At 53.0% G+C, this 43,355-nt stretch carries 53 protein-coding genes; 42 read left to right on the top strand and 11 right to left on the bottom strand.

Translation table 11 applies throughout. The features are described 5' to 3' along the window. On the bottom strand, positions 1-517 hold a 517-nt coding region (locus tag TCARDRAFT_RS11775; RefSeq protein ID WP_040683384.1), incomplete at its 3' end, for an IS110 family RNA-guided transposase. Between the two features lie 96 nt (positions 518-613). Here TCARDRAFT_RS11775 and TCARDRAFT_RS15580 point away from each other — a divergent pair. The 3 genes from TCARDRAFT_RS15580 to TCARDRAFT_RS11765 all read left to right on the top strand — a co-directional run bounded on the left by TCARDRAFT_RS15580 (position 614) and on the right by TCARDRAFT_RS11765 (position 3,669). Beyond that, positions 614-784 (top strand): hypothetical protein, encoded by a 171-nt coding sequence (locus tag TCARDRAFT_RS15580; RefSeq protein WP_156784696.1) that lies wholly within the window; start codon positions 614-616, stop codon positions 782-784. A gap of 72 nt (positions 785-856) precedes the next feature. Continuing rightward, positions 857-3,016 (top strand): SF1B family DNA helicase RecD2, encoded by a 2,160-nt coding sequence (gene recD2, locus TCARDRAFT_RS11770; RefSeq protein WP_007290213.1) that lies wholly within the window; start codon positions 857-859, stop codon positions 3,014-3,016. Next, positions 3,010-3,669 (top strand): ComF family protein, encoded by a 660-nt coding sequence (locus TCARDRAFT_RS11765; RefSeq protein WP_007290212.1) that lies wholly within the window; start codon positions 3,010-3,012, stop codon positions 3,667-3,669. Before recD2 ends, TCARDRAFT_RS11765 begins: the two co-directional genes overlap by 7 nt. Positions 3,670-3,835: 166 nt before the next feature. Here the strand turns inward: TCARDRAFT_RS11765 and TCARDRAFT_RS11760 are convergent, their stop codons facing one another. Continuing rightward, positions 3,836-4,432, bottom strand: coding sequence for an HD-GYP domain-containing protein (locus TCARDRAFT_RS11760; protein WP_007290211.1), 597 nt, complete (start codon positions 4,430-4,432; stop codon positions 3,836-3,838). Between the two features lie 481 nt (positions 4,433-4,913). Here TCARDRAFT_RS11760 and TCARDRAFT_RS11755 point away from each other — a divergent pair, with 481 nt between their 5' ends. From TCARDRAFT_RS11755 to TCARDRAFT_RS11670, 17 genes are all read left to right on the top strand, one after another. Continuing rightward, the gene (locus TCARDRAFT_RS11755; protein ID WP_007290210.1) at positions 4,914-5,306 is read left to right on the top strand and encodes a hypothetical protein; all 393 of its coding nucleotides are present in this window, start codon (positions 4,914-4,916) and stop codon (positions 5,304-5,306) included. Positions 5,307-5,598: 292 nt separating this feature from the next. Next, positions 5,599-5,898 carry a flagellar biosynthesis anti-sigma factor FlgM gene (flgM, locus tag TCARDRAFT_RS11750; protein ID WP_007290209.1) on the top strand — a complete coding sequence of 100 codons (300 nt, stop codon included), beginning with the start codon at positions 5,599-5,601 and terminating at the stop codon, positions 5,896-5,898. Between the two features lie 14 nt (positions 5,899-5,912). After that, positions 5,913-6,401 carry a flagellar protein FlgN gene (locus tag TCARDRAFT_RS11745; RefSeq protein WP_007290208.1) on the top strand — a complete coding sequence of 163 codons (489 nt, stop codon included), beginning with the start codon at positions 5,913-5,915 and terminating at the stop codon, positions 6,399-6,401. Between the two features lie 18 nt (positions 6,402-6,419). After that, entirely contained in the window at positions 6,420-7,904 is a 1,485-nt protein-coding gene (flgK, locus tag TCARDRAFT_RS11740) for a flagellar hook-associated protein FlgK (RefSeq protein WP_007290207.1), read from the top strand. A 13-nt stretch (positions 7,905-7,917) separates the two neighbouring features. Next, positions 7,918-8,889, top strand: coding sequence for a flagellar hook-associated protein FlgL (flgL, locus tag TCARDRAFT_RS11735; protein ID WP_007290206.1), 972 nt, complete (start codon positions 7,918-7,920; stop codon positions 8,887-8,889). Between the two features lie 215 nt (positions 8,890-9,104). Beyond that, positions 9,105-9,665, top strand: coding sequence for a DUF6470 family protein (locus TCARDRAFT_RS11730; RefSeq protein WP_007290205.1), 561 nt, complete (start codon positions 9,105-9,107; stop codon positions 9,663-9,665). A gap of 297 nt (positions 9,666-9,962) precedes the next feature. Then, on the top strand, positions 9,963-10,385 hold the full coding sequence (mntA, locus tag TCARDRAFT_RS11725) for a type VII toxin-antitoxin system MntA family adenylyltransferase antitoxin (protein ID WP_007290204.1): 423 nt from the start codon (positions 9,963-9,965) through the stop codon (positions 10,383-10,385). A 15-nt stretch (positions 10,386-10,400) separates the two neighbouring features. Beyond that, complete coding sequence (gene hepT, locus TCARDRAFT_RS11720) at positions 10,401-10,835, top strand: type VII toxin-antitoxin system HepT family RNase toxin (protein ID WP_007290203.1); 435 nt, start codon at positions 10,401-10,403, stop codon at positions 10,833-10,835. A gap of 151 nt (positions 10,836-10,986) precedes the next feature. After that, a complete protein-coding gene (gene fliW, locus TCARDRAFT_RS11715) occupies positions 10,987-11,436 on the top strand; it encodes a flagellar assembly protein FliW (protein WP_007290202.1) in 450 nt (149 codons plus the stop codon). 2 nt (positions 11,437-11,438) lie between these two features. Continuing rightward, positions 11,439-11,651 carry a carbon storage regulator CsrA gene (csrA, locus tag TCARDRAFT_RS11710; RefSeq protein ID WP_007290201.1) on the top strand — a complete coding sequence of 71 codons (213 nt, stop codon included), beginning with the start codon at positions 11,439-11,441 and terminating at the stop codon, positions 11,649-11,651. A 190-nt stretch (positions 11,652-11,841) separates the two neighbouring features. Next, entirely contained in the window at positions 11,842-12,144 is a 303-nt protein-coding gene (locus TCARDRAFT_RS11705; protein ID WP_007290200.1) for a type II toxin-antitoxin system Phd/YefM family antitoxin, read from the top strand. Positions 12,145-12,167: 23 nt separating this feature from the next. Beyond that, positions 12,168-12,506 carry a type II toxin-antitoxin system RelE family toxin gene (locus TCARDRAFT_RS11700; protein WP_198003937.1) on the top strand — a complete coding sequence of 113 codons (339 nt, stop codon included), beginning with the start codon at positions 12,168-12,170 and terminating at the stop codon, positions 12,504-12,506. 616 nt (positions 12,507-13,122) lie between these two features. After that, positions 13,123-13,491 (top strand): hypothetical protein, encoded by a 369-nt coding sequence (locus TCARDRAFT_RS11690; protein ID WP_007290199.1) that lies wholly within the window; start codon positions 13,123-13,125, stop codon positions 13,489-13,491. A gap of 77 nt (positions 13,492-13,568) precedes the next feature. Next, complete coding sequence (locus TCARDRAFT_RS11685; protein WP_007290198.1) at positions 13,569-14,159, top strand: Uma2 family endonuclease; 591 nt, start codon at positions 13,569-13,571, stop codon at positions 14,157-14,159. 123 nt (positions 14,160-14,282) lie between these two features. Continuing rightward, a complete protein-coding gene (locus tag TCARDRAFT_RS11680) occupies positions 14,283-15,461 on the top strand; it encodes an AAA family ATPase (RefSeq protein ID WP_198003936.1) in 1,179 nt (392 codons plus the stop codon). A gap of 7 nt (positions 15,462-15,468) precedes the next feature. Next, on the top strand, positions 15,469-16,116 hold the full coding sequence (locus TCARDRAFT_RS11675) for a DUF4276 family protein (protein ID WP_007290196.1): 648 nt from the start codon (positions 15,469-15,471) through the stop codon (positions 16,114-16,116). After that, positions 16,097-16,714, top strand: a complete 618-nt coding sequence (locus TCARDRAFT_RS11670) for a Uma2 family endonuclease (protein WP_007290195.1) — start codon at positions 16,097-16,099, stop codon at positions 16,712-16,714. The genes TCARDRAFT_RS11675 and TCARDRAFT_RS11670 overlap by 20 nt, the downstream gene beginning before the upstream one ends. Before the next feature lie 304 nt (positions 16,715-17,018). Here TCARDRAFT_RS11670 and TCARDRAFT_RS11665 read toward each other — a convergent pair whose 3' ends face one another. Then, on the bottom strand, positions 17,019-18,320 hold the full coding sequence (locus TCARDRAFT_RS11665) for an IS110 family RNA-guided transposase (protein WP_007290194.1): 1,302 nt from the start codon (positions 18,318-18,320) through the stop codon (positions 17,019-17,021). A gap of 96 nt (positions 18,321-18,416) precedes the next feature. On the opposite strand from TCARDRAFT_RS11665, the gene TCARDRAFT_RS15575 reads away from it, so the two are divergent. The 9 genes from TCARDRAFT_RS15575 (at position 18,417) to TCARDRAFT_RS11625 (ending at position 24,130) form a co-directional block, all read left to right on the top strand. Then, on the top strand, positions 18,417-18,560 hold the full coding sequence (locus TCARDRAFT_RS15575) for a hypothetical protein (RefSeq protein WP_156784694.1): 144 nt from the start codon (positions 18,417-18,419) through the stop codon (positions 18,558-18,560). 338 nt (positions 18,561-18,898) lie between these two features. Then, complete coding sequence (locus TCARDRAFT_RS16220) at positions 18,899-20,146, top strand: flagellin N-terminal helical domain-containing protein (RefSeq protein WP_007290193.1); 1,248 nt, start codon at positions 18,899-18,901, stop codon at positions 20,144-20,146. Positions 20,147-20,249: 103 nt separating this feature from the next. Then, a complete protein-coding gene (locus TCARDRAFT_RS11655; RefSeq protein ID WP_040683381.1) occupies positions 20,250-20,489 on the top strand; it encodes a hypothetical protein in 240 nt (79 codons plus the stop codon). 317 nt (positions 20,490-20,806) lie between these two features. Then, a complete protein-coding gene (fliB, locus tag TCARDRAFT_RS11650) occupies positions 20,807-22,042 on the top strand; it encodes a flagellin lysine-N-methylase (RefSeq protein WP_007290192.1) in 1,236 nt (411 codons plus the stop codon). Positions 22,043-22,055: 13 nt separating this feature from the next. Then, on the top strand, positions 22,056-22,433 hold the full coding sequence (locus tag TCARDRAFT_RS11645; RefSeq protein WP_007290191.1) for a hypothetical protein: 378 nt from the start codon (positions 22,056-22,058) through the stop codon (positions 22,431-22,433). Positions 22,434-22,534: 101 nt separating this feature from the next. Continuing rightward, a complete protein-coding gene (locus TCARDRAFT_RS11640) occupies positions 22,535-22,723 on the top strand; it encodes a YjfB family protein (RefSeq protein ID WP_040683380.1) in 189 nt (62 codons plus the stop codon). A 126-nt stretch (positions 22,724-22,849) separates the two neighbouring features. Then, entirely contained in the window at positions 22,850-23,209 is a 360-nt protein-coding gene (locus tag TCARDRAFT_RS11635; protein ID WP_007290190.1) for a flagellar protein FlaG, read from the top strand. Positions 23,210-23,504: 295 nt separating this feature from the next. Then, entirely contained in the window at positions 23,505-23,756 is a 252-nt protein-coding gene (locus tag TCARDRAFT_RS11630) for a type II toxin-antitoxin system HicA family toxin (protein ID WP_007290215.1), read from the top strand. Further along, positions 23,756-24,130 carry a type II toxin-antitoxin system HicB family antitoxin gene (locus tag TCARDRAFT_RS11625; protein WP_007290189.1) on the top strand — a complete coding sequence of 125 codons (375 nt, stop codon included), beginning with the start codon at positions 23,756-23,758 and terminating at the stop codon, positions 24,128-24,130. Before TCARDRAFT_RS11630 ends, TCARDRAFT_RS11625 begins: the two co-directional genes overlap by 1 nt. A 180-nt stretch (positions 24,131-24,310) precedes the next feature. Here the strand turns inward: TCARDRAFT_RS11625 and TCARDRAFT_RS11620 are convergent, their stop codons facing one another. Next, on the bottom strand, positions 24,311-25,528 hold the full coding sequence (locus TCARDRAFT_RS11620) for an ATP-binding protein (RefSeq protein ID WP_007290188.1): 1,218 nt from the start codon (positions 25,526-25,528) through the stop codon (positions 24,311-24,313). Between the two features lie 195 nt (positions 25,529-25,723). Between TCARDRAFT_RS11620 and TCARDRAFT_RS11615 the strand changes: the two genes are divergently transcribed. Genes TCARDRAFT_RS11615 through TCARDRAFT_RS11605 form a run of 3 tightly spaced genes read left to right on the top strand, consistent with a single transcriptional unit; the run spans position 25,724 to position 26,682 of the window. Continuing rightward, positions 25,724-26,086, top strand: a complete 363-nt coding sequence (locus tag TCARDRAFT_RS11615; protein WP_198003934.1) for a DUF6922 domain-containing protein — start codon at positions 25,724-25,726, stop codon at positions 26,084-26,086. Next, positions 26,044-26,298 carry a nucleotidyl transferase AbiEii/AbiGii toxin family protein gene (locus tag TCARDRAFT_RS11610; RefSeq protein WP_071934028.1) on the top strand — a complete coding sequence of 85 codons (255 nt, stop codon included), beginning with the start codon at positions 26,044-26,046 and terminating at the stop codon, positions 26,296-26,298. The genes TCARDRAFT_RS11615 and TCARDRAFT_RS11610 overlap by 43 nt, the downstream gene beginning before the upstream one ends. Before the next feature lie 24 nt (positions 26,299-26,322). After that, entirely contained in the window at positions 26,323-26,682 is a 360-nt protein-coding gene (locus tag TCARDRAFT_RS11605; protein WP_007290186.1) for a flagellar protein FlaG, read from the top strand. A gap of 210 nt (positions 26,683-26,892) precedes the next feature. Here TCARDRAFT_RS11605 and TCARDRAFT_RS15845 read toward each other — a convergent pair whose 3' ends face one another. Then, on the bottom strand, positions 26,893-27,801 hold the full coding sequence (locus TCARDRAFT_RS15845; RefSeq protein ID WP_007290185.1) for a hypothetical protein: 909 nt from the start codon (positions 27,799-27,801) through the stop codon (positions 26,893-26,895). A gap of 200 nt (positions 27,802-28,001) precedes the next feature. Here TCARDRAFT_RS15845 and TCARDRAFT_RS11595 point away from each other — a divergent pair, with 200 nt between their 5' ends. The 3 genes from TCARDRAFT_RS11595 to TCARDRAFT_RS11585 all read left to right on the top strand — a co-directional run bounded on the left by TCARDRAFT_RS11595 (position 28,002) and on the right by TCARDRAFT_RS11585 (position 29,693). Continuing rightward, on the top strand, positions 28,002-28,190 hold the full coding sequence (locus TCARDRAFT_RS11595; RefSeq protein WP_040683379.1) for a YjfB family protein: 189 nt from the start codon (positions 28,002-28,004) through the stop codon (positions 28,188-28,190). A 135-nt stretch (positions 28,191-28,325) separates the two neighbouring features. Beyond that, entirely contained in the window at positions 28,326-28,916 is a 591-nt protein-coding gene (locus tag TCARDRAFT_RS11590; protein WP_050769635.1) for a Uma2 family endonuclease, read from the top strand. Positions 28,917-28,970: 54 nt separating this feature from the next. Next, positions 28,971-29,693 (top strand): DUF2225 domain-containing protein, encoded by a 723-nt coding sequence (locus tag TCARDRAFT_RS11585; protein WP_007290183.1) that lies wholly within the window; start codon positions 28,971-28,973, stop codon positions 29,691-29,693. Between the two features lie 274 nt (positions 29,694-29,967). Here the strand turns inward: TCARDRAFT_RS11585 and TCARDRAFT_RS11580 are convergent, their stop codons facing one another. The 6 genes from TCARDRAFT_RS11580 to TCARDRAFT_RS11555 all read right to left on the bottom strand — a co-directional run bounded on the left by TCARDRAFT_RS11580 (position 29,968) and on the right by TCARDRAFT_RS11555 (position 37,483). Beyond that, positions 29,968-31,047 (bottom strand): 6-phosphofructokinase, encoded by a 1,080-nt coding sequence (locus TCARDRAFT_RS11580; RefSeq protein ID WP_007290182.1) that lies wholly within the window; start codon positions 31,045-31,047, stop codon positions 29,968-29,970. Between the two features lie 140 nt (positions 31,048-31,187). Continuing rightward, a complete protein-coding gene (gene cydC / locus TCARDRAFT_RS11575; RefSeq protein ID WP_007290181.1) occupies positions 31,188-32,924 on the bottom strand; it encodes a thiol reductant ABC exporter subunit CydC in 1,737 nt (578 codons plus the stop codon). Continuing rightward, positions 32,925-34,652 (bottom strand): thiol reductant ABC exporter subunit CydD, encoded by a 1,728-nt coding sequence (gene cydD / locus TCARDRAFT_RS11570; protein ID WP_007290180.1) that lies wholly within the window; start codon positions 34,650-34,652, stop codon positions 32,925-32,927. It lies immediately after the preceding gene. Positions 34,653-34,665: 13 nt separating this feature from the next. Further along, positions 34,666-35,670, bottom strand: a complete 1,005-nt coding sequence (gene cydB / locus TCARDRAFT_RS11565; protein ID WP_040683378.1) for a cytochrome d ubiquinol oxidase subunit II — start codon at positions 35,668-35,670, stop codon at positions 34,666-34,668. Continuing rightward, positions 35,661-37,046 carry a cytochrome ubiquinol oxidase subunit I gene (locus tag TCARDRAFT_RS11560; RefSeq protein WP_007290178.1) on the bottom strand — a complete coding sequence of 462 codons (1,386 nt, stop codon included), beginning with the start codon at positions 37,044-37,046 and terminating at the stop codon, positions 35,661-35,663. The genes cydB and TCARDRAFT_RS11560 overlap by 10 nt, the downstream gene beginning before the upstream one ends. After that, positions 37,043-37,483 carry an RrF2 family transcriptional regulator gene (locus TCARDRAFT_RS11555; RefSeq protein ID WP_007290177.1) on the bottom strand — a complete coding sequence of 147 codons (441 nt, stop codon included), beginning with the start codon at positions 37,481-37,483 and terminating at the stop codon, positions 37,043-37,045. The genes TCARDRAFT_RS11560 and TCARDRAFT_RS11555 overlap by 4 nt, the downstream gene beginning before the upstream one ends. A gap of 359 nt (positions 37,484-37,842) precedes the next feature. On the opposite strand from TCARDRAFT_RS11555, the gene TCARDRAFT_RS11550 reads away from it, so the two are divergent. The 7 genes from TCARDRAFT_RS11550 to TCARDRAFT_RS11520 all read left to right on the top strand — a co-directional run. Continuing rightward, positions 37,843-39,078, top strand: a complete 1,236-nt coding sequence (locus TCARDRAFT_RS11550) for an Nramp family divalent metal transporter (RefSeq protein ID WP_050769637.1) — start codon at positions 37,843-37,845, stop codon at positions 39,076-39,078. Between the two features lie 109 nt (positions 39,079-39,187). Further along, on the top strand, positions 39,188-39,571 hold the full coding sequence (locus tag TCARDRAFT_RS11545) for a flagellar protein FlaG (protein WP_007290175.1): 384 nt from the start codon (positions 39,188-39,190) through the stop codon (positions 39,569-39,571). Between the two features lie 39 nt (positions 39,572-39,610). Further along, a complete protein-coding gene (gene fliD / locus TCARDRAFT_RS14700) occupies positions 39,611-41,422 on the top strand; it encodes a flagellar filament capping protein FliD (RefSeq protein WP_007290174.1) in 1,812 nt (603 codons plus the stop codon). A gap of 14 nt (positions 41,423-41,436) precedes the next feature. Then, the gene (gene fliS, locus TCARDRAFT_RS11535; protein ID WP_007290173.1) at positions 41,437-41,844 is read left to right on the top strand and encodes a flagellar export chaperone FliS; all 408 of its coding nucleotides are present in this window, start codon (positions 41,437-41,439) and stop codon (positions 41,842-41,844) included. A gap of 2 nt (positions 41,845-41,846) precedes the next feature. Further along, positions 41,847-42,191 (top strand): hypothetical protein, encoded by a 345-nt coding sequence (locus tag TCARDRAFT_RS11530; protein ID WP_007290172.1) that lies wholly within the window; start codon positions 41,847-41,849, stop codon positions 42,189-42,191. Between the two features lie 360 nt (positions 42,192-42,551). Further along, the gene (locus TCARDRAFT_RS11525) at positions 42,552-42,842 is read left to right on the top strand and encodes a zinc-ribbon domain containing protein (protein ID WP_007290171.1); all 291 of its coding nucleotides are present in this window, start codon (positions 42,552-42,554) and stop codon (positions 42,840-42,842) included. Between the two features lie 227 nt (positions 42,843-43,069). Further along, positions 43,070-43,355: transporter substrate-binding domain-containing protein (locus TCARDRAFT_RS11520; RefSeq protein WP_040683377.1), on the top strand; the 286-nt coding region annotated here is incomplete at its 3' end.

Below are 43,355 nucleotides of genomic sequence, written 5' to 3'. Positions count from 1 at the left end.
TTCGCCGTTCGCCGTTTATATCGCTTACCACTGATGACAATTTTATGTTGCAGCCTTCCAAGAATTTTTGCAGCCGTTGGATTTCACGGGCGCGTTCTTGAATTTTAGAGGTGCGTAATCTTGTGATTTCCCGCATTTCCCGTTGCCTGCGCTCGGGAATGAAGCTTGGTTTTAGTAGTCCATGGCGAAGAAGCGAAGCTATCCACTCGGCATCTTTAACATCGGTTTTTCGTCCAGGTACGTTTTTAATGTGCTGAGCATTGACTATTATCGCTTTTATTCCTTCGGCTTCCAGAACGTTGATAACCGGCTTCCAGTAAACACCGGTGCTTTCCATTGCTACGATTTCAACCTCATGTTTTTTTAACCAATCGGCAAGTTTGTGCAACTGTTCTGACGTAGTGCCGAAACTGTTGCGCCGCATTTTTTCGCCTACCAGGGCACAGGCTTCAATTTTGCGTTTGTGAATGTCTAACCCGCAACACCGCTCATAAACTACCTGGACATTGTTACTCATTCTAATTCTCCTTCTGCGGCCTTATTTTGCGACTGGTGCAATCATCTCTAGGGATGTATTCTACCCTGCGTACTCTCCAATAGGAGGTGACAGTTAGTGATGCACCGAATGATTGAGGACAATCTTTGCGTCAGGCTCGAAGCGCTAGTACGCGACGTCCTTTGGTCGCCCAGCCGCAAGCTAAATATTCGCCGCAGACTATCCGTTTTCATGCTTTGTGGTGCCAATTATTGGCATGAATATCTTTGCGGTTTTAAATTTGTTTAAAGGATTTTTTCCGCCTAAATGCGAAATAATTAACCAAACACGTATTTGCAGGACGAAAGTAAGGAGACGCAGGTGGAAAAGCTGACCGGAATTGTCGAGAATATAACTTTTCATAGCGCCGACACCGGGTTTGTCGTGTTTAAGCTGCGCCCCGACGGCGCAAATGCCGCGATAACGGCGGTCGGCACGCTGTTTGCCCCGCTACTCGGCGAACAGGTCGAGCTTACCGGCCAGTGGGTGGAGCATGCCAAATTCGGGCGGCAGTTCAAAGTTGACGGCTGCCGGCGGATTGCCCCGTCGACGCTGCAGGGGATTGAACGGTTCCTTGGCTCCGGCGCGGTCAAAGGGGTCGGCCCGGCCATGGCGGCGCGGCTGGTCAAGCATTTTGGCGAACGGACGCTGGAAATCATCGAGCACTACCCGCACCGGCTGGTGGAAGTGGAGGGCATCGGCACCAAGAAGGCGGAGATGATCCATAACTCCTATGTTTCTCAGGCGGAGCTGCGGGAAATCATGCTGTTTCTGGAAACGCACGGCGTATCAGGCGTCTACGCGGCCCGCATTTACGCCCATTACGGTGCGGCGGCGCTGGACGTGCTGCGGGACAACCCCTACCGCCTGGCGCTGGAAGTGGACGGCATCGGCTTCCGCACCGCCGACCATATTGCTATGGCGCTGGGCATTGCTACCAATCACCCCGGGCGGTTGACGGCCGGCATTCATTTTGCCCTGCTGCAGACGGCCCAGGCGGGCCACTGCTGTGTGCCCGAGGAGTTGTTGGTGCAGGAGACGGCCAAACTACTGCAGGTCGACCAGTATGAGGCGGCCATGACCCTTGACCGGCTGCTGAAAGAAAACCGCCTTTGCGTCGAAGATTACCATGGCCTGCGGCTGATTTATCCCGAGTATCTGTATTACGCCGAAAAACGGGTGGCTGAGCGGCTACTCAGGCTGAAGGCCAAGGCCAAGCCGGTGCGGACGGCCGATTACGCGGCGGCGGCTGCCGCCTGGGAACAGGGGGCGGGCCTTGAGCTGGCAGCGGCGCAGAAGGAAGCACTGGTGTCCGCTTTGGCGTACGGGGTGCTGGTGCTGACCGGCGGACCGGGTACCGGCAAAACGACGACGGTGCGCGGTATTTTGGCCGTGCTAGAGGATGCGGGACTCAAGATCGTGCTGGCGGCGCCCACCGGCCGGGCGGCCAAGCGCCTGAGCGAGACGACGGGGCGGGAAGCCCAGACCGTGCACCGCCTGCTGGAGGCGGGCGGTGGGGAGGACGGCGCGCCGTATTTCGCCCGCAACGAGGATAATCCGCTCGACGCCGATGTCGTCATTGTCGACGAGGTGTCGATGATGGATATTGTACTCATGAACCACTTGCTGCGGGCTATTCCGGACGGCTGCCGGCTGGTGCTGGTTGGCGACGTGGATCAGCTGCCCGCGGTCGGTCCCGGGTCGGTTCTCAAGGACGTCATCCGCTGCGGCCGGCTGCCGGTAGTGCGGCTGACCGAGGTCTTCCGGCAGGCGGGCGAGAGCATCATCGTCCATAACGCCCACCGCATCAACCGCGGCCTGGTGCCCGACTGTCGTAAAGATGCGAATTTTCAGTTTCGCGAAATCGCCGGCGACGAAGCCGTGGCCGAGGCGATTGTCCGCCTGTGCCGCGAGGAACTGCCGGCCGCGGGCTATGACGTGCTGCGCGACGTGCAGGTGCTGTCGCCCATGCACCGTCTGGTGTGCGGCGTGGAAAACCTCAACCGGCTGCTGCAGGGGGCGCTCAACCCGCCGGATCCGGCCAAGGGCTGGATCCAGGCCGTCAACCAGACGCTGCGTGAAGGCGACAAAGTCATGCAGATCCGCAATAACTATACCAAAGGTGTCTTCAACGGCGACATCGGCTTTATTGCCGCCATCGACGACGGCGTGGTCATCGTCCGCTATCCCGACGGCCCGGTGATGTATGAGCGGGGAGAGTTGGACGAACTGCAGCTGGCCTACGCCATGAGCGTGCACAAAAGCCAGGGCAGCGAGTACCCGGTCGTGATTCTGCCTTTAGTGCCCGGTCACCGCATCATGCTTCAACGCAACCTCCTGTATACGGCCGTCACGCGAGCTAAGGAGCGGGTGATTCTCCTGGGCTCGAAAGCAGCCCTCAACACGGCCCTGGCCAATGACCGCACCCGGCGGCGCTATTCGCTGCTGGCCGAGCGGCTGCGGGGGGAAAGCCTATGCTGAACGCTTGGCGGCGGGCGCTGCTTGATCTTATCTACCCGCCCAAGTGCCCGGCCTGCCGCGCCGGAGTAACCGAGCATGGCGCGTGGTGTCAGCCCTGCCTGGCGGCGGTGGCCGGGGCGCGGCTGATCAATGTGGCCGAGCACCGCTTAAAATATCTCGACGCGTGTTATGCCGCCTGCGACTATGCGGCGGGGGTGCAGAAAATTATCCGCCGCCTCAAGTTTCAGCGGGCCGAACGCTACGCCCGGCACCTCGCCTGGTTGGTGGCGAGAAGCGGCGCGGGCGAGTACAGCCGGGGCAGTCAGGCGGTAGTGCCGGTGCCGCTTGATGCGGCGCGGCAGAAAGAGCGGGGGTTTAACCAGACCGAGCTGATTTTCCGCGAGTGGGCGGCCAATCAAGGCCTGGTGTGGCTCGACGTGCTGGTGCGCTGCCGTCCCACGGCGCCCCAGTGGCGGCTAACTGTGTCCGAGCGGCGGCAAAATATAAAAGGCGCGTTTTATGTTACGCGCCCGGAATTGGTAGCGGGAAAAACTCTGTTATTGGTTGACGATATTTTTACCACCGGCGTGACGATGGAGGAGTGCGCTCGGGTGCTGAAAGCCGCCGGCGCCAAGCGTGTGGCCGGCCTGGCCGTCGCCAGCGGCGCCGTTTGATTATTTTAACCGGTTGTAACCACAAAGATAATCATGCCAATAAATTGGCACCACAAACAATGAAAACATTGAAGTCTAACCACGGAGGACACAGAGCGCGTGATATCCATCACGCGTAGAATATATATAAATCAAATTCCTCCGCGTCCGCTGTGGTTAATAAATGTTATCCCAACGCGTCGATAAAGGCTTTGACCACCTCGGGGTCGAAGGCCATGCCAGAATGGCTTAAGAGCTCCCGGACCGCTTCGTCCTTGGTTTTTACCCAGTTCTGCGTGCACGGATTGATATAGCGGTCATAGTGGTTGACGACGGCGATGATGCGCGCCCCGAGCGGGATGTTTACGCCTTTGAGCCGCTTCGGGTAGCCTTTGCCGTCCCACCGCTCATGGTGATAGCGGATATAGGGGATCAGCTCCTGACAGGCAGCAATGTTTTCCAGCATATAGCTGCCGGCGTTGCAGTGATTTTTATATACACTCATTTCCCGCGTCGTCACATACGGCATTTTCGCCAAAATGGCGTTAGGCACGGTAAGGTGCCCAATATCGTGCAGCAGGGCCGCCAGGCGGATACGCTCAATTTCCTCGCGGGGCAGGCGCATTTTCGCGGCCACGCTGACAGCGTAATTGGCCACTTGGTGACTGTGGAGAAACAGTTTGGCGTTCTTCAGTTCGATAAGATGGAGCAGATTGGCGATCACGCTATGGACTGTTTCCCCATCGCTTGTATAGACGTCAGGAGCTTGCATCAATGTAAGCATATACAAAGTAGACTGCCTTTCGTCTTAGAGTTAAGCAATAGTTTATTCACCTATGGTTCGGCATAATCCTGCAAGGACAACAAAAAAAATTGGCCGTTTCCCGGGAAATAAGTCGAACGTCCTAGTGGCCGGACGGGCGTCTTTTGGGGTATAATAAAGTATATAAAACTATAAACCGCGAAGATATTCATGCCAATAAATTGGCACCACAAAATATGAAAACATTGAAGTTTAACCACGGAGGACACAGAGCGCGTGATATCCATCACGCGAAGAATATAATATAATTTAAATTCCTCCGCGTCCTCTGCGGTTCCTTATATTCCCTATTTTGTAATTACTGGCTTTCATGGTAGGACGCAAAGAACGCGAAGTAACGCGAAGACTTTAGTTTGGCGCGACGGATGTCGCGCCCGTAACCCTTTGTGTTCTTTGCGTACTTTGTGGTTATATAAATTTATATAAATCGGGTGGGGTGGAGATGGCGCTGAAGCATTGTCCCGATTGCGGCAAGTTGTTTGTCGATAATCCGGCGGGGATTTGTCCGGAGTGTTACCGGAAGCAAGAAGAAGACGAGCTAAAAGTGGCCGATTATTTGCGCGAAGTCAAGCGGGCGTCGCTGGAGGAGATCCATCAGGCGACTGGCGTGAAACATAAAATTATCATGCGAATGATCAAAGCCGGGCGGATTATTATCGGGGCCGAGGTGTCATACCCGTGCGAGGTGTGCGGCGAGCCCATCACCAGGGGGCGGGTGTGTGCCAAGTGCAGCCGAAATATTCTGGAACAATTGCCGCCGGAAAAGAAGGAAGAGCCCGCAGCGGGTCAGGACCGGTCGCGCATGTATACCAAGGATATCTTCAAACGCGAGTAGTAGCAATCAGGCGAAAAAAGCCGTCAGAAACTGCTAAACACAGAAAAAGCGCAATAATCGTTGAATGGCGGGGATTAATGTCCTCGCCGTTTTTATCGATACTAATTATAGGACTAATAGGAACCAAGATGTGCGTGTCAATACATTGGCATCACAAACCACGAAAACCATGTTTAACCACGGAGGACACAGAGGCGGATATTCATCGCGCTAAGGTTTTTAAATAAAATTTTTTCTCCGCGTCCTCTGCGGTTAAATAAAGGTAATGCTCAAACCGAGCGGGGTGAAATAAATGATAATCTCCAATACGCAAGTGCAAAATATTCTCAAGGTTTACGGCGAGCAGACCAAAGTGGGCAAGAATGCCAAACCGCCGAGCGCCGGCCCTGTCCAGCGGACGGACGAAGTGGTTTTGTCGGCCCAGGCCCAGGAGTTCAGCCAAATCTTGCAGGCGCTCAAGAATATGCCCGAGGTGCGCGAGGATAAGGTTAAGGAACTGGCCGACCGCATCGCTACCGGCAATTATCATGTGGACGCGAAGGAGATTGCGGACAAGATGCTCGGCCGGATTGTAGCTGACCGCTTGCGCTAAAGGGGAATGGGACGATGTGGGACGAGCTTATTGCCGTATTGGGTGAGATGGTGGCGCTGTACCAGGCCCTGGTGCGCTTGGCGGAAGAGAAGCGCGCCGTGCTGGTGGCCGGTAATGCGCCGGCGTTGGAGGCCATCACCCGGCAGGAAGAGTTGCTCATAATTCAGGCCGGCAAACTGGACGCGCAGCGCGAGAAGCTGATTGGCCGCATTGCCGCCGCTCATGGCCTGTCACCACAGGACATCACGCTGGCCAAGGTCGGCGAACTGGCCGACGGCCAGGCCGCCGACCGGATTGCCGCGCTCGGCGGCGAACTGCGCGCTGCTCTGGAGAAACTGGCGCCGCTCAATGAGCTCAATACGCAGCTTATTGAGCAGGCTCTAAAAATTATCCAATATAACATCAACGTCCTGACGCAGGCCTCGGCCGGGCCCACTTACGGACCGCCCCAGGGCGCTGGGCAGCCGGCGGCGCGTAGGACGCTTTTGGACACTAAAGTATAATGGGAGAGTCGACGACACATGCGTTCTACTTTCAGCGGCTTAAACGCGTTAACCCGCGGCATTTACGCCAACCAAATCGCTCTTGATACGGTTGGCCACAATATCAGCAACGCCAATACCGAGGGCTATTCCCGCCAGCTGGCGTCGATTGTTTCCACGCGGCCGGAGACGCTGTACGGCGAGTACGGCCCTATGCAGCTGGGCACCGGCGCGGCCGTCGAGGCCGTCACCCGGGCCAGGGACAGCTTTATCGACCGCCAGTTCTGGCAAGAAAACTCGTCGCTTGGCTATGGGGAAACGGCGACGGAAATTCTAAGCAAAATCGAGGGCGTTTTTCGCGAACCGTCGGAATACGGCCTGCAGACGGTGCTGAATAATTTTTGGCAGGCCTGGCAGACGCTGTCCACCAACGCCTCAGACGATGGCGCCCGCGCCGCCTTGCAGCAGCGCGGGGTGGAGCTGGTGAACGCCATTGGCCATGCTGCCCAACAGCTTAAGGACATGGTGGCCGATATCAACTCGGTTGTTGAGATTAAGGTCAACAAGGTCAACCAGATTACGTCGGAAATTTTATCGCTCAACAAGCAGATCGCCCTGATTGAAACCGGCGGCCGTGACCATGCCAATGACCTGCGCGACCGGCGCGACCTTTTGGTCGACCAGCTGTCGACGCTGGTGGGCGTGACGGTGACCGAGGACAAGTACGGCAACTATATCGTACGCACTGGCAATGTGCTCTTGGTGGACGGCAATACCCGCAATGAGCTCGGCGTTGTTTCCCAAAAAGATAGCGACTATGGCTATGAGGTCTATAATGTCGTTTACGGCGGGACGGTGCCATCCGGCAGCCGCTTTATGCAGGGCGGCACGGCCGTTGTTTTCCCTGAAGGCAATAAGGGAGAGATCAAGGGCCTCCTGGCGATGCGCGATGCAACCGGCGTGAAAGGCTACCTTGACAAGCTGGCGACCATGAGCCAGTTCTTTCTGACGGATTTTAACAGTCTGCACCGGGACGGCTATGGGCTAGCCGACACTGCTACCGGCAATGACTTTTTCGTCACCGGCGGCGCGAGCCCTGCGACCAAGGCCGAGTATTTGCAGGCCTTTACTTCTTCGACTATCGTCGATACCGCCCTGATCGCCGCCCGCTCGGACGTTGCCATGGGAGTGGCCAGCGGCGACCATGCCGTTGCCTTGAGCAACCTACTCAAGACCGTAACAAGTCCGACCCTGGACAACGCCACGCTGGATAGCTACTACAACGCGTTCATCGGCAAACTGGGCGTTCAGTCCCAGGACGCGAAGCGGCTGGCGGAAAATCAGAAGACGCTGGTAAGCCAGATCCGCAACTGGCGCGAGTCGGTGGCCGGGGTCAACATGGACGAGGAAATGACCAATATGATTCGCTACCAGCAAGGCTACAACGCGGCCGCCCGGGTAGTTACCGCCATTGACGAGATGTTGGATAAATTGATCAACGGCACCGGTGTAGTCGGCCGGTAGGAGGTGACAGCCTATGCGGATAACTAATAACATTATTAGCTATAATTTTCTCAATAGCCTTAACAAGGCCTTGGAGCGGCAGAACGAGATCCAGGAACAGCTGGCTGACGGCAAGGCTATCCACCGGCCGTCCGACGACCCTATCAAGACCATCCGCAGCCTGCGGTTTAATACCAATCTGGCCATGAACGAACAGTTCACGCAGAATGTCAAAGACGCCTTGTCCTGGTTGGAGACGACCGACGGCGCTTTGTCCGACTTAAGCTCGATCGTCATCCGGGCCAAGGAACTGACAATCGAGGCGGTGGGGCCCAATCCGACCGAGGCGTTTGCCGCTATTGCCCAGGAAATAAACGGCCTGATCGACCATGCCGTGCAAGTCGCCAACACTAAGATCGGCGACCGCTATATTTTCGCCGGGCAAAAAGACAAGACCACGCCGTTTGAGCGGCGGATGGTCGACCCTGACCCGAGCGTGACTGGCGACGAGTTTGAAGCGGTGGTGTACAGCGGCGATATTAACGCGATTTCGATGCGCATTTATCCCGGCGCTATCAATCCGCAGCAGGATTCGGTCAATGTGACAGGCGCGGACGTGTTCGGCCTTACGTCGGTAAAGGAAAATGGCCAGACGATTTATATCGCCAAGGCTTTCGACCAGCTCTTAAAGATTAAGGCTGAACTGGAAAAGCCTAACCCGGACGTTCAGTGGCTGTCGAACCAGGGTATGGCCTGGATTGACGAGATCCACACTCGTATCCTCAATGCCCAGACGAAAATCGGTACCCGCATGTCGATGTACGAAATGGCCCAGAATATGCTGGAGCAGGATAACACAACTATTACCGGCGACATCTCGGCCAACGAGGACCTCGATATGCCCAAGGCGATTATTGACTTTAAGACCAGCGAGAACGTCTACCGCTCGGCGTTAGCCGTCGGCGCCCGCATCATGCCCGCGTCGCTGGTGGATTTTTTGAAGTAGGGAAAGTGCTATTATAACGATTATGGTTATATTATGTTAACCGCGGAGGACGCGGAGGGGATATTTTTTAACTTTAGCGCGATGTATATCGCGCCTCTGTGTCCTCCGTGGTTGAAAAATAGTTTTCATGCTTTGTGATGCCAATTTATTGGCATGATTATCTCTATGGTTAAACGCTAATGGAGGCATATATTATGCCTTGGTGGTGGTAGGCTTTGCTTTACTTAAATATTCGCACTCAAACGGCGCGGCTGGAGTTTGCCAGCTATGCGGCCGCGCTTAATCTTAAGACCACGCCGGCCAGCTTGGAGTTGGCGACCGAGCCGGCCCGGGTCGAAATTCGCCAGCCTAAGGGCGAGCTGTATATCGACCAGTCGCCGTGCCGCGCCTCGCGGGGGATCTATGGCCCGAGCGAGTTTGCGCGCGTCAATGCCGAACAGGGGCGCCGTACCGCCTTGGAAACGGTCGGCCGCATCGCGGAAGAAGGTGACCGGATGGCGGCCATCGAGAGCGGCGAAGACGCCATCGTCAACATGGCCATCGAGAGTAATTACCCCCCGCCGCCCGACATCACCTGGGCTTGGGTCGACCCGCCAATTATCCGCTATACCGCCCGCCCGGCCGAGATCGACGTACAGCGCGGCCGGGTGAACGCTGAGTTTGTGCCCGGCAAGGTGGAAGGCGAGTACACCCCGGGCAAGGTTGACGTCCGCATCGCTCGCTACCCGAGCATTAAGATGTGGGTCACGGAAAATAAATATGATGTGTATGTCTAGCGGCATTTGGGCTGGTTTCCCGAATGCCGTTTTTGCCAGGGTTTGCAATGTGGTATAATGGGTATGAGGTATGAGGTATGAGGATTGGAACCACGGAGGACGCGCAGATAAAATAAAGCCCCAAGTGCGATGTATATCGCACTCTCCGTGCTCTCTGCGGTTTAATAACGGTTTTTATGCTTTTGTGGTGCCAATTTATTGGCATGATATCTCCGTGGTTAGACTTCAATGCTTTCATGGTTTTGTAGTCACACTTATGTCTTGGTAGGAAACGGCGAATTTGATGGGAGGGTGGGTATGGAAAAAGATATAACCGCCACAACCGGCGAGCTGGTTGAAACGATCGCCCGGTATTTTGCCGCGGTGCCGCAAGTGACGACCGTCTATTTGTTTGGCTCGCGTGCCAGCGGCCGGGCGCGGGTGGGTAGCGACGTCGACATCGCCGTGCTGTTTGTGCCCGGCTTGCCGGAGCTGGAACGGTTTGACGCCAAATTGACGTTTGCCGTCGACTTAAGCCGGTTAACGCACCTGGAATTTGACGTTGTGGATCTAAATAGCGCGCCGCCGCTCCTTAAATACGCCGTGCGCCAAAACAACATCCTGGTTGTCAACAAGGACGACGCCTACCGCGTGGCATTTGAAGTAAAATCACGGCGCGAGTATTTTGACCTTAAACCGCGGTTAGATGCCCGAGCCAAGGCCATCTTGGCCAGGTACTAGGAGAGTGATAAAGCTGTGGTTGATGCAAACGTAATTACGGCTAAGTTACTGCTGCTTGAGGAATATTACCGTGATTTAACGGAAATACGGGACAATCCGGATAATACACTGGATAAACTGAAAAGTGACAAATGGCTTAGGCGGTCGGTCGAGCGGACGCTGCAGCTGGCGGTCGAGTGCGCGCTCGATATTGGCAGCCATATTATTAGTAGCGAGCACTGGCGGGAACCGGCCGACAACAAAGACATTTTTGCCGTGCTGGCGGAAAACGGAGTAGTGACGCCGGAAAAGCTGCCCACCCTGCAAAAAATGGCCCAGTTCCGCAATGTATTGGTGCATGACTATGCCCGGCTCGACCCGGCGATTTTATACACTATTGTCCATAAGAATTTAGCGGACATTGAATATATTATTACAGCTGTTAAGGCTAGGTATGTTGATAAAGTATGAGGTATGAGGTATGGAACCGCGGAGGACGCGGAGGGGATATTTTTTAAACTTTAGCGCGATGAATATCGCGCCTCTGTGTCCTCCGTGGTTAAACTTCAATGCTTTCATGGTTCTCTACTGTTAACCAAAACAATGAAAGGAGCGCGTGCGCGTGCTGATTAAAAGTACCCGCTTCGGCGAACTAAACGTCCCGGACGAACAGATCATTGCCTTTCCCCAGGGGCTGCCCGGCTTTCCCGGCGAAAAGGTTTTCGCCCTGCTGCCGCATCAGCCGGACAGTCCGTTTGCTTTTCTGCAGTCGGCGGCCGACCCGGATTTGACTTTTCTGGTGGTCGAGCCGTTCGCGTTTTTCCCCGACTATCAGTTTGAGCTCGATGATAATGCGGCCGCGGCGCTCAAGCTGGCGGCTGACAACCCGCCGCTGGTGCTCAGCATTGTCACCGTGCGTACTACCTTAAACGACGCCACGGCCAATCTGCTCGCGCCGGTGGTCATCAACCGCCGCGACCGGCTGGGTGCCCAGGTGGTCCTCGAGAAGGTCGGCTATACCACCCGCCACCGGCTGTTTGCCGACAAGGCGGCCGCCCAAGGGGGTAAATAGCCATGCTGGCCCTAACTAGAAAGTGCGGCGAGCGCATCGTTATCGGCGATAACATCACCGTCACCGTCGTTGACGTCAAGGGCGACAGCGTGCGCCTCGCCATCGACGCCCCGCGCGACGTGAAAGTGTGGCGCGGCGAACTTTACGACGCCATCGCCGCCGAAAACAAAGCCGCCGCCGTCCCGGTGGATTTGAAAGTTGAGTTTAACCGATAATTACCTCGCCATCGGATTCGCTGGTTTTAACGCTGATAGTGACGAGGGGCAAGGAGAAACGATGTTTTCAACAGTGGAACACGCGGAGGAAATCAAATTTGATCATTGCTTTCTGTGCGAAAGTTATTAAAATATATAGTAAAATATATAGTAAAAAGATCCGTAAAATATTACGGAAGGAGGCGGTATTATGGTATCTGTGACGGAAAAACCTGCTTTCTGCCTGGACCAAATTGTTTCATCAACCGAGGCGGCTAAAAGATTTGGCCAGCTGCGTCAAAAAGCAAAACTTTTCCCGATGGTTATCGTTGATAAAAATAAACTTGACACAGTTGTTATGAGCTATGATCAATATGAAAAAATGTACAAGCGTCTTGCCGAACTTGAAGCACAAGAAGAAGCACGACTGCTTGGCGAAAGAATGGCTGATATTGAACGTGATCCGGACGCCAATAGCATTTCTTGGCGTACGATCAAACGGACACAGCTATGAGCCAACCAAGGTTTGAGGTTCGCTTGCATAAAGATGCTGCCAGAGAATATGAACAGTTAGATAATTCGGTCGTTGCTATTGTTGACAGGGCGCTGGCTAAACTTGAGCAACGGGCTGATGAAATAGGTAAACCACTTGGTAACAAATACGCTAGTAAACTTGCCGGATGCAAAGAATTCAAGCTCCGGGATGCCGGTATACGTATAATTTTTTTTATTGCTGACAATACTGTACAGGTTCTACGTATTGTATATGTTCTTAGTATCGGAAAACGCGAGGATGGCATTGTCTTTAAAACGGCAGCCAAACGACTAACGGCGGTTAAACAACAACTTAATGCGGATAAAAGCAAGAAACGTTAATCTTTAGGCGCCCAGGTCGTGCTCGAGAAGGTCGGCTACACCACCCGCCACCGGCTGTTTGCCGACAAGGCGGCTCTGTGCGTCTCGCCATCGCCGCCGAAAACAAAGCCGCCGCCGTCCCGGCGGCGCTGGATTTTGCTTTTAACCGCGGAGGACGCGGAGGCGGGGAGAACGGATAGAACCGCGAAGGTCGCAAAAAATTACCGTATGTTACATTGTTGTTAGGCGTGTTAGAAGATATAATAATATTAAACATAGTAAGCAATTATAGAAAGCAGGTGAATTCCATGGCAACAAGTTCATTTGAAAGGCCGCTTGTTATTAAGGATAGGCGGGCGCTGGCAATTATGGCAAAAGGGTTTGCCCGAACTAAATTCCGCCAAATGGAAACATCGCACACGATAGATGCTGAACTCCAAAGGGGGAGAGCCCTATTAGAAAAAGCATCATCTCGCTTGAAAGCCTCATTAACGAAATAGGCGAGGAAAATACCAAGATTCTTCTGCAAAATTTTTATTGTGATAAGGATCTTGATGTTCAGACGTTTTTACGAGAGCGGGCGCTACTATACGAACTAAAGTATAAAGCACGAACATATTTAATAGTAAATGCTGACATGCTGGAAGCGGGGGCGCTAGAGATCCTCGCTTATTTTTCTGTTGCTTTGAAGGTAGTAAAAATTGCTCCCGGAATTACCAGATCGAAGGCTAAGAAATTGGACGGCCTTTATAGTAATATAGAGCAGACCCCCGGCTATTTAATCGGACAGCTTGCCAAAAACGATGCGGCTGCCGACCGAATTGGTGGTAAAGAAATATTGGATTATGCTTTTGCGATAATTGCGAGAGCATTTTCGGCTGTTGGTGGCCGGTTTGTCTTGGTTGAGTGCGCCGATAAGCCTAAACTATTAAGTTTTTATGAAACCAATGGCTTTCAGTTTTTGCAGAAAACAGATAAACTGGTTCAAATGGTTAAGTTCTTTTAATATTTGGCTTTAATATTTTGTGTATTTGATGTTTATAGAATTTTATAATATAAATAAATCCAGCCGGAGGTGGGATAATGACCGGTCTGCCCCGCAAAGCTAACGTGAAATATACTTATGGCGACTATTGTAAGTGGCCGGACGACGAGCGGTGGGAGCTGATCGACGGCGTGCCGTATAATATGACGCCGGCCCCGTCGCGGCGACACCAGGCGATGATTATCGAACTGTCCCGTCAAATTGCCAACTTTCTCAAGGAAAGCGGCGGTCCCTGCAAAGTATACACCGCTCCCTTCGACGTGCGTCTGCCCAAGGGCGAGGAAGCGGACGAGGATATCGACACTGTCGTCCAGCCGGACATCGTGGTGGTGTGCGACCCGACCAAACTGGACGACAAGGGCTTGCGGGGCGCGCCGGATTTGGTCGTGGAAATAGTGTCTCCCCATACTATTCGCCGGGACATGGTGGAGAAGCTCAGCCTGTATGAACGCCATGGGGTAAAAGAATACTGGCTGGTACTGCCCGGCGATAAAGTAGTCACTGTCTATCGGCTGGGCGCAGACGGCCGCTACGGCAAGCCGGACGTGTATACCGCTGATGACGAAGCGCCGATCGAGGCGCTCGGTGGCCTCACCGTCCAGTTGGGCGACGTATTTGCCGCAGAATAGGCGGAAAGTTCGATTGGTGGTGTACATAACAGGGCGGCAAAATCTTCTGTAGATTCTGTTTATAGTGTTATAATAGTTATAACGAGCTTCGCGTGAGGACGGTGATTTGCGGTGGATCAGGGAGTGCCGCGAATAGAAGAACTGTCGGTAAAAAATTACCGGGCGCTTAAGGACCTCAGATTAAATGGAATAACTCCGCTTACAGCATTTTTAGGGCCAAATGGTAGCGGTAAATCAACAGTGTTGGATGTATTTGCGTTTTTAGCCGAATGTTTTTCGTCAGGGCTTAGAAAAGCCTGGGACAGGCGCGGCCGGTTCAAAGAGCTGCGCACCCGCGGAGCGAGCGGCCCCATTGTTATTGAACTGAAATATCGCGAAAATAGCCAGTCGCCTCGTATTACATATCACCTGGCCATAGATGAAGGCCCAAGAGGCCCCTTTGTGGCTGAGGAATGGCTGCAGTGGCGGCGAAAAAGTAAAGGCAAACCCTTTAAATTTTTGGACTTTAAAAATGGGGAAGGAATGGTAGTAAGCGGCGACATGCCCGATGAATTTGATCATCGGACAGACGAAAAACTAGAATCAGCAGACATGCTTGCGGTCAATACTCTTGGACAGTTTGCGAAACACCCCCGCGTTGCTAACTTGCGTCGGTTTATTACCGGATGGTATCTATCATATCTTACGGCTGACAACACCCGCACTCAGCCTGAGGCCGGACCGCAGGAGCGGCTTTCCGTAACCGGGGACAACCTGCCCAATGTCATCCAATATCTTAAGGAACAGTGTCCTGACCGCTTGCAGACCATCCTTGATATACTTGTCAAACGCGTGCCGCGTCTTGAAAAAGTCGATTCGGAAATCATGGCCGATGGTCGATTGCTCTTGCAAATAAAAGATGCACCGTTTGAACGGCCGATCTTAGCCAGATTTGCATCTGATGGCACGCTAAAAATGCTGGCTTATCTTACAATATTATACGGGACCGATCTTCCCCAGCTAGTTGGCATCGAGGAACCCGAAAACCACCTTTATCCGCATCTCTTACGGGGGTTGGCGGAAGAATGTCGGGAAGCTTCAGTCAGTACACAGATAATGATTACCACTCATTCACCTTTTTTTGTCAATGGACTCCGGCCCCAAGAAGTATGGGTGCTATACCGGGATGACCACGGTTATACGCAGGCAAGGCGCGCCGCGGATATAGCAAATGTTACCGCAATGATAGACAATGGGGCCCTGCTGGGCGACCTGTGGATGGAGGGCTACTTAACGAAAGACAACCTGTTTACAGGAAGGTAAGTTTGCCATGTACCTTGCGTTTCTTGTCGAAGAACAGTCGATGGTTGAAGCGTTGCGCAACCTAATACCAAAAATTTTGCCAGACTGCCTGCAATATGATATTTATTCACACAATGGAAAACCAGACCTTTTGCGCAAGCTGCCGCAGCGGCTCCGGGCATTCCATAGCTTTTTGCCTGCTGACGCTGCGATAATCATCATTGTTGACAAAGATAATGATGATTGTAAGGCGCTGAAGATTAGACTTGAACAGATTGCTGAACAGGCAGGTTTTGTTACTAAGACAAAGGCGCCTGATGGAAATTTTCAGGTTTTGACCAGACTGGCAATAACTGAGCTGGAAGCATGGTTTTTGGGTGATATGGCGGCAATAAACGCCGTTTATCCAAAAGTAAATCCTGACCTGCATTTAAAGGCTAAGTATCGCAATCCGGATGAGATCTCTCATGCCTGGGAAGAGCTTGAGCGAATCCTGCAAAAAGCCGGTTATCACAAAGGGGGTCTTCCCAAAGTCAAGGTTGCCGGGGAAATATCCGCTCATATGGTTCCGGAACGGAACAACTCGTATAGTTTTAAAATTTTTTGCCAGGGTTTGCTAGCAATAATAAAGAGGCCGCAGCTGGAGGTGTGGATGAATGACTGTTCCAGCCCGTAAACCCGACCAAAAGTATACCTATGGCGACTACCTTGCCTGGCCGGACGATGAGCGGTGGGAGCTGATCAACGGCGTACCGTATAGCATGACGCCAGCGCCGTCACGGCGACATCAGGCGGTAACCGGGGAAATCTACCGCCAAATCGCCAACTATATAAAAACAAACGGCGGGCCCTGTCAAGTGTATGTGGCTCCCTTTGACGTCCGCCTGCCGAAGGGCGGCGAGAAAGACGAGGACATTGACACCGTCGTCCAGCCGGACATTGTCGTGGTGTGCGACCGGAAAAAACTCGACCCGCGTGGTTTACGTGGCGCGCCGGACCTCATCGTTGAAGTGGTGTCACCCGCTACGGCCAGCAAAGACAAGCGGGACAAATTCCTGCTGTACGAGCGCTCTGGCGTCCGGGAGTACTGGATCGTCGAGCCGCAGCCCAAACTGGTCACGGTCTTTACGCTGGCGGGCGGCCGCTACGGCCGGCCCGACGTTTACGCCGAACCCGACCAGATCCCGGTTGGCATCTTCCCCGATTGCATCATCGACCTCGCCGCCGTCTTCGCCGATCTTGAGCCGGACGCCGACGGCGAGGGTGAGGAATAGTTCCCTGGGAAGAGGGAAGTTGAACCGCTAAGGACGCCAAGGACGCAAAGGGATACGGGCGCGACGTTGTCGCGCCTGAAATTAGCTTATCTTTCCTTTGCGTAACTTCGCGCACTACTCCGAAAACTCTACACCTGTTTTCATTCTTTGTTGGTGTCGTGCTAACGACATGGGGGTCTACCCTGAAAACGGGGTGCAACAACTTCTTAGTCATACCCCAATTTTAGGCAATAGTAAACTAAGCCTGTACAAATCTATTTTTTGACAGGCCTGGTGTACAAAAGAAAACTGATTTTCTATTGTATCAACCTGTCATTGAGAACTCTTTAACTTCTTCGCCAATTACTATCCGAATACTTTGGTCGCTAATAATGAATTGAACATCATCGTCCAACTTCTTTATGTTTTTGACGAGGTTTACTAAATTTTTAATTTTGCTGCGGCGCATTTGTTCCGACAAATAGTTTTCCCCAAGGTCCTTATATGGTTCCTTGCGAATCAGCATGTGGTATATGATTACAATAATCGCATGTGCTACCGCGACCGCGGCTCGTTTCTTACCCCTTCTGGCTGCTATTCGGTGGTATAAGGACGATAAATAACAGTTTTTCATTCGCGCTATAGTATGTGCTGCCTGAACTAGTTGCGACCTAAGTTGCGGATTGCCCGGTTTAGCTTTCCCAGATCTTCGCTTTCCGGCACTTTCGTTATTCCCTGGAGCTAGTCCGGACCATGCTGCTATATGTTTGTCGCTTGGAAACCGGCTCATGTCAAGTCCTATTTCTGCCAATATTACTTGGGCAATCCGTTTCCCTATTCCAGGGATTGTATCTATTAGCTCCAGGGCTTCCTTAAAATTTTCGTCTTCTTGTTCTATTCGCTCCATCATTAAGTCTAGTGATGCTATTTGTTTATCTAAGGCTTCAATAGCTTCAAGTTGGATCTGGATTAGAGTGCGAATATCAGGGCTTACTATTCCGTCTAGGGCAGTTTCAAGTTCTTCCTGGGAAGCACTCAACCGGCCACGGGATAATTCAGCCAGTTTTTTCGGGTCGTTTACACCGGCAGCAATTGCTTTGATGATTTCTTTAGCCGTTACGCCGTTTATATCGCTTACCACTGATGATAATTTTATGTTGCAGCCTTCCAAGAATTTTTGCAGCCTCTGAATTTCACGGGCACGTTCCTGAATTTTTGCTGTGCGTAACCTCGTGATTTCGCGCATTTCCCGTTGCCTACGCTCGGGAATGAAGCTTGGTTTTAGTAGTCCATGGCGAAGAAGCGAAGCTATCCACTCGGCATCCTTAACATCGGTTTTTCGTCCAGGTACATTTTTAATGTGTTGGGCATTGACTATTATCGCTTTTATTCCTTCGGCTTCCAGAACATTGATAACCGGTTTCCAGTAGACACCGGTGCTTTCCATTGCTACAATTTCCACTTCATGTTTTTTAAGCCAATCGGCAAGTTTATGCAGCTGTTCTGACGTAGTGCCGAAACTGTTGCGTCGCATTTTTTCACCTATCAGGGCACAGGCTTCGATTTTGCGTTTGTGAATGTCTAACCCGCAACACCGTTCATAAACGACCTGGACATTATTACTCATTCTAATTCTCCTTCTGCGGCCTTATTTTGCGACTGGTGCAATCATCTCTAGGGATGTATTCTACCCTGCGTACTCTCCAACAGGAGGTGACAGTTAGTGATGCACCAAATGATTGAGGACAATCTTTGCGTCAGGCTCGAAGCGCTAGTGCGCAACGTCCTTTTGTCGCCCAGCCGCAAGCTAAATATTCGCCGCAGACTATCCGTTTTCATGCTTTGTGGTGCCAATTTATTGGCATGATTATCTTTGCGGTTTTAACAAAAAGCGTTCTACCACTTACCCCTTTCCGATTTCCACTTTCTCTCTACCTCATACCTCATACTTCATACCTCATACTTTAACAAAACCCAGCCCAAAACAACCGCAAAACAAAGAAAACCAGCAAAAAAACTATATAATCCCGCTCTATCGTCCAAAATGCTCATTAAACCCACTCCGCCTAGTTACGATATATAAAATGGAAGCGCACAATTCCCCCAAGCGCCGGCTGGGCGGCCGACGGCCGGACAAAGGGGCAGCGCTAAATATATGCGGGCACGGACGCCCGCGAATAAAAAATCAAGGAGGAGAAATACGGTATGATTATCAACCACAACATGTCAGCGCTCAACACCTATCGCCAGTTGAGCATCAACAACGCTAACACCAGCAAGTCTTTGGAGAAATTGTCTTCCGGTCTGCGCATCAACCGCGCCGGTGACGATGCGGCAGGTCTGGCCATCAGTGAAAAAATGAGAGGTCAGATTCGGGGCTTGGATCAGGCGGCAAGAAATGCTCAAGACGGTATTTCACTAATTCAAACCGCTGAGGGTGCTCTGAATGAGACTCATTCAATTTTGCAGCGTATGAGGGAATTAGCTGTTCAGGCAGCAAGTGATACTAATACAGCTTCTGATCGCTCTGAACTTCAAAAAGAAGTGGATCAGTTAGCTCAGGAAATTGGACGAATTGGTAACACCACACAATTCAATACACAAAAGTTGCTAGATGGCAAATTTAATGGTACGTTCCATATTGGTGCTAATGAAAATCAAACGCTAACATTGAGTATTAATGACATGCGGTCATATAATTTAGGAGTTACTGGAGATGTAACAATTAAAGAAACTGGTACTCTTGCAGCAGGAGACTTTGCTGATGGTACCTACACGGTTGCAAAGGCCAATGATGGTACGTATCAATTATTAGACGTAACTGGTAACATAGTAGCAACCAGTACAGATGCAAAGACATATAAAAATGTTTTGGATACTACAAAAACGATTACTTTTACTAATACAGTTACATCAGGTAAAGTAATAGTTAGTGGTACTAATGCAGATGCAGAGGCAACTGTTGCAACAGCAAATAGTGGTTTAGAAGCTGGGACATATACGTATGATGCTACTAATAAAGTTTTAAAAGACGCTGGTGGAAACGTTGTTGCTGTGTCATCGGATGGTACAAAATTTACAGTGGGTGGTACCAATGTATTAGATTTGGGTAGTAACGCTCTTGCAGATGGAGACACTGTAGTTATTCATGGAGTTGATATAACCAGTAGGGATGCGGCTAACAAAGCCATTACTACTATTGAAAAAGCCCTAGAAATAGTGTCAGACGAGCGGGCAAAAATGGGAGCCTATCAGAATCGACTCGAGCACACAATTAACAACCTCAGCACCTCCAGCGAAAACCTCACCGCCGCCGAGTCCCGCATCCGCGACGTAGACATGGCGAAGGAAATGATGAACTTCCAGAAGAACAGCATCCTCGCTCAAGCAGCGCAAGCCATGCTCGCCCAAGCCAACCAACAGCCTCAAGGCGTGCTGCAGCTGCTGCGGTAAATGGAGTAAACAGGAAGTTAATACGAGTTTCAACAAGCCAGGGGCGTTTGCTCCTGGCTCTAACATTTATCTTAACAATTAATATATGGGAAGTGTTATAGTTATGGAATTTAAATTTACTATAATTAACTCAACGGATAATCATTATAAGGTTAAAATAACAATTGAAAAAGAAAATAAAGTTGTTTGGAATGATGTGTTAGATGTTGTTTACGATGGAATGGTTCTTTTGAATCTGAACTATATAAAGGAACAGCTACAAGATGCTCAAATTAGAATGGCAATGATATCTCGACTTAAGAAGTTTATATCTGAATTCCATATTAGAAAACATGGACAATAAAGGAATAAACTAAGTCCTATATTATGTGTAAAATCTTCCTCAATTTAAGAGGTCAATGGAAGTCGGAATATGGTTCATGACTTAAAAAAATTACCATAGAGCCGTCAAATCTATGCGTAAGTGGGCATCAGGGGAACAGGCGGGTTTGGCTTGCTTTAAAACTCGGCTTATTTCCAGGCAAGGAATTGCCAAAAGCCTAACTTCACCCTGCTAATTTACAGCAGGGTCTTAATTTTTGGCACTGTTTATACGATAATACTTATATAAACCATTTTTCCCGCAAACAAGTAGCTTATCAGCAAAAGGTGGTACTATCAATGAAAAAACTGCTTCAGCCCCAGTATGTCGGCAAATTCGCGTGCATCGGCGGCGCCTGCGCAGACTCGTGCTGCATCGGTTGGCGGGTGACGATAGACAAAGACACTTATCATAAATACCGCGCCTGTCCGGACGATCAGTTGCGCGCGCTGATGGACGAGCAGGTGACGCGCACGCGCGATAATAAAGGTGCCGACAGCTATGCCAAGGTGAGGCTTAGGGCCGACGGCAGCTGCCCGTTCCTGTCCGAGGAGAAGCTGTGCCTCATCCAGCAAAAGCTAGGCGAACAATATCTATCCAACACCTGCGCCAACTATCCTCGCACCATCAATCAGGTCAACGACGCTCTGGAACGCTCGCTCACCATGTCATGCCCGGAAGCGGCGCGGCTGGCACTTATGGACGAAAAACCAATGGAATTTGACGAAATCGCCGCCGATGTCCCGGCAGAGCGGCTGGTAATAAATAAAAAGATTGACGCCAGCGCCGTCCGCGCGGCGTTTAAGCCCGAGCGGTATTTCTGGGAACTGCGCGTTTTTATCATTTCCCTGCTTCAAGACCGGCGCTTTCCCTTATGGGTTCGCTTGGCCGTGCTCGGCCTGTTCTGCCAAAAACTCGACGAGCTGGCGCGGACGGGTCAAAGCAAGGAAATTCCCGTTCTGATCGGCACCTACCTCAATCGCCTGGACAGCGGAGTGCTGGCGGAAGAACTGGCCAATGTTCCCGGGCAACCGGTTATCCAGATGCTTTTAGTCAAAGAGCTGGCGGACGAGCGGATTTTTGCCGGGATCACCAACCGGCGGTTCCTCGAGTGCTTTGCCGAGTTTTTGTTAGGGCTAAATTACACGGCCGACGCGGCCAAAGACGAGATCGGCGCGCGCTACGCCGAGGCTGGCCGCGACTGGTACCTGCCGTTTATCGCCAAGCACGGCCATATGCTTGAGCATTACCTGGTAAACTATGTATTTAAGACCCTGTTCCCCTTCAGTGGGGAAAAACACGTCTTTGACAATTATGTACTAATGGCCGTTCACTACGCCATGCTGAAAGTGCTGCTGACCGGTATGGCCGCGCATCACAAAGACAAACTCGGCGCTGAACATGCGCTTAAACTAATCCAGTCGTTTGCCAAAGTGGTGGAACATAACAATGCATACCTAAAAAATGTTATTCGGTTACTAAAGGACAATAAATTCGACACCCTTGCCCATATGGTCATCCTTGTCCGCGATTAAAGGAGTGAGTTTTATGCACGATGCCGACATAAAGCGCGGCGAAGTCACACAAAAAGCGCTCGAACTCATCGCCACTGTCGACGAGGCGCTGGTGCACATGGACAAGCAGCTGACTGAGTTGCGCCTGGAAGATTTTTGGCCGTTGTTTCGTGACTTTTTGCTGGCAGTAGCGACGCTGGCGGATAACTGGGAGTATTATGTCACGGCCGATAGCGACCGCCAGCGCATAGTCGAGGCGACCCGCGCCTTCGCGGCGGCGTATGATGAATTTGACAAAATCGCCACGAGCGGCCAGGCGCCAGCTATTCAGGCAGCGCTCAATGACCGGCTAGTGCCAGCTTATCAGGCCTGGAAGGCGGCGTTGGTTGGTGGGAGTATGTATGAAGTATGAGGTATGAAGTATGAAGTGAGACGGGGGTGGGGCATTGCGTTGCTACGTTGTTAAACATGAGGGAAGGAATAAGTCTGGATTATTAAGGGAGATGGGTTGTTATGGATATTGCCGCGGTATCGGTGGTGCTGAATAATAGCAAAATAGCAGACCAAGCCGGCCTGCAGGTGATGAAACTGGCGATGGATACTGCTGCCAGCCAGAGTAAGGCACTGACGGCGGACATGTTGAAACTGATGCAGCAGGCGGTGCAGCCGCATTTGGGAGGTAATGTTGATATTAAGGTTTAGTGGGTTTCGACTTTTTTAAAATCTGAAGTCTTGATATTATCATTTGCCACAAAAATGCTTGGCGTTAAAGGGTATTTCAGTTTAAAATAGGAAAAAATAGCGCACTTTACCTGTAGGAGGTTGCGTATGGCGGCAAGCATTGGGCCTGTTTCGAGCAAACCGTTTTATACCCAGCTGGATTTTTCCGTGCGTGCTAAGGATACTTCGCCGACAATGCAGGCAATTGACAGCAAATTGAATGCGGCAGGAAGAAAAAGTGTCGGCCAGCAGTCGTTTCAGGCATCGCTGCAGTATTTGGCACGTCTTTTTGACAAGAAAAACGTGCAGGTGGCTACCAGCATTGACAATCAGGGGTTGACGCAGGTGACGCTGACCGATGGCGACAGCGGAAAGCGTATTGCCCAGCTTCCGCCTGACGCGGTGGTGGCAATGGCCAATCGCGCCCGGCAGCAGCATGTCGGTTGGCTGGTGGACGTAGTGCTATAAGAAGTGGCTGTGGGACTTGAATGAGATGCAAAAAATAATAGCCCTTGACTGCGTTTTTAATGCGGTCAGGGGCTTAATTTTTTGGTGGAACTAATGCTAATAACTAATGCCAGAGGGACGGTTCTCGTGACAATGTTAAATATTTCCATAAAAATTAAAAGCTCATGGCTGCAGATTAGCGCAGTCATGGGCTTGATTTCTTAGTTGATGCTAGTACTTTTGTCAAAATTAAAGAGTTTCATTGACGATTAGTACTATATTTAATACTATAATTATAATAAAGAGGTGATACAGAATGGGTGGTTTGCAGAAGCTATATGAGCGGGTTAAGAATAATCCGAAAACAGTTAGATTCGAAGAACTGCAAAAACTGCTAAGACGGGCAGGCTATAAAGAGCGCCAGCCCAGGGGCGGCTCCAGTCACTATACATATACTAAAGACGGCAAGATCATTACTATACCTTATGATCGACCGTATATAAAGCGGGTTTACGTCGAACAAGCGATTGTCCTATTAGGTGATTTTTACGAGGAGGATGACAAATAATGAAAAAGAAACTTGAATATTACTTGGCGCTTCCTTATCGTTTTGAAGTAATTCCGGCAGAGGAAGGTGGCTATGTTGGTACAGTACCTGATTTGCCAGGGTGTATTACCCAAGGGGAGACATTGACTGAGGTCATCGCAATGATTGAGGACGCCAAACGGGTTTGGCTTGAAACAGCCATTGAAGAAGGCATAGACATACCGGAGCCGGTCGGTCACGATGAAGATTATAGCGGTAAGTTTGTTGTCAGAGTGCCGAAGTCTTTGCACCGAGAGTTGGTACGAAAGGCGAAGGAAGAAAACGTAAGTTTGAATCAGCTTGCGATGTACTTGTTGGCAGCCGGTATCGGACGGCCTAATGCGGTTAAAAAATAAGACCAGCGAAGGCTGGTTCTTGTTGTCAGAGTTGCCAGAGGGACGAGTTGCCAGAGGGACGGTTCCGGTGACAATGTTAAATATTTCCATGGAAATAGCCCATGGCTGCCGATTAAACGCTGTCATGGGCTTAATTGTTTGAAATGGAGACGGTCCTAAATTGTCAAAAAGTACACAGTTTCATATTAGCCAAGCCGGCACATACCAGTTATTTTCATCAATGGGCAGCAGATCGTTTGCCAGGCATATGACGCTGCCGGGGCCGACTTTGAGCCCATACTTGTGCAGGATTTCAAAGTTTTTAACCGCGTTTTTGCTCGGCCCGGCGCTCTTTTTTATTTCTATGGGGTAGAGAGTATCGTTTTCGTTGATTATAAGATCAATTTCCCGTTGATCTTTATCCCGATAGTAGTATAACGGCGGTCTTCTTCCGGCATTTAAATAACTTTTTACGATTTCGCCGACAACCCAGGTTTCAAAAAACGCACCGGACATTGCCCCGGCTTCTAGGGCCTCGGGCGAAGTCCACCTGGTCAAATAGGCACATAGCCCAGTATCCAGAAAATACATTTTTGGCGACTTGATTAGTCGTTTAAGGGCGTTATTGAAATATGGCTCCAATAAAAAAACTACGCCCGAGGTTACGAGAATGGATAGCCAGTGTTTGGCCGTGGGCGGACTGATGCCGACATCTTTTGCCATGTCGGCATAATTTACGATTTGACTTGTTCTGGCGGCAACGCAAGACAAAAACCTAAAAAAAGCCTGATCATCTCCTACTTGCGTCAAGTCTCTTATATCCCGCTGCAGATAGGTCTGTACATATGAAGAAAAAAATATTTCGACGCCGGCGGTTTTGTTGGCGTAAAGGGCCGGCATGCCTCCTTTGAAAATCCTTTCGAAAATTTGGCCAAGCTTTTGGGGTTTGGCCAATTTTGCTTTTTTTATTAGTTCATTTGGTTGGGTTTTAAAGGGCGAAGACGGTCGGTTGGTTATTTCGCTGTTGGAAAGCCCAAGCATATTTAAAATTCCAACACGTCCGGCAAGGGATTCGCTTACGTTTTTCATTAAATGGAATATTTGCGATCCTGTGAGCCAAAAATCACCATTTCTGCCGTTTTGGTCAACGTGCATTTTTATATACGTTAGAAGCTCAGGGGCATATTGAATTTCGTCAATAATTACCGGCGGCTCAAACCTTTGCAAAAATAAAGCAGGATCCGTTATCGCCAGTTCCCTGATTAGCGGGTCGTCGAGGGTTACATATTTTCTATTGCTATCACTTAATTTTTTCAACATGGTGGTTTTGCCGACTTGCCTTGGGCCTGTGATCAATAGGATGGGGAAGCTGTTTTGTATGGCAAGTACCGTTTCTTCCATAGCCCGGGTTATATACATCACTTACCATCTCCGACTTTTTTAAAATCTAATTTTATTTTAGTCGAAAAAAGTAAAAAGTCAAGACAACGGAGGACGAGATAACGGGAGGACTGCGGCAATACGGGGTAACTGCCTGAAACGCTTGGTGTGGCTTTGCCGGTTAATACAGCTAGATTATGGTATAATATAGGTATGAGGTATGAAGTATGAGGTATGAAGTATTGGTATGAGATGGAAGGAAAGGTGCTAGTTATGCGGGCTGGAAGAGATATGGCGGTGGACGGGGCAAGGCTGCCGGAAAGGTTGAAACGGCTGTTTTGGGACGTTGACTTTGCCAGTGTCGACTGCTGTTTGCACCGGGATTTCATTATTGAACGGGTGCTCAATATGGGCGATATGGATGATCTGCTGTGGCTTTGGCGTACGTTTACGGCGACAGAAATTTGTCAGGTGGTGCGAACCAGCCGTCGGCTGACGAAAAAGACGGCACGCTGCTGGCAGGCGTTTTTCGGTCTGGCGGAGGAGGAGATGGCATGTATTGGCAGGTACTCGACGCAGCTCGACGGGATTTATTAGAGCGAATAGCCGTGAGCTTGCCGCTGCCAGGCAGTTATCTCGCGGGCGGTACGGCGCTCGCGTTGCTCTTGGGGCACCGGATGTCAGAAGACTTCGATTGGTTTTGTCCGTCTGACTTTGATCCGGGGCAGCTGAGCGAGCGGCTGCGCGCCTTTGGCATTGTCGAAGTGGCAGAAACGGCGCAAGGGACGTTTCACGGCTGGTTTGACTAATATATTCGCGGCAGGAGGGTGTGTATGGCGGCAAGCATTGGTCCTGTTTCGAGCAGACCGTTTTATCAGCAACTGGATTTTTCGGTGCGGGCCAAGGAAACATCGCCGGTAATGCAGGCGATTGACAGCAAATTAAACGCGGCGGGGCGGAAAAGCGTTGGCCAACAATCGTTTCAGGCCGCCTTACAGTATATGGCCAAGCTGTTTGACAAGAAAAACGTGCAGGTGACGACCAACATTGACAATCAGGGCCTGACTCAGGTTACGCTTACCGACGGCGACAGCGGCAAACGCATTGCCCAGCTGCCGCCCGACGCGGTGGTGGCAATGGCCGAGCGCGCCCGGCAGCAACACGTCGGTTGGCTGGTCGACGTTGTTTTATAAGTCGGGTATTGGCAGCTAAAATTAGGCATGTGGCTGGATTTTGCACAGTAAAGGTTATGAAAACGGCTACCGATCTGCAAATTGTGCATTTATAATAATAATGTAGCCCATGGCGTCACGATACTGACGCAATGGGCTTATTTGGCGTGTAATTAATGGGCTTACGATAAGGGGTGAAACTTTATCCTTGTTGGGGCTGGCAGCTTTGCGTTATACTGGCCGGCGGGAAAGGGTACGGATACGCATTTCGTGGTCGCCGGTAATTTCGGCGACCGATTTTATATTTTCGTACAAATCGTCAAGTTTGTTGTTCATCAGCCGTAGCAAGTGGTAGACGTCTTGTTGCTGGATATTGGCATAATGTTCGACTTTGGCGTCTAATTGGGCGATATCTGCCTTGAGTTCGTCCTTGACGGCATCGATTTTTGTATCAAGTTTTTCGACCCGTGCATCAAGGTTATTGACCCTGACATCTAGGTTTTCTACCTTGGTATTAAGGTTTTCGATTTTGACATCAAGCTTCGCGATGTCGTCTTTAGTGGCCATGTTAGCGATATCATCTTTGGTGGCCATGCGGGCCAGGTCATCTTTGGTAGCCATGTTGGCGATATCGTCTTTGGTAGCCATGTTGGCGATATCGTCCTTTGTGGCCATGTTAGCGATATCGTCTTTAGTGGCCATGCGGGCCAGGTCGTCTTTGGTAGCCATGTTGGCGATATCGTCCTTTGTGGCCATGTTAGCGATGTCGTCTTTGGTGGCCATGTTGGCGATATCGTCTTTGGTGGCCATGTTGGCGATATCATCTTTGGTAGCCATGTTAGCGATATCGTCCTTTGTGGCCATGTTGGCGATATCGTCTTTAGTGGCCATGCGGGCCAGGTCGTCTTTAGTGGCCATGTTGGCTTGCATTAAAGTTATTGTTTCTTGTATTGTCGCTATTGTTTGCTGCATATTTGCCATGTTTTGCTGTAAGATCACCATGTTCTGCTGCATGGTTACCATATTTTGCTGCAAAGTCACCATGTTTTGCTGCATGGTTGCCATGTTTGCTTCCGACTGGTTAAAACGGTCGACGAGTTGCCTTTGCCCTTCAAGCAGCTGTTTTAATAACGCTTCCATACTAACCTCCCGTTTTGTGGCCACGGTTTAGCAACTTTAACCACGGTTTTCCGCTTTAAGCGGGATGCCTAGTCTTAATAATTAACTTTAATTAAATTATACAACTGAGCTTAGCAAGAATAAACAACTACTACCCAAAATGACGCCGCTTAGCTTAAAATAAAAGGTGAAGTCAAAGATTAGTTAGGAGATGAGCCGTTATGGATATCGCCGCAGTATCGGTGGTGCTGAATAATAGCAAAATAGCAGACCAAGCTGGCGTGCAGGTGATGAAGCTGGCGATGGACACTGTCGCCAGCCAGAGCAAGGCGCTGACGGCGGACATGGTGCAACTGATGCAGCAGTCGGTGCAGCCGCATTTGGGTGGTAATGTCGATATTAAGGTTTGATCCGCGGGGGCAGGCTGGACTTGTTTTAAAAATTGACTTGTTTTGGAGAAAACGGCCTTGGCGGCGGCTGGCGGTTGGCTTAGAATAGAGGTAAGTTGAAGTATGGTTTGTTTGGGTGCGGCGGGAGGTGCGCTTATGCAGGAGTGTTTCCGGGAGACGGCTGTCAGGTACGGGCTGCCGGTGAAAGAACGTTACACATATGAAGACTACGCGCGGCTGCCGGAGGGGGCGCCGCTGCAGCTGATCGGGGGGAAGCTTGTTATGACGCCGGCGCCGGGAAAAACGCATCAGCAGGTGGTAAAAAAACTGTTCCGCCTGCTAGACGATTATGTGGAACAGCAAAAGGGCGGCGAAGTGCATTTTGCCCCGCGGGACGTCGAACTTGCCCCGCATGAGGTGTATCAGCCCGACATCCTGTTTATTTCCCGGGAAAGACTGGCCATTTCCACCGAAGATAAAGTGGCGGGTGCGCCTGACTTAGTGGTGGAAGTGCTGTCGCCGGCGACGGCGTACTACGACCTGCGCAAAAAGTTCCGCGCATATGAGCGCTATGGCGTGCGGGAGTATTGGATTGCCGATCCGGAGGAAAAAAGCATCGAGGTATACGCGCTTGACGGCGGCAAGTTTGTTCTTGCTTCGCGAGCTGAGGTCGCAGGCGAAGTTGCTTCGCAAGTTTTGGCCGGCCTGACGGTGGATGTCGGCAAAGTATTCGGTGGTCAGGCTTGACTTGTTTTAAAAATTGACTTATTTGGGCGGTGCGTCGGAAGAGGAGGATGGTGCATGGCGGCGTCGCTATTGTATGATACGGAAAAGCCCTGCCCGGTGTGTGAAAAGACTTTCACGGTCACCAAAGTGCGCAGCCGGTTGGTGACGCTCCGGCAGGACAGCGATTTTTGCACTTATTATAAGGATATCAACCCTTATTACTATGACATCTGGGTGTGCCCGCACTGCGGCTATGCCGCGCCGGAAAACTGGTTCGCCAGCCTGCCGCCGACCGGACGGGAAAAGGTGCGCGCTTTTTTGGGCGGCCGTCAGGTCAATGTGAACTTTGCCGGGGAACGTACGCGCGAGCAGGCAATAGCCGCCTTCAAACTGGCGATCTTTTATGCCGGCCTGGTTGAGGCTGACCATTCCCGTCAGGGCGGGCTGTATCTCAAGCTGGCCTGGCTGTACCGGGAAGCCGGGGAGGCGGCAAGTGAGCAGGCAGCGCTTAAGAAAGCCTTGGAGCACTATGAGCAGGCTTTGTTTAGGGAGCGCCTGCCGATCGGCAATATGTCGGAAATAACCCTGATGTACCTGGTGGGGGAACTGGCCCGGCGCACCGGAGATTATGACAAAGCGCTTAGCTATTTTGGCCGGCTGGTCAGCGACCCGCGGGCTAAACTCGAAAAGCGCGTGCTGGAGCTGGCGCGCGAAGCCTGGCATGAGGCCCGGGAGGCCAAGAAGGGGCAGGCTGAGGCAACCAGTCAAGTGGAAGAGTTGTCACGGGAACAGTTATAGTGATTATGGTAAATTTTTACATATGTTAAAGGGTTGCCATGCCAAGCGGTGGCCGGACAGCAAAAAACCGTGTGGCGCTGGAAAGCGCGCCACACGGTTTTTTGCGTTATGCAAGCGGTGCCAAGTACGGCCGTAAAGGCCGCCCCAGGCATGGTTGTACAGCCGCTGGGCAGGTCGTACATTTAGCGTGGCAGTTGGCAAGTAGAGCGTGTATATCAAGGATATGCTTGCGCTGTCGTTGACTAGAGTATCGCCCAAGCATGGCGGCAAAAGGCTAGTCGCCAAACGAGATGTCCAGGCAGCGGGCTTCGGCGACGAGGCGGCAGTCGGGTGGGACGGTTTTGAGTTTGCCGGTGGCTTCTTCAAGGGGAACGGAAACGATGTCGCCGCCATGGAGGGCGGCCATGCGGCCGAATTCGCCGCTAATCAGCATTTTTACGGCATGGACGCCGAAACGGGAGGCGAGCAGCCGGTCGCGCGGGGTGGGCGAGCCGCCGCGCTGGAGGTGACCCAGGATGGTGACGCGCGTTTCCAGGCCGGTCTGTTCTTCGATTTCTGCCGCTATGCGGTGGCTGACGCCGCCTAGGCGGAGCTGTTCGTGGCTGCCAGGCACAATGCGCTGGACGGTGTAGTCGCCGCCGACCGGCTTGGCGCCTTCGGCGACGACGATGATGCTGAAACGTTTGCCGCTCGCGAGGCGGCGGTTAATGGCTTCAATGATTTTTGCGGTGGTATAGGGAATTTCGGGTATGACGATAACATCGGCGCCGCCGGCTATGCCGGCGTGCAAGGCGATCCAGCCGGCATAGCGGCCCATGACTTCGAGCAGCATGACGCGATGGTGGGATTCGGCGGTGGTGTGCAGCTTGTCCAGTGCTTCGACGGCGGTGGTGACGGCCGAGTCAAAGCCGAAGGTAACATCGGTAGCCGACAGGTCATTGTCGATTGTTTTGGGTACGCCGACGACCGGCAGACCCAGGCGGTGAAAGTCGCGGGCGATACTCAGGCTGCCGTCGCCGCCGATGACGATCAGGCCGTCGATTTCCCAGTGTTTTAGGTTAGCCATCACTTGGCCGGACATGTCAATGTAGCGCAGCTCGTCGCCTTCCTTTACCGCATAGCGGAAGGGGTTGTCGCGGTTGGTAGTGCCCAAAATGGTGCCGCCGCGGTGCAGCAGGCCGCTGGCGCTGGCCAGGTCAAGCGGCGTCAGGTGGCCGTGGATCAGGCCTTTGAAGCCGTCGCGAACGCCGGTGACTTTAAGCCCGTAGCCGGAAGCTGTGCGCACTACGGCGCGGATGACGGCGTTGAGGCCTGGACAATCGCCGCCGCCGGTGAGAACAGCGATATGTTTCATGACAAGCCCCCTTTAAAATTTTAAGATTACTCATACAACTAATTCGCGCTGCCAGCAATTAATTCCTGCGTATGGTAAATGTTGTCATATTGTCACAATAACCGTCGCACTGGCAACTTTTTGGTGCCGCTGCCTGCTTTTTACATCAGCCGGTCGTTCTGCAGCCGCCACATCTGATAGAACAGCCCCTGGCGGGCAAGCAGCTCTGCCTGGCGGCCGCGCTCCACAATCCGCCCCCTGTACAGGACAAGTATTTCGTCCATATTTTCTAGACCGATTAAGCGGTGAGTAATCAGGATAGTGGTGCGTCCGGCCATGAACTTGTCAAGAGCGGCCAGGACCTCCCGCTCGGTAGCGGCGTCCAAGCCGGCAGTAGGTTCATCCAGGAGGAGAATCGGCGCGGCTTTCAGGAAAACGCGGGCAATAGCCACGCGCTGGCGCTGGCCGCCTGACAATGTCCGCCCGTTTTGTCCCACCATAGTGGCCAACCCGTCGGGAAGAACGTCTACCAGTCCGTCAAAGGCAGCCTGTCGTACGGCTGCGGCAATTTCCTCCCTAGCAGCGTCCGGTTTCGCCAGCCGGATGTTGTCCTCAATACTGGTATTAAACAGATAGGGGCGTTGGGGCACGACACCGATCATGTCCCTAAGCACCGCCGGCGGATAGGTCTTAAGTTCCCGGCCGCCCAGGCGGATGGACCCTCGGTCATAATCCCAAAAGCGTAGCAGCAGGGAAACAACGGTGCTTTTGCCGGCGCCGCTCGGACCGACAATGGCGATGCGCCCGCCGGCCGGTACGGTAAAGGATATGTCGCGCAAAACGTCAGTGGCCTGGGGACTGTAGCGGAAAGACAGGTTTGTCACAACGATATCGCAGTTTGCCGGGCGGGCGCAAACCGCGCCGGCGTCAACCGCCGGCGCCCCTTGGTCAATGACGGCGAACAGGCGGCGGGCGGCGGCCAGGCTGTGTTCGAGATAATGGGCAGCCAGCGGCAGCGGCATGACCGCCTCGAAACTGCCCTGGACCGCCAAGGCCAGCACAGCGATGTACACTTTTGCCAAATCCCCCTTTTCCGCCAAAACAACCGCCAAGACGGTGGTAGCCCATACGGCGCTGTGCATGATCAGACTGGCGGCGGCATTGGCCAGCGCCGCGAGGCGGGCGGCCGCTTTCTGCTTTTCAGCCAGAGCGGCGGCTTTGTTTTCTGTCTGCCGCACATAAGCTTCAACCTGGTTAAAAGCGGCCAGTTCCGTCATTCCCTCCAGAATGTCAACCAGCGCCGCCTTCAAACTGGCGCTGCTCTCAAGCAGCTGACCGGAGCGAAAGCGACTGATCCGGCTGATGATTAACGGCAGCAACAGCCCGGCGGCTAAAAAGGCGGCGGTAAGGATATAAGCAAACTGGACGTTAAAGGGTGCCAAAAACAGCCACATGCCGGCCAACACCAGCACCGCCGCTAAAGGCGGCAATACGACGCGGATATAAAAATGCTGCAGCACATCCACATCGGCTACCATCCGGCCCACGAGGTCGCCGCTCTTTTCTCCTGCCAGCCGGGCGGGAGCCAACGGCTCAAGTGCCGCAAAAAACCACACTCGGATCCGGCTCAGGCACCGCAGGGTGGCATCATGGGCGAAATACCGTTCTGCATAACGAAATACCGCCCGGGAGAGGCCAAAAAAGCGTACTCCGACAATGGCCAGCGACAATGCTGACAAAGGCGGGTGAAGGGCGGCGCTGGCAATAAGAAAAGCGGCGGCAGCCAGTAAGCCTGTGCCGCTGGCGACCGTCAGGACGGCAAAGACAAGGGCCAGCGTCATGGTGGCTGCCGCCGGTCTAATGACAATTTTTAACAGTCTGACTGCCGTACCCATCATTTAACCCTCCTCTCGCCAAGCCGACACCAGCCGGTAGTACAGCCCACCCCTGGCCATTAATTCGGCGTGAGTGCCTGTCTCGCTGATTGTTCCCTGGTCCAGGACAATGATGCGGCTGGCGTTGCGCACCGTCGTCAAACGGTGCGCAATAACCAGCACCGTCCGGTCACGCGTCAGCTTTTCTAGCGCCGCTTGGATGACCGCCTCGCTGTATGGGTCAAGGTTGGCCGTCGGTTCATCGAGAATGACCACCGGCGCGTCTTTTAAGAGCGCGCGGGCAATGGCCAGCCGTTGTGCCTCTCCGCCGCTCAAAGGGCGGCCGCCTTCTCCTACCATTGTGGCATAACCCTGGGGTAGCTTGCTAATAAACTGGTGCGCTCCGGCCCGCCTGGCCGCCTCCTCCACCGCTGCGCCAGATGCGTCCGGACAGCCCAGGCGGATGTTATCGGCCACTGTACCGGAAAAGATATGGGGCTGCTGGGGAACATACGCCACGTGGTTTAACCAGTCTGCCCGCCGGATGCGGCTGAGGGATAGGCCGTTCACTCGGATTTCGCCGCGGTCAGGTTCAATAAGCTTCATTAGGAGGTTGGCCACCGTCGTCTTGCCGGCGCCGCTTGGCCCGACCAGGGCTGTCTTTTTTCCCGGCTCCAGGGTGAAACTTACGCCGCATAAGGCCGGACGGGCACCGCCGTCAAAAGAATAGTACACATTATCAAATGTCACGGCCACCTCTTTTTGCCGGGATAAAGGCTCACCGCCGGCCTGCTCCCGGGGAAGCGGCGCCGCCAGCTCCTGAAAAAGGGATGCGGCGGCAGCGCTGCCGGCCATACTGGCGTGAAAATGGCCGCCCAGCAGCCGGAGCGGCAAATAGAATTCAGGAGCGAGCAGCAGGACAAAGAAGGCCTGAACAAAGGAAAGCTGCCCGTAGAGCAGCTTCAGGCCGACAGTGACGGCAACGACAGCCGTACTCAGCGTGGAAACAAGTTCCAGAACAAGGGCGGACAAAAGGGCTACACGCAGTACCGCCATTGTCGCTAGGCGCAATTCGTCGCTCATCCTGGCGATAACGGCGCACTGCTCTTTGCTGCGGCCGAAAATTTTCAGGGTGGTCAGGCCTTGGAGGACGTCGAAAAAATGAGCGCCGAGCACGGCAAGCCTGGCCCACTGGCGCCTACTTAGCCCCTCGGCCTGCCGGCCGATGAGGATCATAAAAAGGGGAATAAGGGGAGCGGTGACGAAAAGGAGCAGCCCTGCCGCGGCATCTTCCGCAGCAACGGCTAGCAGGACGGCGAGGGGCACAAGCACCGCCGTTGCCAGTTGGGGCAGGTACCGGGCAAAATAAGGCTCAAGGTCTTCTATCCCCGTAGTGAATAATGTAAGTAGTTCTCCCGTACTTTTCCTCGCCGTTCGGACTGGTCCCAGCGCCAGAATATGGCCGAGCAGGCGCCGGCGCAAATCGGCTTTGATCCGCGCGGCCAGCCGGTGGGCGGCCGTCTCGCCCAGCCCCAGCAGGACAGCCCGCGCTACTATGATGGCGAGCAGGACGGCGAGACTACCTTCTACGTCCGCCAGCCCATGCTCCGCCAAAAAAACGGCATGAACGACCTGGGCCAACAGAGCGGCCTGCCAGACTGCCAGCAGGCCGCCGCCCAGTCCCAGGCCGATAACGGCGGCCAACAACCATTTCTGTTTTTTCGCCTCGCCCAGCAGCGGCCTGCTGACCATAGTTCCTACCTCGCTAATATTCAAGGTTCTGTGGCGACACCCGCTTACGGAATACCCAGTACGTCCAGGCCTGGTACGCCAGGACAACGGGGACGAGCGTCAGGGCGGCGATGGTCATAATTTTCAGCGTATACGGAGTGGACGCGGCGTTGTAAATAGTCAGACTCCAGGCAGGATTGAGACTTGAGACGATGAGCCGGGGAAACAGACCGGCAAAGAAGGCCGCCGTTATCAGCAGGATGGTCAGGCTGCTCATTCCAAACGCCCAACCGCATTTTTGGTTTCGGACAAACAGATATGCCAGGACGAATGCGCCGACAGCCCCGCCGAAGGCTATACTGGCAAGGGTGCTGTTAAACAGGTCGGTATTAGTATAAGATAGCCATGCCAAAGCAAGGCAAGCAGCGGCGGTAGGCACGCCTAAGACGAGAGCTGCCTGACGCGCCCGCATCATAAGCTCGCCCTCCAGCTTAAGCGTGAGGAAGAGGGCGCCGTGGAAGGTAAACACCAGCAAAAACGCTACGCCGGCTACCAGTGTATAAAGGCTGAGGAGGTCAAAAAATGTACCTGCGTAGAGCATTTTGGCATTAATGGGAACGCCTTTGATCAGGTTGGCGACGGCCACACCCCAAAGCAAAGCGGGCACGGCACTGCCGCAAGTTATGCAAAAGTCCCAGACGCGGCGCCACATGAGGCTGTCGTCCTTGCTGCGGAATTCAAACGCCACCCCCCGTACGATTAACGCCAGCAGCATGAGGAAGAGGGCCATGTAAAAGCCGCTGAACAGGGTGGCGTAAACGTGGGGAAAGGCAGCAAACAGCGCCCCGCCGGCGGTGATCATCCACACCTCATTGCCGTCCCACACGGGAGCAATGGTATTGATAACCAATCGGCGCTCCAGGTCGCTTTTGCCAAGAAACGGCAGCAGAATACCTACCCCATAGTCAAACCCTTCGAGAAGGAAAAAGCCGGCAAACAATACGGCAACCAAAATAAACCACAGGATGCTCAGTTCCATAACGTCGCCCCCTTTGTCGCATTTGGCGCTGCCGCCGGCGCCTGGTCCGCCGGGCCCTGCACGACAACCTTGCGCATGAGATAACCTGCAGCGGCGGCCAACACGCCGTAAACTGCCGTAAACCCTATCAGGGTAGTCCATATTTCCCCGGCCGTAACGGTTGGGGATACCGCCTGGTCAACCCGCTGGAGACCGTACACGATCCATGGCTGACGACCGGCCTCGGCGACAAACCATCCGGCGGAATTAGCAATGTAGGGAATGGGCAGACTCCATACAATGGCTTTGAGAACCCTGGTGCTGCTTTCCAGCTGGTTGGTCCGCCATAAATAAGCGCTCACCACGGCCAGCAGCGCCAGCCAGCCGCCGGCGGCGACCATGATGCGGAAACTCCAGAATACGGGGGTAACGGGAGGTATGTAATCACCGGGACCATACTTTTGGACATACTCAACCTGCAGCTCCTTTAGGCCCTTTACCTCACCGCCGGTCGAATTATGGACTAAAAAGCTCAGCAAGCCGGGAATTTGCAGTTCGGCCGTATTGGCCTTATTGCCTTCGTCAATGGCGGCAAATAGGGCGAACGGCGCGGGATCCGCCGTTTCCCAAAGCGCCTCGGCGGCTGCCAGCTTCATGGGCTGCGCCTTCGCCAGGTACTGGGCCTGCATATGCCCACTGCCGATAAGCAGCAGGACGCCGATAAGGGTGCAAATCAGCCCCATGGAGAACGATGCGCGAAAAAACTCGCGATTGGTCTGGCGTAAGAAGTGCCAGGCGCTGATCGCCATTACGAACACCCCTGCCGTGACCAGTCCGGCCAGAAAAGTATGAGGATACTGGTGAGCAACGTACGGGTTGGTAATGAGGGCAAGAAAATCGGTCATTTCCGCGCGACCGTTTTGGATGGTATAGCCTACGGGCGACTGCATGAACGAGTTGGCTACCAGGATCCAGAAGGCTGATAAGTTGCTGGAAAAAGCGACAATGGCAATACACGCGGCATGTACGGCTTTCGGCAACTTATCCCAGCCGAAAATCCATAGCCCTAAAAAAGTAGACTCCAGAAAGAACGCCGTCAGGGCTTCCAGCGCCAGGGGAGCACCGAAAATATCCCCCATAAACCGGGAATATTCCGACCAGTTCATGCCAAAGTGAAATTCCTGGACAATACCGGTGACAACCCCCATGGCGAAATTGATAACAAACAGCTTGCCCCAGAACTGCGTCAGCTTTTTGTACAGTTCATTGCCGGTACGCACATAAATTATTTCCATGATCGCAACGAGAATAGACAGCCCCAGCGTCAAAGGCACGAACAGAAAATGGTAGGTCGCAGTAACGCCGAACTGCCAGCGGGCCAAAAAAAGTTCGCTCATCTTTTTCCCTCCATTTCCTCCTGAGTTCTGCGTTGGGAGGCCAGGGTAGCAAAATCTGCCTGCCGCAGCGCGGCGACAAGCTCAGCCTGAATTTGCCCTAGCACGGCATGGACGGGACATTCGTGGGTGCAGTGCTTGCTGCACGCCGTCCGGTCGGCGAGGCAGCGGTGAATGGTGACCTCGCCCTCTATGGCGCAAATGATGTCCCAGATCGTGATTTCCTCCGGCCGTCTAGCCAGGGCAAATCCGCCGTCTGTGCCGCGGTAAGACTTAATCAGACCGGCCTGGGTAAGGGACCGCATAATTTTGAGCAAAAACCGCTGCGGAATATTTTCTTGTTCTGCCAGCGTTTGTCCGTTTACTACCTGACCGGATGGCAGGCATGCAAGATGGAGTACGATGCGGAAAGCGTAATCGGTTGCTTGGTTAAGCTGCATAGGGCCTCCTTAATATATACTATACCGGTATAGTATTAATTATATCATAGCATTGTAAAAATTATCCTGTCAATAAGCTAGCGTATTAATTTTCTTGAATTTTTCGTCTCCGCCCGCGCTCGCCGCTTCACGGCATAGCCGTCCAACCTGGGGCATTATCGGGACGTAACCGGCCGCTCATGCCTTCACCTCTCCCTGCAATACCGCAGCGGCTTGCAGGAAGAAAAGCAGGGAGAAATAGAATTGATATTTATAAAGAGCCATTAGTAAGGGCTAAAGATATTAAGACTATGCATCGAACAGCAAACACGCACTAAAAACTATAGCCTGTGGGAGGATGTAACATTTTGAGGCGCGATATGGAAAATGACATTGGCAAAAGAACCATTCCCGCCTTTTTGCGGTATGTGGGGCCAGGGATTTTGGTGACGGTGGGGTTTATTGATCCGGGCAACTGGGCGACCAATTTGGCGGCGGGGGCGGAATTTGGCTATAAGCTTTTGTGGATGGTGACGCTGGCGACGGTGATGTTGATTATTTTGCAGCACAATGCGGCGCATCTGGGGATTGTGACCGGGCTGTGCCTGGCCGAGGCGGCGGCGCTCCACCTGCGGCCGCTGGTCGCGCGGGCGGCGCTGGCAACGGCGGTGTTGGCGGCGGTGGCCACGGCCATGGCCGAGATTTTGGGCGGGGCGATCGCGCTCAACATGCTGTTTGGCCTGCCGCTTAAGGCGGGGGCGCTGCTGGTGGCCGGCCTGTGCGGCTGGCTGCTGTGGTCTAATTCGTACCGCCGGCTGGAAAAGATTATTATCGGTTTTGTGTCGCTGATCGGCCTGTCGTTTTTGTTCGAGCTTAGCTTGGTGAAGGTCGACTGGGCGCAGGCGGCGGCCGGCTGGGTGACGCCGGCGCTGCCTGCCGGGGCGCTGACGGTTGTCATGGGTGTGCTGGGCGCGGTGGTCATGCCGCACAATTTGTTTTTGCATTCCGAGGTCATCCAGAGCCGCCAGTGGAATCTTGAGGACGAGGCAGTCATCCGGCGCCAGCTCAGGTATGAGTTTTTGGACACGCTGCTATCCATGGGGATCGGATGGGCGATCAACAGTGCGATGATTTTGATCAGCGCCGCCGTGTTTTTTGTTCACGGCGCGACGGTCGATGACCTGGTTCAGGCCCAGGAACTGCTCAGGCCGCTCATGGGCAGTGCGGCGGCGACCGTATTTGCCGTGGCACTGCTATTTTCGGGCCTATCTTCCACCACGACCGCCGGCATGGCGGGGGCGAGCATTTTCGCCGGCCTGTTTGGCAAGGCATATGACAGCCGTGACCGGCATTCGCTTATCGGCATCCTGATCACCTACGGCGGGGCGCTGGCGGCGCTATTGGCCGTCGAGCGGCCGTTCGAAGGGCTGATTTACTCGCAGGTGGCACTCAGCATGCAGTTGCCGCTGACGGTATTTTTGCAAGTTTACCTTACGTCTTCGCCCAAGGTGATGGGCAAATACGCCAATTCCCCCCGGCAGAAACTGGTGCTGCTAGTCGTAGCCGCGGTGGTGACGGCGCTCAATGTGCTGCTAGTTAAGGACATGCTCGCGTGACGTAGAAAGTCAAGGCGCAAAGCAAAAAGTGGCGCATTTTCCCCTAAAGTTTTGCCGCCAACTTTTCGATAATAAATATGAAAACAAACCCCAAGCCGAGGTGTTATCCATGGAAGTAACTGTCAAGCCGATAGATAAAATGGCAGCGCTTACGTCCCAGCGCGTGGCGCCGGGGGAGAACGCGCCCAAAGCCGAAGCTGTGCCCAAGGCCGACCAGGCCGGAACCCAGGCGCGTTCGGCGGAACCCGATCAGGAGAAAAAGCAGCTTAGCCGCGACGAATTAAGTGAAATCAGCCAAGAATTGAACAAATTCATGCAGCTGCTCAATGCCAACATTCAATTTGCCTTGCATGAAAAGACGCAGCGGCTGATGGTTCAAGTGGTGGATACGAAAGAGCAAAAGGTGCTTAAGGAATTCCCCCCGCACGAATTATTGGACACCATTGCCAAAATCCGGGACTATGTCGGTTTTTTGCTGGATAAGCGGGCCTGACCGGCCTTTAAATTTAAATAATATCAGGAGGCGATAGCGATGGGGATGCGGACCTACGGTCTGAGCGGGTCGGGCCTGGACGTCGACCAGCTGGTCAAAGACCTGATGAAGGCGCGCCGCGCATCGTATGATAAACTATACCAGAAGAAGACGCAGCTGGAGTGGAAAAAGGCCGACTACGCGACCATGTACAGCACGATCAAAAGTTTTCGCGAGACGACGGTCTTTAACTATAAGCTGCAGGGCACTCTGGCGCCGAAGAAGGTGGCGTCCGGCAATGAGGCGGTGGTGACGGCTACGGCCAACGCCGACGCCGCCAATGTCAACCATACTATTACCGTGACCCAGCTGGCCGGCGGGGTGACCCTAGGCAGCAATGGGCCCATCACGACCGGCGCCAGCAAGGATACATTGGCCGCCCAGTTCGGTCTGACCGGCGGGTCGTTTGATATTAAGATAACCAACGGGACGATCAGCAAGACGATTACTGTCGACCCCACGAAGAGCATCTATGATTTCGTCAGTGCCATCAACAGCGCCGGCGTCAATATTAAGGCCAATTACGACGCCACGCTTGACCGGTTTTTCTTGTATACCACCGGCACCGGCGCCACGGTGGGGATTGATTTTACCGGCAGCAGCACCGCCGGTATTGATTTTCTGCAAAACAAACTGAAAATCGCCACTGTTTCCGGCGTGACGACCGCCGGGGTTACCAGTACGGCGAGTACCGGCTTTGTGTCGACCGACGTGCTGTCCAGTAAGATTAGTGGTCTGCCGGCGACGTTCAACCTGAAGCTTACCAACGGTGCGAAAACCGCCAACATCACGCTTAATAGCAGCGATACGCTGCAGCAGGTGATCGATAAAATCAACGCTGCCGGGGTAGGCGCGGCGGCTAGTTTCGATAACGGAACCGGCAAGTTCACGCTGCAGGCGACCAGCGGCACGCTTGATCTAACCGGCAGCGACAGCGCTGCTTTGCAACTTTTTATTGACAAACTAAAGCTGCCGGCCAATCTGCCGACCGTCCATGGCCAGGACGCCATCTTTACCCTTGACGGCGTAAACCTCACGCAGGCAAGCAATACTTTCACCATTTCCGGCGTTACCTACAACCTGAAGGCGGTGGGAACGGCGTCAGTGGCGGTATCGCCCGATAATGATAAGGCGATTGCCAATGTCAAGGCCTTCATCGACGCGTATAACTCTGTCCTGGACAAAATCAACGCCGAACTGAAGGAGGAGCGCTATCCCGATTACCTCCCGCTTACCGACGAGCAGCGCAAGGAGATGAGCGAGAGCCAGGTCACGGAATGGGAAAAATTGGCCAAGAGCGGCATGCTGCGCCGCGACCCCATCCTCCAGGATACTCTATTTAAAATGCGCTACGATATCGCGACACCTGTCCAGGGGGTGACCGGCCAATATACCAGCTTGTCCAGCATCGGCATCACGACCGGCGACTATTCGGAAGGCGGCAAGTTGTATCTGGACGAGACCAAGCTCAAAGCGGCGCTGGAAGCCGACCCGGATATTGTGAACAAACTCTTCGGCAGCAACGGAGCTACCCGGGAACAAGACGGCGTGGCCGTCCGGCTGTATGATACGCTTAAGGGCGCGCTGGATAAAATCAAAGGCGAAGCCGGCACTTCGGCCGCGGTTGATGGCGATACAACCAGCGTGCTGGCTCAGCGCATCAAAGATTATCAAAAGCAGATGGAGGCCATGGACCGCCGGCTTAAGGACATCGAGGATAGGTACTACAAGCAATTTGACGCCTTGGAAGTAGCCTTAAGCAAGATGAACCAGCAAACCGGCTGGCTCCTGCAGCAGTTTAGCAGCCGATGAGGAGGAAGATGCAGATGAACGCAATGAACATGGCCAACGCCTATAAAACGCAACAGATCATGACGGCGCCGCCGGAGCAGCTGACCTTGATGCTGTACAACGGCGCCATCAAGTTCGTCGATGAAAGCATTCAGGCGATCGAGCAGCGTGATTTCCCCAAGGCCCATGCCAGCAACCTGCGGGCTCAGGACATTGTCCGCGAGCTGATGGTGACGCTGGACATGCAGTATGAGATTGCGAAGACATGGTATCAGCTGTATGACTATATTCTCTACCGCCTGATTCAGGGCAATATCAAGAAGGACAAAGACCAGCTCCAGGAAGCCCGCGGCATGCTGCAGGAATTTCGCGACACCTGGGTGGAAGCCATGAAGCGGGCCCGGGCCGGTCAGGCCGCCGTCGGCCAGGCGGTCGGGCGCTAGCTATGGATGAAGCAGTGCGGAGCGGGCGCCAGCTGTGGCAGGATTATCTGTTTCTTACCCGGGAAATGGGCAAGTGCCTGGCGCGCAACGATTTTGACCTGTTTACCGAGCTTCTCGGACAGCGCCAGCGGCTGCAGGAGCTAATTGAGGCGGCAGGCGACCAGGAATTTACTCGCTCGGCCGCCGGAAGGCAGCTGTTCGCGGCTATCCAGGCGGAAAATGCAGCAATCACCCGCCAGCTGCAGCTTTTTTTGAACAGGGCTAAAACCGCGCAGGCGGCCACAAGGGCCTACGAGCGTTTCACCGCCACGGCGGTCGTCGGCAGGCAAATGGACCGTCAGACGTAGCGGGCGCCATTGAAACATTTTTCTTGCATTTTTCTGCCACCAAAACTATAATCTAAGGTAGAGACTTTTGCTTAGGTCTGTGGTTGAAAATCGATGCCAGTCGCAGGCGAAACGATCCACGTAAGGGGCGTTAAAGCGTCCTGATCATGGTGCGGCTTAGATGTAAGTCCTGCCGGCCGTGTGGCCGATGGTACGGTAGATAATACGGGGTGCTGTCATCAGTTGGTTGCCGGCCGAGAGGAGTAGTAGTGAGGGGACACAAGCGTCTAGTAGCGAACCTTCCAGCAGGCGGGTGTGGGGGCAAAGACCAGGTCGGCTAAGCAAGGGTTAAATTTCTAATCAGGTGAGGGGATTTCTTTAATGGCTTTCCAGGACAAAACACTCAAGTGCAAAGACTGCGGTGCTGAGTTCGTTTTCACTGCAGGCGAACAAGAATTTTATGCGGAGAAAGGGTTCGAAAACGAACCGGCCCGGTGCCGCAGCTGTCGTGAGGCCAAACGGCGTCAGCGCGAAGGCGGCGAGGCTGCACCGCAGCGGGAAATGCACGAAGTCGTGTGTGCCCAGTGCGGCGTGACAACGCAAGTCCCGTTCAAACCGCGTAATGACCGCCCCGTTTACTGCCGTGACTGCTTCAATGCCAGAAGACAATAGGTACTGACGGAAAAGAGCGCCCGGATTTAGATCCGGGCTTTGTTTTTTGGTATGAGGTATGAGGTATGAAGTATGAGGTATGAGGTATGAGGTATGGGGTAGGTTTTAACCGCAAAGGCCGCGAAGAACGCGAAGGGTTTTATTATTTTTACCACTTGACTAATTATACAATATAACTGTATAATTATAAACATAAGCGAAATGGTTGATCGGGGGAGGTAAATTACATGTCCAAGAAACTGGTTGCGTTCATTGTGTTGGGAATCTTTCTGCTGTCTCTGGGTCTGGCAGGCTGCGGCAGCCAACAGGCGGCCCAACCAGCCAAGCCGAAGGTCCTCAAAGTCGGCACTGATGCCGCGTTTGCTCCGTTTGAGTTCCAGGATGAAAAAACAAAAGAATATGTAGGTTTTGATATCGACCTGATCAAAGCCATTGCCAAGCAAATGGGTATGGAAGTACAGATCCAGAGCATGGGCTTTGACGGTCTGATTCCAGCGCTGGATGCCGGACAGA

It is taken from the genome of Thermosinus carboxydivorans Nor1 (assembly GCF_000169155.1).
In the GTDB taxonomy this organism is placed as follows: domain Bacteria; phylum Bacillota; class Negativicutes; order Sporomusales; family Thermosinaceae; genus Thermosinus; species Thermosinus carboxydivorans.
The sequence above is the reverse complement of the archived record's forward strand: the minus strand, read 5'-3'. Positions and strand labels throughout refer to the sequence as shown.

Coding starts and splice junctions, on each gene's coding strand:
- TCARDRAFT_RS11610 (WP_071934028.1), top strand. CDS start 26,044: ATGTATTGGCAGGTACTCGACGCAGCTCGACGGGATTTATTAGAGCGA.
- TCARDRAFT_RS11765 (WP_007290212.1), top strand. CDS start 3,010: ATGCTGAACGCTTGGCGGCGGGCGCTGCTTGATCTTATCTACCCGCCC.
- TCARDRAFT_RS11560 (WP_007290178.1), bottom strand. CDS start 37,046: ATGAGCGAACTTTTTTTGGCCCGCTGGCAGTTCGGCGTTACTGCGACC.
- TCARDRAFT_RS11665 (WP_007290194.1), bottom strand. CDS start 18,320: ATGAGTAATAATGTCCAGGTCGTTTATGAACGGTGTTGCGGGTTAGAC.
- TCARDRAFT_RS11745 (WP_007290208.1), top strand. CDS start 5,913: ATGTGGGACGAGCTTATTGCCGTATTGGGTGAGATGGTGGCGCTGTAC.
- flgL (WP_007290206.1), top strand. CDS start 7,918: ATGCGGATAACTAATAACATTATTAGCTATAATTTTCTCAATAGCCTT.
- TCARDRAFT_RS11530 (WP_007290172.1), top strand. CDS start 41,847: ATGGATGAAGCAGTGCGGAGCGGGCGCCAGCTGTGGCAGGATTATCTG.
- TCARDRAFT_RS11645 (WP_007290191.1), top strand. CDS start 22,056: ATGCACGATGCCGACATAAAGCGCGGCGAAGTCACACAAAAAGCGCTC.
- TCARDRAFT_RS11685 (WP_007290198.1), top strand. CDS start 13,569: ATGACCGGTCTGCCCCGCAAAGCTAACGTGAAATATACTTATGGCGAC.
- flgM (WP_007290209.1), top strand. CDS start 5,599: ATGATAATCTCCAATACGCAAGTGCAAAATATTCTCAAGGTTTACGGC.
- TCARDRAFT_RS11590 (WP_050769635.1), top strand. CDS start 28,326: ATGCAGGAGTGTTTCCGGGAGACGGCTGTCAGGTACGGGCTGCCGGTG.
- TCARDRAFT_RS11670 (WP_007290195.1), top strand. CDS start 16,097: ATGACTGTTCCAGCCCGTAAACCCGACCAAAAGTATACCTATGGCGAC.
- mntA (WP_007290204.1), top strand. CDS start 9,963: ATGGAAAAAGATATAACCGCCACAACCGGCGAGCTGGTTGAAACGATC.
- TCARDRAFT_RS11545 (WP_007290175.1), top strand. CDS start 39,188: ATGGAAGTAACTGTCAAGCCGATAGATAAAATGGCAGCGCTTACGTCC.
- fliB (WP_007290192.1), top strand. CDS start 20,807: ATGAAAAAACTGCTTCAGCCCCAGTATGTCGGCAAATTCGCGTGCATC.
- TCARDRAFT_RS11640 (WP_040683380.1), top strand. CDS start 22,535: ATGGATATTGCCGCGGTATCGGTGGTGCTGAATAATAGCAAAATAGCA.
- TCARDRAFT_RS11625 (WP_007290189.1), top strand. CDS start 23,756: ATGAAAAAGAAACTTGAATATTACTTGGCGCTTCCTTATCGTTTTGAA.
- TCARDRAFT_RS11585 (WP_007290183.1), top strand. CDS start 28,971: ATGGCGGCGTCGCTATTGTATGATACGGAAAAGCCCTGCCCGGTGTGT.
- TCARDRAFT_RS11615 (WP_198003934.1), top strand. CDS start 25,724: ATGAAGTATTGGTATGAGATGGAAGGAAAGGTGCTAGTTATGCGGGCT.
- fliS (WP_007290173.1), top strand. CDS start 41,437: ATGAACGCAATGAACATGGCCAACGCCTATAAAACGCAACAGATCATG.
- TCARDRAFT_RS11555 (WP_007290177.1), bottom strand. CDS start 37,483: ATGCAGCTTAACCAAGCAACCGATTACGCTTTCCGCATCGTACTCCAT.
- cydB (WP_040683378.1), bottom strand. CDS start 35,670: ATGGAACTGAGCATCCTGTGGTTTATTTTGGTTGCCGTATTGTTTGCC.
- cydD (WP_007290180.1), bottom strand. CDS start 34,652: ATGGTCAGCAGGCCGCTGCTGGGCGAGGCGAAAAAACAGAAATGGTTG.
- TCARDRAFT_RS11705 (WP_007290200.1), top strand. CDS start 11,842: ATGGTATCTGTGACGGAAAAACCTGCTTTCTGCCTGGACCAAATTGTT.
- TCARDRAFT_RS11630 (WP_007290215.1), top strand. CDS start 23,505: ATGGGTGGTTTGCAGAAGCTATATGAGCGGGTTAAGAATAATCCGAAA.
- TCARDRAFT_RS11580 (WP_007290182.1), bottom strand. CDS start 31,047: ATGAAACATATCGCTGTTCTCACCGGCGGCGGCGATTGTCCAGGCCTC.
- TCARDRAFT_RS11635 (WP_007290190.1), top strand. CDS start 22,850: ATGGCGGCAAGCATTGGGCCTGTTTCGAGCAAACCGTTTTATACCCAG.
- TCARDRAFT_RS11525 (WP_007290171.1), top strand. CDS start 42,552: ATGGCTTTCCAGGACAAAACACTCAAGTGCAAAGACTGCGGTGCTGAG.
- TCARDRAFT_RS15845 (WP_007290185.1), bottom strand. CDS start 27,801: ATGGAAGCGTTATTAAAACAGCTGCTTGAAGGGCAAAGGCAACTCGTC.
- flgK (WP_007290207.1), top strand. CDS start 6,420: ATGCGTTCTACTTTCAGCGGCTTAAACGCGTTAACCCGCGGCATTTAC.
- TCARDRAFT_RS11755 (WP_007290210.1), top strand. CDS start 4,914: ATGGCGCTGAAGCATTGTCCCGATTGCGGCAAGTTGTTTGTCGATAAT.
- TCARDRAFT_RS11760 (WP_007290211.1), bottom strand. CDS start 4,432: ATGCTTACATTGATGCAAGCTCCTGACGTCTATACAAGCGATGGGGAA.
- TCARDRAFT_RS11605 (WP_007290186.1), top strand. CDS start 26,323: ATGGCGGCAAGCATTGGTCCTGTTTCGAGCAGACCGTTTTATCAGCAA.
- TCARDRAFT_RS11690 (WP_007290199.1), top strand. CDS start 13,123: ATGCTGGAAGCGGGGGCGCTAGAGATCCTCGCTTATTTTTCTGTTGCT.
- TCARDRAFT_RS11550 (WP_050769637.1), top strand. CDS start 37,843: ATGGAAAATGACATTGGCAAAAGAACCATTCCCGCCTTTTTGCGGTAT.
- TCARDRAFT_RS11620 (WP_007290188.1), bottom strand. CDS start 25,528: ATGTATATAACCCGGGCTATGGAAGAAACGGTACTTGCCATACAAAAC.
- TCARDRAFT_RS16220 (WP_007290193.1), top strand. CDS start 18,899: ATGATTATCAACCACAACATGTCAGCGCTCAACACCTATCGCCAGTTG.
- TCARDRAFT_RS11655 (WP_040683381.1), top strand. CDS start 20,250: ATGGAATTTAAATTTACTATAATTAACTCAACGGATAATCATTATAAG.
- TCARDRAFT_RS11595 (WP_040683379.1), top strand. CDS start 28,002: ATGGATATCGCCGCAGTATCGGTGGTGCTGAATAATAGCAAAATAGCA.
- fliD (WP_007290174.1), top strand. CDS start 39,611: ATGGGGATGCGGACCTACGGTCTGAGCGGGTCGGGCCTGGACGTCGAC.
- cydC (WP_007290181.1), bottom strand. CDS start 32,924: ATGATGGGTACGGCAGTCAGACTGTTAAAAATTGTCATTAGACCGGCG.
- TCARDRAFT_RS11675 (WP_007290196.1), top strand. CDS start 15,469: ATGTACCTTGCGTTTCTTGTCGAAGAACAGTCGATGGTTGAAGCGTTG.
- csrA (WP_007290201.1), top strand. CDS start 11,439: ATGCTGGCCCTAACTAGAAAGTGCGGCGAGCGCATCGTTATCGGCGAT.